Source organism: Halorubrum sp. SD626R (assembly GCF_001261915.1).
GTDB lineage: Archaea > Halobacteriota > Halobacteria > Halobacteriales > Haloferacaceae > Halorubrum.
In genome coordinates this window covers 1-53,893 of sequence record NZ_CVRT01000052.1, presented here as the reverse complement: position 1 = coordinate 53,893, position 53,893 = coordinate 1, and the positions used below count along the sequence as shown (strand labels likewise).

At 69.6% G+C, this 53,893-nt stretch carries 56 protein-coding genes; 27 read left to right on the top strand and 29 right to left on the bottom strand.

Going from position 1 to position 53,893, the window contains the following annotated elements; translation table 11 throughout:
* Nucleotides 1-49: 49 nt before the first annotated feature.
* Nucleotides 50-376: a hypothetical protein gene (locus SD626R_RS04805; protein WP_092564263.1), complete on the bottom strand. Its 327-nt coding sequence runs from the start codon at nucleotides 374-376 to the stop codon at nucleotides 50-52.
* Nucleotides 377-435: 59 nt separating this feature from the next.
* Between SD626R_RS04805 and SD626R_RS04800 the strand changes: the two genes are divergently transcribed.
* The 4 genes from SD626R_RS04800 (at nucleotide 436) to thrC (ending at nucleotide 3,135) form a co-directional block, all read left to right on the top strand.
* Nucleotides 436-651: a DUF8107 family protein gene (locus tag SD626R_RS04800; protein WP_092564260.1), complete on the top strand. Its 216-nt coding sequence runs from the start codon at nucleotides 436-438 to the stop codon at nucleotides 649-651.
* Nucleotides 652-759: 108 nt separating this feature from the next.
* Nucleotides 760-1,434 carry a uracil phosphoribosyltransferase gene (gene upp / locus SD626R_RS04795; protein WP_092564257.1) on the top strand — a complete coding sequence of 225 codons (675 nt, stop codon included), beginning with the start codon at nucleotides 760-762 and terminating at the stop codon, nucleotides 1,432-1,434.
* A 77-nt stretch (nucleotides 1,435-1,511) separates the two neighbouring features.
* The gene (locus SD626R_RS04790; protein ID WP_092564254.1) at nucleotides 1,512-1,727 is read left to right on the top strand and encodes a DUF7569 family protein; all 216 of its coding nucleotides are present in this window, start codon (nucleotides 1,512-1,514) and stop codon (nucleotides 1,725-1,727) included.
* 124 nt (nucleotides 1,728-1,851) lie between these two features.
* Nucleotides 1,852-3,135 carry a threonine synthase gene (gene thrC / locus SD626R_RS04785; RefSeq protein WP_092564251.1) on the top strand — a complete coding sequence of 428 codons (1,284 nt, stop codon included), beginning with the start codon at nucleotides 1,852-1,854 and terminating at the stop codon, nucleotides 3,133-3,135.
* Nucleotides 3,136-3,188: 53 nt separating this feature from the next.
* Here the strand turns inward: thrC and serA are convergent, their stop codons facing one another.
* A complete protein-coding gene (gene serA / locus SD626R_RS04780) occupies nucleotides 3,189-4,793 on the bottom strand; it encodes a phosphoglycerate dehydrogenase (RefSeq protein WP_092564248.1) in 1,605 nt (534 codons plus the stop codon).
* Nucleotides 4,794-5,015: 222 nt separating this feature from the next.
* Here serA and SD626R_RS04775 point away from each other — a divergent pair, with 222 nt between their 5' ends.
* Both SD626R_RS04775 and SD626R_RS04770 read left to right on the top strand, forming a co-directional pair.
* Nucleotides 5,016-6,284: a hemolysin family protein gene (locus SD626R_RS04775; RefSeq protein ID WP_092564245.1), complete on the top strand. Its 1,269-nt coding sequence runs from the start codon at nucleotides 5,016-5,018 to the stop codon at nucleotides 6,282-6,284.
* A gap of 102 nt (nucleotides 6,285-6,386) precedes the next feature.
* On the top strand, nucleotides 6,387-7,217 hold the full coding sequence (locus SD626R_RS04770; protein WP_092564323.1) for a DUF7504 family protein: 831 nt from the start codon (nucleotides 6,387-6,389) through the stop codon (nucleotides 7,215-7,217).
* Nucleotides 7,218-7,283: 66 nt separating this feature from the next.
* On the opposite strand, the gene SD626R_RS04765 is transcribed toward SD626R_RS04770, so the two are convergent.
* The 4 genes from SD626R_RS04765 to SD626R_RS04750 all read right to left on the bottom strand — a co-directional run bounded on the left by SD626R_RS04765 (nucleotide 7,284) and on the right by SD626R_RS04750 (nucleotide 11,882).
* Nucleotides 7,284-8,693 (bottom strand): HEAT repeat domain-containing protein, encoded by a 1,410-nt coding sequence (locus tag SD626R_RS04765; protein ID WP_092564242.1) that lies wholly within the window; start codon nucleotides 8,691-8,693, stop codon nucleotides 7,284-7,286.
* A 103-nt stretch (nucleotides 8,694-8,796) separates the two neighbouring features.
* Nucleotides 8,797-9,396 carry an RNA 2',3'-cyclic phosphodiesterase gene (gene thpR / locus SD626R_RS04760; RefSeq protein WP_092564239.1) on the bottom strand — a complete coding sequence of 200 codons (600 nt, stop codon included), beginning with the start codon at nucleotides 9,394-9,396 and terminating at the stop codon, nucleotides 8,797-8,799.
* 159 nt (nucleotides 9,397-9,555) lie between these two features.
* Nucleotides 9,556-9,939, bottom strand: a complete 384-nt coding sequence (locus SD626R_RS04755; RefSeq protein ID WP_092564236.1) for a hypothetical protein — start codon at nucleotides 9,937-9,939, stop codon at nucleotides 9,556-9,558.
* Between the two features lie 152 nt (nucleotides 9,940-10,091).
* Nucleotides 10,092-11,882, bottom strand: coding sequence for an excinuclease ABC subunit C (locus tag SD626R_RS04750; protein ID WP_092564233.1), 1,791 nt, complete (start codon nucleotides 11,880-11,882; stop codon nucleotides 10,092-10,094).
* 146 nt (nucleotides 11,883-12,028) lie between these two features.
* Between SD626R_RS04750 and SD626R_RS04745 the strand changes: the two genes are divergently transcribed.
* The 3 genes from SD626R_RS04745 to SD626R_RS04735 all read left to right on the top strand — a co-directional run bounded on the left by SD626R_RS04745 (nucleotide 12,029) and on the right by SD626R_RS04735 (nucleotide 15,364).
* Nucleotides 12,029-13,654 (top strand): methyl-accepting chemotaxis protein, encoded by a 1,626-nt coding sequence (locus SD626R_RS04745; protein ID WP_092564231.1) that lies wholly within the window; start codon nucleotides 12,029-12,031, stop codon nucleotides 13,652-13,654.
* A gap of 100 nt (nucleotides 13,655-13,754) precedes the next feature.
* Nucleotides 13,755-15,149 (top strand): cytochrome P450, encoded by a 1,395-nt coding sequence (locus SD626R_RS04740; protein ID WP_092564228.1) that lies wholly within the window; start codon nucleotides 13,755-13,757, stop codon nucleotides 15,147-15,149.
* Nucleotides 15,150-15,154: 5 nt separating this feature from the next.
* Nucleotides 15,155-15,364 carry a hypothetical protein gene (locus SD626R_RS04735; protein ID WP_092564225.1) on the top strand — a complete coding sequence of 70 codons (210 nt, stop codon included), beginning with the start codon at nucleotides 15,155-15,157 and terminating at the stop codon, nucleotides 15,362-15,364.
* Nucleotides 15,365-15,729: 365 nt separating this feature from the next.
* On the opposite strand, the gene SD626R_RS04730 is transcribed toward SD626R_RS04735, so the two are convergent.
* Nucleotides 15,730-16,305, bottom strand: coding sequence for a 2'-5' RNA ligase family protein (locus SD626R_RS04730; RefSeq protein ID WP_092564222.1), 576 nt, complete (start codon nucleotides 16,303-16,305; stop codon nucleotides 15,730-15,732).
* A gap of 3 nt (nucleotides 16,306-16,308) precedes the next feature.
* Entirely contained in the window at nucleotides 16,309-16,512 is a 204-nt protein-coding gene (locus tag SD626R_RS04725; RefSeq protein ID WP_092564219.1) for a DUF7554 family protein, read from the bottom strand.
* Between the two features lie 96 nt (nucleotides 16,513-16,608).
* Here SD626R_RS04725 and serB point away from each other — a divergent pair, with 96 nt between their 5' ends.
* The 4 genes from serB to SD626R_RS04705 all read left to right on the top strand — a co-directional run bounded on the left by serB (nucleotide 16,609) and on the right by SD626R_RS04705 (nucleotide 19,575).
* Entirely contained in the window at nucleotides 16,609-17,265 is a 657-nt protein-coding gene (gene serB / locus SD626R_RS04720; protein ID WP_092564216.1) for a phosphoserine phosphatase SerB, read from the top strand.
* Between the two features lie 111 nt (nucleotides 17,266-17,376).
* Entirely contained in the window at nucleotides 17,377-18,180 is an 804-nt protein-coding gene (locus tag SD626R_RS04715; RefSeq protein WP_092564213.1) for a lycopene cyclase domain-containing protein, read from the top strand.
* Complete coding sequence (locus tag SD626R_RS04710) at nucleotides 18,173-19,273, top strand: Brp/Blh family beta-carotene 15,15'-dioxygenase (protein ID WP_137782644.1); 1,101 nt, start codon at nucleotides 18,173-18,175, stop codon at nucleotides 19,271-19,273. Before SD626R_RS04715 ends, SD626R_RS04710 begins: the two co-directional genes overlap by 8 nt.
* On the top strand, nucleotides 19,270-19,575 hold the full coding sequence (locus tag SD626R_RS04705) for a DUF7861 family protein (protein ID WP_092564210.1): 306 nt from the start codon (nucleotides 19,270-19,272) through the stop codon (nucleotides 19,573-19,575). The genes SD626R_RS04710 and SD626R_RS04705 overlap by 4 nt, the downstream gene beginning before the upstream one ends.
* A 29-nt stretch (nucleotides 19,576-19,604) precedes the next feature.
* Here the strand turns inward: SD626R_RS04705 and SD626R_RS04700 are convergent, their stop codons facing one another.
* The 3 genes from SD626R_RS04700 to SD626R_RS04690 all read right to left on the bottom strand — a co-directional run bounded on the left by SD626R_RS04700 (nucleotide 19,605) and on the right by SD626R_RS04690 (nucleotide 23,483).
* Nucleotides 19,605-21,395 (bottom strand): L-aspartate oxidase, encoded by a 1,791-nt coding sequence (locus tag SD626R_RS04700; protein ID WP_092564207.1) that lies wholly within the window; start codon nucleotides 21,393-21,395, stop codon nucleotides 19,605-19,607.
* Nucleotides 21,396-21,493: 98 nt separating this feature from the next.
* On the bottom strand, nucleotides 21,494-22,381 hold the full coding sequence (locus SD626R_RS04695) for a YkgJ family cysteine cluster protein (protein ID WP_092564204.1): 888 nt from the start codon (nucleotides 22,379-22,381) through the stop codon (nucleotides 21,494-21,496).
* A 424-nt stretch (nucleotides 22,382-22,805) separates the two neighbouring features.
* The gene (locus SD626R_RS04690) at nucleotides 22,806-23,483 is read right to left on the bottom strand and encodes a class I SAM-dependent methyltransferase (protein WP_092564201.1); all 678 of its coding nucleotides are present in this window, start codon (nucleotides 23,481-23,483) and stop codon (nucleotides 22,806-22,808) included.
* Nucleotides 23,484-23,598: 115 nt separating this feature from the next.
* Between SD626R_RS04690 and SD626R_RS04685 the strand changes: the two genes are divergently transcribed.
* On the top strand, nucleotides 23,599-24,042 hold the full coding sequence (locus tag SD626R_RS04685; RefSeq protein WP_092564197.1) for a DUF2391 domain-containing protein: 444 nt from the start codon (nucleotides 23,599-23,601) through the stop codon (nucleotides 24,040-24,042).
* 38 nt (nucleotides 24,043-24,080) lie between these two features.
* Here the strand turns inward: SD626R_RS04685 and SD626R_RS04680 are convergent, their stop codons facing one another.
* Entirely contained in the window at nucleotides 24,081-24,635 is a 555-nt protein-coding gene (locus SD626R_RS04680; RefSeq protein WP_092564319.1) for a magnesium transporter, read from the bottom strand.
* 95 nt (nucleotides 24,636-24,730) lie between these two features.
* Nucleotides 24,731-25,303 (bottom strand): magnesium transporter, encoded by a 573-nt coding sequence (locus SD626R_RS04675; RefSeq protein WP_092564194.1) that lies wholly within the window; start codon nucleotides 25,301-25,303, stop codon nucleotides 24,731-24,733.
* Between the two features lie 144 nt (nucleotides 25,304-25,447).
* On the opposite strand from SD626R_RS04675, the gene SD626R_RS04670 reads away from it, so the two are divergent.
* Nucleotides 25,448-26,026 carry a DUF7090 family protein gene (locus tag SD626R_RS04670; protein WP_092564191.1) on the top strand — a complete coding sequence of 193 codons (579 nt, stop codon included), beginning with the start codon at nucleotides 25,448-25,450 and terminating at the stop codon, nucleotides 26,024-26,026.
* A 33-nt stretch (nucleotides 26,027-26,059) separates the two neighbouring features.
* On the opposite strand, the gene SD626R_RS04665 is transcribed toward SD626R_RS04670, so the two are convergent.
* Complete coding sequence (locus tag SD626R_RS04665; protein WP_092564188.1) at nucleotides 26,060-26,926, bottom strand: DUF7089 family protein; 867 nt, start codon at nucleotides 26,924-26,926, stop codon at nucleotides 26,060-26,062.
* Nucleotides 26,927-27,177: 251 nt separating this feature from the next.
* Here SD626R_RS04665 and SD626R_RS04660 point away from each other — a divergent pair, with 251 nt between their 5' ends.
* A complete protein-coding gene (locus SD626R_RS04660) occupies nucleotides 27,178-27,717 on the top strand; it encodes a hypothetical protein (RefSeq protein ID WP_092564185.1) in 540 nt (179 codons plus the stop codon).
* Nucleotides 27,718-27,783: 66 nt separating this feature from the next.
* Here the strand turns inward: SD626R_RS04660 and SD626R_RS04655 are convergent, their stop codons facing one another.
* The 4 genes from SD626R_RS04655 to SD626R_RS04640 form a co-directional block, all read right to left on the bottom strand.
* Nucleotides 27,784-28,965 (bottom strand): aspartate kinase, encoded by a 1,182-nt coding sequence (locus SD626R_RS04655; RefSeq protein ID WP_092564182.1) that lies wholly within the window; start codon nucleotides 28,963-28,965, stop codon nucleotides 27,784-27,786.
* A gap of 344 nt (nucleotides 28,966-29,309) precedes the next feature.
* Nucleotides 29,310-30,005 carry a Zn-ribbon domain-containing protein gene (locus SD626R_RS04650; RefSeq protein ID WP_092564179.1) on the bottom strand — a complete coding sequence of 232 codons (696 nt, stop codon included), beginning with the start codon at nucleotides 30,003-30,005 and terminating at the stop codon, nucleotides 29,310-29,312.
* Entirely contained in the window at nucleotides 30,006-30,422 is a 417-nt protein-coding gene (locus SD626R_RS04645) for a DUF2073 domain-containing protein (protein WP_092564176.1), read from the bottom strand.
* Nucleotides 30,422-31,063 carry an Era-like GTP-binding protein gene (locus SD626R_RS04640; protein ID WP_092564173.1) on the bottom strand — a complete coding sequence of 214 codons (642 nt, stop codon included), beginning with the start codon at nucleotides 31,061-31,063 and terminating at the stop codon, nucleotides 30,422-30,424. The genes SD626R_RS04645 and SD626R_RS04640 overlap by 1 nt, the downstream gene beginning before the upstream one ends.
* A 1,481-nt stretch (nucleotides 31,064-32,544) precedes the next feature.
* On the opposite strand from SD626R_RS04640, the gene SD626R_RS04635 reads away from it, so the two are divergent.
* On the top strand, nucleotides 32,545-34,032 hold the full coding sequence (locus tag SD626R_RS04635; protein WP_275552393.1) for a Cdc6/Cdc18 family protein: 1,488 nt from the start codon (nucleotides 32,545-32,547) through the stop codon (nucleotides 34,030-34,032).
* 116 nt (nucleotides 34,033-34,148) lie between these two features.
* On the opposite strand, the gene SD626R_RS16720 is transcribed toward SD626R_RS04635, so the two are convergent.
* Nucleotides 34,149-35,309 carry a S24/S26 family peptidase gene (locus tag SD626R_RS16720; RefSeq protein WP_176697272.1) on the bottom strand — a complete coding sequence of 387 codons (1,161 nt, stop codon included), beginning with the start codon at nucleotides 35,307-35,309 and terminating at the stop codon, nucleotides 34,149-34,151.
* 117 nt (nucleotides 35,310-35,426) lie between these two features.
* Between SD626R_RS16720 and SD626R_RS04625 the strand changes: the two genes are divergently transcribed.
* A complete protein-coding gene (locus SD626R_RS04625) occupies nucleotides 35,427-37,097 on the top strand; it encodes a DNA-directed DNA polymerase II small subunit (RefSeq protein WP_092564167.1) in 1,671 nt (556 codons plus the stop codon).
* 16 nt (nucleotides 37,098-37,113) lie between these two features.
* Here the strand turns inward: SD626R_RS04625 and SD626R_RS04620 are convergent, their stop codons facing one another.
* From SD626R_RS04620 to SD626R_RS04605, 4 genes are all read right to left on the bottom strand, one after another.
* Complete coding sequence (locus SD626R_RS04620; RefSeq protein WP_092564164.1) at nucleotides 37,114-37,749, bottom strand: IMPACT family protein; 636 nt, start codon at nucleotides 37,747-37,749, stop codon at nucleotides 37,114-37,116.
* Nucleotides 37,746-38,300 carry a hypothetical protein gene (locus SD626R_RS04615; RefSeq protein ID WP_241996725.1) on the bottom strand — a complete coding sequence of 185 codons (555 nt, stop codon included), beginning with the start codon at nucleotides 38,298-38,300 and terminating at the stop codon, nucleotides 37,746-37,748. The genes SD626R_RS04620 and SD626R_RS04615 overlap by 4 nt, the downstream gene beginning before the upstream one ends.
* A gap of 4 nt (nucleotides 38,301-38,304) precedes the next feature.
* Nucleotides 38,305-38,910 carry a PspA-associated protein PspAB gene (locus SD626R_RS04610; RefSeq protein ID WP_092564161.1) on the bottom strand — a complete coding sequence of 202 codons (606 nt, stop codon included), beginning with the start codon at nucleotides 38,908-38,910 and terminating at the stop codon, nucleotides 38,305-38,307.
* Nucleotides 38,911-39,000: 90 nt separating this feature from the next.
* Nucleotides 39,001-39,921, bottom strand: coding sequence for an MBL fold metallo-hydrolase (locus SD626R_RS04605; RefSeq protein WP_092564158.1), 921 nt, complete (start codon nucleotides 39,919-39,921; stop codon nucleotides 39,001-39,003).
* A 136-nt stretch (nucleotides 39,922-40,057) separates the two neighbouring features.
* Here SD626R_RS04605 and SD626R_RS04600 point away from each other — a divergent pair, with 136 nt between their 5' ends.
* Nucleotides 40,058-41,008, top strand: a complete 951-nt coding sequence (locus SD626R_RS04600; protein ID WP_092564155.1) for an NAD(P)H-binding protein — start codon at nucleotides 40,058-40,060, stop codon at nucleotides 41,006-41,008.
* The gene (locus SD626R_RS04595) at nucleotides 41,005-41,682 is read left to right on the top strand and encodes a DUF7530 family protein (protein WP_092564152.1); all 678 of its coding nucleotides are present in this window, start codon (nucleotides 41,005-41,007) and stop codon (nucleotides 41,680-41,682) included. The genes SD626R_RS04600 and SD626R_RS04595 overlap by 4 nt, the downstream gene beginning before the upstream one ends.
* A 163-nt stretch (nucleotides 41,683-41,845) precedes the next feature.
* Here SD626R_RS04595 and SD626R_RS16715 read toward each other — a convergent pair whose 3' ends face one another.
* The gene (locus tag SD626R_RS16715) at nucleotides 41,846-42,013 is read right to left on the bottom strand and encodes a DUF5786 family protein (protein WP_176697271.1); all 168 of its coding nucleotides are present in this window, start codon (nucleotides 42,011-42,013) and stop codon (nucleotides 41,846-41,848) included.
* 146 nt (nucleotides 42,014-42,159) lie between these two features.
* On the opposite strand from SD626R_RS16715, the gene SD626R_RS04590 reads away from it, so the two are divergent.
* On the top strand, nucleotides 42,160-43,206 hold the full coding sequence (locus SD626R_RS04590; RefSeq protein WP_092564149.1) for a DUF5784 family protein: 1,047 nt from the start codon (nucleotides 42,160-42,162) through the stop codon (nucleotides 43,204-43,206).
* A gap of 67 nt (nucleotides 43,207-43,273) precedes the next feature.
* On the opposite strand, the gene SD626R_RS04585 is transcribed toward SD626R_RS04590, so the two are convergent.
* Complete coding sequence (locus SD626R_RS04585) at nucleotides 43,274-43,558, bottom strand: DUF5789 family protein (RefSeq protein ID WP_092564146.1); 285 nt, start codon at nucleotides 43,556-43,558, stop codon at nucleotides 43,274-43,276.
* 143 nt (nucleotides 43,559-43,701) lie between these two features.
* Between SD626R_RS04585 and SD626R_RS04580 the strand changes: the two genes are divergently transcribed.
* The 3 genes from SD626R_RS04580 to hemB all read left to right on the top strand — a co-directional run bounded on the left by SD626R_RS04580 (nucleotide 43,702) and on the right by hemB (nucleotide 45,809).
* Entirely contained in the window at nucleotides 43,702-44,499 is a 798-nt protein-coding gene (locus tag SD626R_RS04580) for a PHP domain-containing protein (protein ID WP_092564143.1), read from the top strand.
* A 42-nt stretch (nucleotides 44,500-44,541) separates the two neighbouring features.
* Entirely contained in the window at nucleotides 44,542-44,706 is a 165-nt protein-coding gene (locus SD626R_RS16710) for a DUF6757 family protein (RefSeq protein WP_176697270.1), read from the top strand.
* Nucleotides 44,707-44,828: 122 nt separating this feature from the next.
* The gene (gene hemB, locus SD626R_RS04575; RefSeq protein WP_092564140.1) at nucleotides 44,829-45,809 is read left to right on the top strand and encodes a porphobilinogen synthase; all 981 of its coding nucleotides are present in this window, start codon (nucleotides 44,829-44,831) and stop codon (nucleotides 45,807-45,809) included.
* Nucleotides 45,810-46,127: 318 nt separating this feature from the next.
* On the opposite strand, the gene SD626R_RS04570 is transcribed toward hemB, so the two are convergent.
* Nucleotides 46,128-46,370, bottom strand: coding sequence for a ferredoxin (locus SD626R_RS04570; RefSeq protein ID WP_092564137.1), 243 nt, complete (start codon nucleotides 46,368-46,370; stop codon nucleotides 46,128-46,130).
* A 419-nt stretch (nucleotides 46,371-46,789) separates the two neighbouring features.
* Here SD626R_RS04570 and SD626R_RS04565 point away from each other — a divergent pair, with 419 nt between their 5' ends.
* Nucleotides 46,790-47,044 (top strand): DUF7967 family protein, encoded by a 255-nt coding sequence (locus tag SD626R_RS04565; RefSeq protein WP_092564134.1) that lies wholly within the window; start codon nucleotides 46,790-46,792, stop codon nucleotides 47,042-47,044.
* Between the two features lie 89 nt (nucleotides 47,045-47,133).
* Here the strand turns inward: SD626R_RS04565 and SD626R_RS04560 are convergent, their stop codons facing one another.
* Complete coding sequence (locus SD626R_RS04560) at nucleotides 47,134-48,447, bottom strand: amidohydrolase (protein ID WP_092564131.1); 1,314 nt, start codon at nucleotides 48,445-48,447, stop codon at nucleotides 47,134-47,136.
* Between the two features lie 209 nt (nucleotides 48,448-48,656).
* Between SD626R_RS04560 and SD626R_RS04555 the strand changes: the two genes are divergently transcribed.
* A complete protein-coding gene (locus SD626R_RS04555) occupies nucleotides 48,657-51,338 on the top strand; it encodes a valine--tRNA ligase (RefSeq protein ID WP_092564128.1) in 2,682 nt (893 codons plus the stop codon).
* 25 nt (nucleotides 51,339-51,363) lie between these two features.
* Here SD626R_RS04555 and SD626R_RS04550 read toward each other — a convergent pair whose 3' ends face one another.
* The gene (locus SD626R_RS04550; protein WP_092564313.1) at nucleotides 51,364-52,419 is read right to left on the bottom strand and encodes a quinone-dependent dihydroorotate dehydrogenase; all 1,056 of its coding nucleotides are present in this window, start codon (nucleotides 52,417-52,419) and stop codon (nucleotides 51,364-51,366) included.
* Between the two features lie 137 nt (nucleotides 52,420-52,556).
* A complete protein-coding gene (locus SD626R_RS04545; RefSeq protein WP_092564125.1) occupies nucleotides 52,557-52,760 on the bottom strand; it encodes a hypothetical protein in 204 nt (67 codons plus the stop codon).
* 320 nt (nucleotides 52,761-53,080) lie between these two features.
* On the opposite strand from SD626R_RS04545, the gene SD626R_RS04540 reads away from it, so the two are divergent.
* On the top strand, nucleotides 53,081-53,410 hold the full coding sequence (locus SD626R_RS04540; protein ID WP_092564122.1) for a non-histone chromosomal MC1 family protein: 330 nt from the start codon (nucleotides 53,081-53,083) through the stop codon (nucleotides 53,408-53,410).
* The last annotated feature ends 483 nt before the right edge of the window (nucleotides 53,411-53,893 follow it).

The window sequence follows — 53,893 nt, the reverse complement described above, 5'->3', positions numbered from 1 at the left end:
CGAGACGCACAGCCGTCGCCGACGGCGGAGATGGGGCCGAACCGAGCGGTCACAGCAGCGGAACGGTGAGCGCGACGATCAGGACGCCGAGGCCCATCCCGGCGTACAGCAGCCGCTCGACGCGCGGGGCCGGCGGGAGCGGGCCGGCGTCGAGCGGCGGGGCACAGCGGACGAGCTGCTGGTAGGCGACCGCCGTCGCGGCCGCGAACGCCAGCGTCGACAGCGCCAGCGACGCCGGAAGCGTGAGCCCGTACGAGAGGCCGTAGATCGGGCCGTACGACAGCGCGAAGGTGAACGCGATCCCGACGGTGACGAGGAACGGGACCGGGTCCACCCTGTCGCCGTGGCGGTTGTGAACGTGGACCTCGACGCGCATGAAGGCCCTACGAGCCCCACGGACAAAGAGCTAAGTGCCGGTCTCCCGCGTGGATTCGTATGAGCGAGGAGCCGAAGGGGATCCGCGAGGGCGTCGAGGACTCGAAGGGAGACCCGCGACTGATCCTCCTGTTGAACGCGGTCCTGTCCGCGTGGTTCGGCTGGACCGTCGTCTGGGGGCTCGACCGGCTCGGCGTGACGGCGCTGAACGCGGTGAACGTCGCGACGCTCGCGCTGATCATCTTCGGGGTGACGTACGTCGCGGTGCTGCGGTGAGCCGGTCGGCGGGCGCCGGCCCGGGCGCCGAACCGACGGCCGCGACGAGCGACGCCGAACCGGCGAGGGTCGCCACGTTTTAAGCCGAACGCGGTCCCTCTCCCGGTAATGACGATCGAAGACCGCGACGACGCGCACCTCATCACGCACGCGCTGGCGAAGGACACCCTCTCGCGGCTGCGGGACGTCGAGACCGAGCAGGTCGCCTTCCGGAAGGGGCTCGTGAAGCTCGGCCGCATCTGCGGCTACGAGATCATCGACGGCGCGATGGAGACGGAGTACGTGCCGGTGGAGACCCCCTTAGAGGAGACGACCGGCGAGCGCGTCAGGGGGCTCGACGACGTGGTTATCATCAACGTGTTGCGGGCTGCAACCCCGTTCGTCGAGGGGCTATTGAAGGCGTTCCCGCGCGCGAAGCAGGGCGTTATCTCCGCCGGCCGCGACGAGGAGGCCGGGATGACCGACGGCGAGTTCCCGATCACCATCGACTACGTGAAACTGCCCGAGATCGGCCCCGACGACACCGTCATCGTCGCCGACCCGATGCTCGCGACCGGATCCACGATGTGTGCGGTGCTCGGTCACGTCCTCGACGAGGCCGACGGCTTCGAGGACCTGTTCGTACTCTCCGCGGTCTCCGCGCCCGACGGACTCGTCCGCGTGAGCGAGCAGGTGCCCGAGGCCGACCTGCTGACCGTCGCCATCGACGACCGGCTCGACGACGACGGGTTCATCGTCCCCGGGCTCGGCGACGCCGGCGACCGCGCCTTCCGGACGGTCTGATCCGAGCGTCGGGCCCGAGCGGCGACGGCGACCGGGCGCCGACGTACTTTTAAGAGCCGTCCCCGCGACCGATCGGTATGAGCAACGCGCCGACGACCGAGCCGTGCGACGACTGCGGCGAGCCGACGACGGACGCGCTCTCGCGGACGGTCCGGCTGAGCGTCGACCGGGCGAACATCGACACCCAGCGGCTCTGTCCCGACTGCTTCGCCGACTGGATCCGGCGCTACCAGGACCGGCTCGGGTCGGGCACCGACGAGTCCGACGGGGGCTCCGAGATCATCGTCGACTGAGCCTCGGCACCGCCGGCGTCTCGGCTCTCCGGCCGCGCCCGAACCGGTTCGCCCCGGGTCGCGCGCACGGCAACGTCCGTCCCGACCGCCCGTCTTAAGCCGCGGCGGCACGGACCACGACGTAATGGACCTCGCCATCGACGCCCCGGCCCCGGCGGCGCCCGACTGCGCCGCCGACGGGACGTGGCTCGCCTGTATCGAGTGCGACGAGACGTTCGCCCCCTTCGAGGACGTCCGGTACACCTGCGACGCGTGCGACGGGTTGCTTGAGGTGCGCTACGCCGACCCGCCGACGTTCGACGAGTTCGGGTCCGGGGCGTCCGCCGACGGCCCGGACCGCGGCGTCTGGCGCTACCGCGAGGCGCTCCCGTTCGACCTCGGCGTCACGCTCCCCGAGGGCGACACCCCGCTCCACCGCGTCCCGCGCATCGAGGAGGCGGTGGGCGTCGACGCGCTCCGGATCAAGCACGAGGGGATGAACCCCACCGGCTCGTTCAAGGACCGCGGGATGACCGTCGGCGTCCGGGTCGCGAAGGAGCTCGGCGTCGGCGCGCTCGCGTGCGCCTCCACCGGGAACACATCGGCCGCGCTCGCCGCCTACGGCGGGCGCGGCGACATGCAGACGCTCGTGCTCCTCCCGCAGGGGAAGGTCGCCGCAGGGAAGGTCGCGCAGGCGAGCCTCCACGGCGCCCGGATCTTAGAGGTCGACGGCAACTTCGACGCCTGCCTCGATATCGTCCAGGAGCTGGCCGCACGCGGCGAGGCGTACCTGCTCAACTCCCTGAACCCGTTCCGCTTAGAGGGCCAGAAGACGATCGGCTTCGAGATCTTAGAGGAGTTCTACGCCGACTACGGGGCGTTCCCGGACCGGATCGTCCTCCCCGTCGGCAACGCGGGCAACACCTCGGCGCTGTACAAGGGGTTCCGCGAGCTCGTCCAGGCGGGCGCGCTCGACGTCGACGAGGTCCCCAAGCTCACCGGCGTGCAGGCGGAGGGCGCCGCGCCGATGGTCGAGGCGGTCGAGGAGGGGAACGACGAGATCCGGCGGTGGGAGGAGGTCGAGACGCGCGCGACCGCCATCCGCATCGGCAACCCGGTCAACGCGCCGAAGGCGCTCCCGGGGATCAGGAACACCGGCGGCACCGCCGTCGCCGTCAGCGACTCGATGATCACCGCCGCACAGCGCCACCTCGCCGCCGAGGGCGTCGGCGTCGAGCCCGCCTCCGCGGCGAGCCTCGCCGGCCTGAAGAAGCTCCGGCGCTCGGGCGTCGTCGACGACGACGAGCGCGTCGTCTGCCTGACGACCGGGCACCTCCTGAAGGACCCCGAGGCCGCCTACGAGGCCGGCGGCGACCCCGAGCCCGTCCCGAACGACGTGGACGCGGTGCTCGACCACCTGCACGGGTAACCCGTTTCGGGGGATTGCGCCGTTGGCCGTGATAGAAATGAGCTACCCGACCGTTACTCCGCCTTCCGTTCGTCGGCGTCGTCCAGCGTGATCTCCGTGACCTCGACGATCCGGTCGTCGGCGAGCAGCGAGTCGATCGCGGCGTCGGGGACGTCTTGGTCGAGGTTGTAGACGGTGAGCGCCTCGCCGCCCTGCGTCTCGCGGGCGTTGTACATCCCGGCGATGTTGACGTCGTGGTCGCCGAGGACGGTGCCGATGAGCCCGATGACGCCCGGCTCGTCGGTGTTGCGCGCGACCAGCATGTGGCCGTACGGGACCGCGTCGACGCGGAACCCGTCGATCCGGACGATCCGCGGGTCCTCGCCCGCGAACAGGGTGCCCTCAACCGCGATGGAGTCGTCACCGTTGTGGACGGTGACGCGCACCAGACTCTGGAAGTCGTCGGTCTGGCGGGTCTTCGACTCGGTGACCTCGATGCCGCGCTCCTCTGCGAGCCGCGGCGCGTTCACCGAGTTCACCTGCCACTCCAGCGGCTCGAACACGCCCTTCAGCGCGCTCGCGGTGACGAGGTCGACGTCCTCCTCGGCGATGTCGCCCTCGTACGTCGCCTCCACCTCGGTGATGCGGCCGTCGAGCAGCTGCGCGGCGACCTTCCCGGCGGTCTCCGCCACGGCGATGTACGGCTTGATCCGCGGGAACGCCGTCTCGTCGACGGAGGGCGCGTTGAGCGCGGTGAGGACCGGCTCGTCGTTGAACGCCGCGAGCACGGCCTCCGCGGTGTCGACGGCGACGTTCTCCTGGGCCGCCTCGGTCGACGCCCCGAGGTGCGGCGTCAGGACGATCTCTTCGACGTCGAGCAGCGGCGAGTCCTTCGGGAGCGGCTCCTCGGCGAAGGAGTCGAGCGCGGCGCCCGCGAGGACGCCGTCGTCGACCGCCGCGGCGAGCGCGTCCTCGTCGACGATGCCGCCGCGGGCGCAGTTGATGAGGTAGCCGCCCTCCAGCTGCGCCAGCTCGTCCTCGCCGATCATCCCCTCGGTCTCGGGGAGGAGGGGGGTGTGGACCGTCGCGAAGTCGCCGGCCGCGAGCGCGTCGTGGAGGTCCTCGACGAGCTCGGCACCGAGCCGGTCGGCGCGCTCCTCGGAGATGTACGGGTCGTAGACGACGAGGTCCATCCCGAGCGAGTCGAGCCGCTTGGCGACCTCCTGTCCGACGCGGCCGAGGCCGACGATGGTGAGCGTCTTGTTGTTCACCTCGGTGCCGAGGAACTCGCCTTTGGCCCACTCCCCGCCGAGGAGGCGGCCGTGCGCCTGCGGGATCGAGCGCGCGACGGCGAACGTCATCGCGACCGTGTGCTCGGCGGCGGCCCGGACGTTGCCCTCGGGCGCGTTGGCGACGATGACCCCGTGGTCGGTGGCGGCCTCGATGTCGATGTTGTCGACGCCGATGCCGGCCCGGCCGACGATGACGAGGTCCGGGGCGGCATCGAAGACCGCCTCGGTGACCTCGGTCCCGGAGCGGACGATGAGCGCGTTCGCGTCGCTCACGGCGTCGAGGAGGGCCTCCCCCTCGACCTCGTAGTCCGTTTCGACCTCGTGGCCGGCGTCTCGGAGTCGGTCCAACCCCGCGTCCGCGATGGGGTCGGTGACGAGTACCTTCATGCCCGGATCCACCGGCGGCGCGAGGTTAACGCTTTCCTCATCGCGCCGTTTTGCCGTCCGTGGCGATCCGCGTTCGTGCGCATTCAACCCCTCTGTTTCCGGTGGAAACACCTCGTTCGTGGCTACCCGGATCGCGGTCGACGGCGATCGCGACCCGAGGGGCGCGTCCGTCCGACGCCGCCGCTCCGGTACTCCCTTTGATATCCGGCCGCAGGGGGACGCATGGACATCACGATCGCGTTCGCCGGGGCGGCCGCCATCCTCATGTTGACGGGGATCAGCGCCTTCTTCTCCAGCTCGGAGCTCGCCGTCTTCTCGGTCCCGACGCACCGGATCGACTCGCTGCTCGCCGCCGACGTGCCCGGCGCGCGGGCGCTGTCGGCGCTCCGCGACGACTCGCACCGCTTCCTCGTCACCGCCCTCGTGAGCAACAACGTCGCCAACATCGCGGCCGCCTCGGTCGCGACCGCGGTGTTCGTCCGATTCGGCTTCTCCGGGGGGCAGGCCGCGACCGGGTCGACGCTCGTCACGAGCGTCTTCGTCATCGTCTTCGGCGAGATCGCGCCGAAGTCGTACGCGGTGGCGAACGCCGAGAAGCACGCGCTCCGCGTCTCGCGCCCGGTCGTCACGATCCAGCGAGTCATCCGCCCCGTGCTGTACGTGTTCGAGGCGCTCTCCGGCGTCGTCAACCGGTTCACGGGCGGCGAGTCCGACATCGAGTCGTACCTCACCCGCGAGGAGATCGAGACGCTCGTGCTCTCGGGGCAGGCCGCGGGCGCGCTCGACCCCGAGGAGGGCGCGATGATCCGCGGCGTCCTCGACCTGGAGTCGACGCGCGTCTCCGCGGTGATGATCCCGCGCACCGACATGGTGGCGGTCCCGGACACGGCGACCCCGGCCGACGTGCTCTCGACCGCCGGGCGCGAGGGCGTCACCCGGATGCCCGTCTACGGCGAGAACCGCGACGACGTGGTCGGCGTCGTCGACGTTCGCGACGCGATCCGCGCCGACGCGACCGGCGCCGACCTCGCGAGCGTCCTCAGCGATCCGATCTTCGTCCCAGAGACGAAGCCGCTCGACGAGCTGTTCGCGGAGATGCGCGCGAGCGAGACGCGGATGGTCGTCGTCGTCGACGAACACGGCGCGGTCGTCGGCGTCGCAACGCTGGAGGACCTCTTCGAGGAGGTCGTCGGCGAGCTGGTCGGCCGGTGGGAGACGGACGCCGTCGACGTCGTCGCGCCGGACGCCGCCGTCGTCCGCGGCTGGACGGCGGTGCCGCACCTCAACGAGACGCTCGGCCTCTCGCTCCCCGCCGACGCGGGCGCGAACACCGTCGCGGGACTCGTCGCCCGCCAACTCGGTCGACTCCCCGGCGAGGGCGACCGCGTCGCGGTCGGCGATGTCACGCTCACGGTCACCGGGGCGACCGGGACACGCGTCACCCGCGTCCGGGTCGAACACGCCGACGAGAACGGGTTCGCGTCGGCGTGAGACGCACGGATCGGGTCGTCCGAGGGGCCGAGCCGGCCGCCGATTACACGTAACACAACATACATGTGTCTCCGCCGGAACCGTCGAGACACGTTCCCGATCATGGTTGGCCGTTGGGCGTGTGACCGGTGTGGGTTCGTCGCGTGGACGCGGGACCGGTCCGGCATGCGCGAGGTGACGGGATCCCACCTGCTCGCTCACCACTCGGACGCGCTCTCTCGGTCCGACTTCCGCGTCAGTTGGGACTGCCCGTACTGCGCCACCGCCAAGACGGCCTACGACACGGACGGCGCGGTCGCCGAGTTCAAAACTCACCTCCACGGTCACGTGACGGACCGCGTCGCCGACGGGGTCCACGTGGCCGACCGGGTGAGCTGGGACGGCGTCGTCCGCGTCGACGCGTCGCCGACCGGCGACGAGGCTGACGCGCTCCGGGCGCACTTCCACGGCGCGGTCGGACTCGTCGTCGCCGTGACGCCGTCGCCGGAGCGGTTGGTCCGCGCGCTCGACGAGCGCCTCGACGCGTGGCCCCGGCGGACGGTGATCGTCAGCACCGGCGAGTACGACTTCGAGGCGACGCCGGACGTCGACTTCGAGGGCGTCGGCATCGAGATGGTCGAACTCGACCCGCGTCTCTCGCCCGACGAGGTCGGCGAGACGGTCTCGCGTATCCTCGACGCCAACCGCCAGCCCGGCGAGCCCGTGTCGCTGGAGGTGAGCGTCTTCCACCAGATCGTCGCCGCCTTCGACGTCGAGCGCGCGGTCTCGTTCGTCCGCATGCTCGCCGCGCGCCTCGCCGACACGGGCGGCGTGTTACAGCTGTACGTCGACGCCGACGAGGACCGGAACGTCGCCACGGTCCTCAATTTCCTCGACGAGACGATCGACCTGACGGTCGCGGTCGACGACGACCGGTTCGTCCGCCGTCCGTGAGCGGCTCCTCGCTCGCGACCGGCTTCGGTCCCCGAGCGGCGTCCTGCTCGTGGACGGCTCCCCGCCTCACTCCTCCCGGCTCTCCGTGTAGTCCGCGGGCCAGCGGACGTAGACGTACTCCACGTGACGGTCCGCGGCCGTCTCGACGACCGCACGCTTGAACCGCCGCAACACCGCTCTGGCGCGCTCCCGGGCGGGATCGGCGGTCGCCTCGTCGCCCGCGAGCTCCCGGAGCGACCGCTCGACGTCGACGCCGAGCGGCGATTCCGGCCGCTCCGCGTCGGTGCTCTCTCCCTCGGCTCCGGCGGCCGCGACGACTCGTGGCAGGTACGCGGCCGCGAGGTCGGCCACCAGCCGGTCGCGGTGATCGAGCGCGTCGATCAGCCACTCGACCGCCGCCGAACGGTCGGCCGCGGCCGGGTCCGCCGCTTCGAGGAGCTCGCAGTACAACCACGCCGCGTACCGCCGCGTCTCGGCGTCCACGCGGGCCTCGGACCGCTCCGCGTCGTCGCCTTCGGCTCCGTCTCGTGCGGCCGCGGTCCGCTCGGCCGCGACGGCGCGGAACGCCCCGAGCACGCCGCCGGTCTCGAACGGCCGCTCGGCGAGGAGTCGGTCGCGCACGCCGCCGGCTGAGACCGCGCCCGCCTCGGCGATCACCGCGGCGACCGACGCGGCGGCGGCCCGCCGGACCGGCTCCGAAGGGTCCGCCAACGACCCGAGGAGCACTCCGGCGGCGTCCCGGCGGTTCAGTCGTCCGAGCCCGCGGACGGCCGTGAGCCGGAGTCGCTCGTTACCCTGCCGCGCCGCGAGCGCGAGCAGTTCGGTCGCGTCGTCGCTGTCCATCGCGACGAGCGCGTCCACCGCGGCGCCGCGCACGAGGCCGTTCGGCGCGTTCACCAGCGGTCGCACCGCCTCGACCGCCTCGCCGCCGGACCGAGCGTATCCCTCGACGGCCCGGGCTTGGACGCGGGGGTCGTCGTCGTCGAACGCCTCGCGGAGCCGGGACGCCGCCGCCTCGGCGCCGACGGCGGTCAGCCCGGTCGCGCCGACCATCCGGTAGGCGGCGCGGTCGCTCTCCAGCCACCGACCGAACGCGTCGGCGGCGCCGGCGTCTGCGTCCGGAACGTGACTCGCCGTCTCGCCCGATTCGCGTCGCTCGGCGACGCGCGCCGCCAGCCGGTCGACGTGGGCGTCGCTGTGGAAGTACAGCGACTCGATCGCCGCCGCGCGCACCGACTCGTCCGGGTCGTCGAGGGCGGTCGCGAACAGCGCCTCGACGATCCGGCCTTCCTCGGCGTTCATCGACCTAGAGGGGCTCCCCAGCGCCTCGGCCGCCTCGCGTCGCGTCTCGGCCTCGAACCGCCGACCGAGGCGAGTCAACGCCGGGGTTCGGCCGCCGTCGCCGGGGCCGCCTCGGTCCGCGTCGCCGCCCGGTTCGGACCCCGCGTCTCCCTCCGGTCGCGCCCTGTCGTCCATCTCGCGTACCTCTCACTGATCCGGTAGGTTAAACGTACGCCTGCGGCTATCACCGCTGAGAACCCGCCCGCGGTGCGGGCCGAGCCGAACGCCGCGAACCGCGCTATTCCAGTCGGAACTCTCGGACCGCGTCGTACTCGGCCCCCGACGCGGTCAGCGTCGACGCCACCAGCCGGATCTCGTCGACCGAGAACGCACCCACCTCGGGGTCGCCCGCGTCGAGCGCGTCTCGGACCGCCTCCGCCTCGGTCGCGCTCTCTACGCGCGCCAGCGTGACGTGGGGCGTGAACGCGTGGTCGGCGGGGTCGACGCCGAGCGCGGTCGTCACCGCCTCGAGGGCACCGTGAAGCGCGGTGAGGTCGTCGCCGCCGCGCTCGACTCCCGCCCACACGACGGACACGTCGTCGCGGTTCGGGAAGGCGCCGAACCCCTCGACGGCGCACTCGAACCGACCCACGTCGGCCGCCGCGACCGCGCGCTCGCCGGCCGCGATCGCGTCGTCGAGGGCGGGAGCGGCGGTCTCGCCGGCGTCGTCCGCGTCGTCGGCGTCCGATTCGTCGACCTCGCCGAGGAACTTCAGCGTCACGTGCGCCTGTTCGGGATCGACGAACCGCAGGCCCTGGGCGCCCTCGAACACGGCCTGTGCCTCCGCGACCGGCTCCGTGAGGTCGTCCGGGAGGTCGACGGCGAAGAACGCTCGCATGACGGGCAGGGAGTTGGGCGCGGCGAGGGATAAATCGTCGACGGCGTCGAGAGCGGCCCCCTCGAGGCGGAGTATGCGTTTTGCGTCCGTGGCCGTGCTACGCCGGCCGAACCCGAATACTCGTAGTAGAGGGTGATGGCACCGACGAGAACCGCGGGATCACTCCTCGACCGCCTCGACCTCGACGACCCGAACGTCGGCCTCGGCGACGGGCTCGGGTGAGGAAGTCGAGATGGTGACGTTCCCCGTCGCGCCCGCCGAGACGTCCATGATGCCGCCGCCGTCTGAGGTCCCGTCGTTCGTGTACCGCGTCACGACGTCGCCGTCGGCGTCGTATCCGATCACGCGGACGGCAAGGTTGTACCCCGTCTCGTCGTCCGTGTTCACGAGCGTCGCCTCACAGCTGACGCCCGCTCCCGTCTCACAGGAGGTCCGTTCGACGTGGACCGGTTTCTCCCCGGTCTGATGAACGAACGCGGCGCCCGCGACGCCCGCGAGAACGACCAACACGAGGAGGGCCGCGATTCGGGTCGATCCGTTCACGATCCGGCGTTGAACGGCGCGACACAAATGGTTGGGGTCCTCGTGAGAGGCCGTTCCACCCCTGTCCGCGGGCGTTCGACCGGGTCGCGGCAGCGCGGTTCGTCCCGACCGTGCGGCAATCGGTCTCGCGTCGCCTCGGTGTGGTCGGTCGGTTACAGGCGCTGTTTGAGCGTGTCGGCCGTCGCGTCACCGACACCGTCGACATCGGTGAGGTCTTCGCGGGAGGCGTCCCGGACGTTCTCTACCGATCCGAACCGGCGCAGGAGCCGGCGCCGCGTCTCGGGGCCGACGCCGGGCACGTCGTCGAGGACGGTCGCCACCTCGTCGCGGACGGTCTGGTGGTAGGAGACGGCGAAGCGATGCGCCTCGTCACGCACGCGCTGGAGCAGGTGCAGCTCGGGGGCGTCGTCGTCCCACCGGCGGGTCCCCGTGGGGGTGACGACCAGCTCCTCCGCCTTCGCGAGGGCGACGACGGGGACGTCCCAGCCGGTCTCGGCGAGGGCGTCGCGGGCGGCCCCGAGCTGGCCCTCGCCCCCGTCGATCAGGAGGAGGTCGGGGTCGGGGCGGTCGTCCCGGTCCTCGACCGCGCGCTCGGCGCGCCAGCGGATCAGCTCTCGCATGTTCGCGTAGTCGTCGTTGCGGTCGGTGAGCTTCTTTCGACGGTAGTCGGCCGTCTCGGCGCTCCCGTCGACGAAGCAGACGTCGGAGCCGACCACGGCGGTGCCCTGCGCGTGGCTCACGTCGAACCCCTCGATCCGGGCGGGGCGGTCGATCCCGAGCCGCTCGCCGAGCGCGCCGACGGGGTCGTCGCGGCCGCCGCGCTTGCGGGCGTTCTTGAGCGCGAGTTCGACGAGCTTCGCCTCGCGACCCGCGCCGGGGACCCGCACCGCGACGCCCTCCGACTCCAGCCAGTCGACGACGTCGGGGTCCGAGGGGCGCTCGGCGAGGAGGACCGCGTCCGGGAACTCCCGCTCGGCGTAGTACTGCGTGAGGAAGGCGGACAGCACCGCGGCGGGGGTGTTGGCGTCGGGGTCGGCGGGGTCGGCGGGGTCGGCGGTCGCTTCCGGTCCCTCGTCGTCCCCCACGGCGGCCGCGTCCAGTCGGTGCCGACTGCGGTCGACCAGTTGACCGCGCTCGCTGTGGAGCCGGGCCACGCGGGCGACGTCGCCCTCGACGGCGGCCGCGAGCACGTCGACGGTGCGGTCGTCGGACCGGTCGCTGACCGCCTCGCCGCCCTCCCCGTGGAACGCCTCGACCGCTTCGAGGCGGTCCCGGAGGTTGGCGGCGCGCTCGAACTCCGCGCCCTCGGCGGCGGCCTCCATCCGCCGGCGCAGCGGGTCAGCGAGGACGCCCGTCTCGCCCTCCAGGAAGCGGTGGACCGCGGCCACGTCCTCGGCGTAGCCCTCGGGAGATATCTCGCCGGTGCAGGGGGCCGAGCAGATCCCCATCTCGTAGTCGAGGCAGGGGCGGTCGCGGTTCGCGTACTTGTGGTCCGAGCAGCCCCGGAGGCGGTACTCGTCGCGGATCGCCTTCAGCACGGTCTCGACGCGGCCCTTGTCGGTGAACGGGCCGTACGCGACCGCGCCCTCCTCCGGATCGCGGGTGACCTCGATCCGCGGGACCGGGTGGTCGGTCAAGGCGATCAGCGGGTACGACTTGTCGTCCTTCAGCCGCACGTTGAACCGGGGCTGGAGCCGCTTGATGAGGTTCGCCTCCAGGAGCAGGGCCTGCGTCTCGGTGTCGGTGACCGCGAACTCGATCCGGTCGGCGCGGGCGACCATCCCCCGGATGCGCCCCGAGCGCGGGTCGGCGTACGACCGCACCCGGTCCCGGAGGTCGACCGCCTTGCCGACGTACAGCGTCGTCTCCCCCGCGCGGAACTGGTAGACGCCGGGCTCGGTCGGGAGGTCCGCGGCCCGCTCGCGCACGGCGTCGGCGTCCATCGGATCGGCGTAGCCGCCGGACGCGTTTGAACGCTGCGGGCGGGGGCGCGGCCGATGCCCCGCCGAGCGCCGGACCGGGTTCATTATCAGGCGTGAATAACGGAGGGAACGCTTTATTCGGGTGCTTGGAAGAGAGCAACGTAAATATGACTGGAGTTCGAGGGCTGCTCCGACGCGTGCTCGGGCGGGATCGGGACTCGCGGTCGGTCCCGGACGGGGGCGTCGTCGTCGACGACCCGATCGGCGACGAGGGGGCGAACGGGGCCGGTCAGAGGCCCGGGACGGGCGAGTCCGGCGGCGAGGAGTACGCGATCACCGAGGAGGAGGGCGTCGACCGCGCCGGGACGCTCGCGGCCGCCGGCTTCGAACAGGTGTTCGACGCGACGAGCGTGCCGACGTTCATTCTCGACGCCGACGGCAACGTCGCCGAGTGGAACGAATCGATCGCCTCGCTCACGGGCGCCGAGCGCGAGGACGCCGTCGGGCACGACCACGTCTCGGAGCTGTTCTACCCCGACGGCCGCCGGGCCGACACGCTCGCCGACAAGGTGCTCGACGCGCCCGAGACCGCCGACGAGGTGTACGGGGTCGAACGCTGCGGTTCGGCGGAGGACCGCTACCGCGACACCAGCACCATGGTCGACCGCCACGGCGACGAGAAGCACATCGAGTTCACGGCGACCCCACTGTACGACGGCGACGAGCTCGTCGGCGTCACGGAGGTCGTCATCGACCGGACCGAGAACGTCAACGAGCGCGACGCGACGAAGCGGCTGGTCTCGGAGATCCGCGAGACGGCCGAGGAGATCGGGGAGGGGGACCTCGACTCCCGCGCCGTCTGCCACGAGGAGTGCGAGATCCTCGACGATGACCTCCTGCAGGTCATCGGCGTCGTTAACGGGATGGCCGAGAACCTCCAGGACCTCTCCGAGAGCGTCCACGAGCAGGCGCGCCAGATCGACGAGACCGTCCAGGAGGCGAGCGGGGCGGCCGCCGACATCGCCGAGAACGTCGACGAGCAGAACGAGCTGTTAGAGGAGAGCGTCTCCGAGATGCAGTCGTTCTCGGCCGGCATGGAGGAGGTCGCCGCCACGGCCGACCAGGTCGACTCGGCCGCGGTCGCCGCCAGCGAGGCCGCCGACGAGGGGCTCGACGCCAGCGAGGACGCCCGGGAGGCGACCGAGGACGTCGTCGAGATCGGCGACGAGCTCGTCGAGAGCGTGGGCGCGCTCTCGGAGCGTATGGACGACATCGAGGAGGTCATCGAGGTCATCTCCGACGTCGCCGAACAGACGAACCTGCTCGCGCTGAACGCCAACATCGAGGCCGCCCGCGCCGGGGAGGGCGGCGACGGCTTCGCGGTCGTCGCCGAGGAGGTGAAGAAGCTCGCCGACGAGACCAGAGGCTACACCGAGGAGATCACGGAGAGCCTCGCGGAGCTCCAGGCGCAGTCCGACGAGACGAGCACCGCCGTCGAGCGCTCGCACGACCGCATCGAGGACGCCGGGACCGAGATCGAGACGGTGCTCGATTCCCTCGAAGAGATCGCCGACGCGGTCGACGAGGCGGCCGCGGGGGTCGCCGAGGTCGCCCGGACCACGGACGACCAGGCCGCCACCGTCGAGGAGCTCACGTCGTCGCTGGAGGCGGTCCGGGAGCGCTCCGACCGCACCGAGGACGCGACCGACCGCATCGTCGAGGCGACCGACGACCAGGAGGCCGCCGTCGACGAGCTGATCACCCGCGTCGAGCGGCTGGACGCCCGGCAGTAGACGGCCGGTCGCCCGGCGAGAGGCCGCCGGACGCGGGTCGGTAGCCGGGGCGCGTGCTCCCCCGCCGAACGTTTAACCTCGCCGAGACCCTGTCTCTCGTATGTCCGTCACGCCGCCCGGACCCATCGGCGACCCCGTCTTCGGTAACGGTCGCCAGTACGCCGACGACCCGTTCTCGTTCATGCGAGCCTGCGCCGACAGCTACGGCGATGTCGTCCGCTTCGACCTCGGCCCGCGCGAGACCTACCTCCTGACGAACCCCGCCGATGTCGAACGCGTGCTCGTCGCCGACGCCGACCGCTACCGCAAGCCGCAGTTCGGCGACGACGCCATGGACACACTGCTCGGGAACGGCCTCCTCATGAGCGAGGGGGAGACGTGGCAGCGCCAGCGGAAGCTCGCGAACCCCTCCTTCCACAACCGCCGGATCGGGGCCCTCGCGGGGACGATGGTCGATCACACCCGGTCGCAGCTCGCGGACTGGGAGGGCGGCGACGTCGTCGACGTCCAGCTGGAGGTCGCTCGCCTCACCGTCAAGATCATCGTCTCGGCGATGTTCGGCGCCGACATCACGGACGAGGAGGTGAAGACGGTCCAGGAGAAGCTGGAGCCGCTCGGCGCGCGGTTCGAGCCGGACCCGCGTCGCTTCCTGATCCCGAACTGGGTGCCGACCCGCGAGAACCGCGAGTTCGACGCCGCGGTCGACACCCTCGAATCGGTGATCGACGGGATCGTCGACCGACGCCGAGGGACCGAGCGCGACCCCGCCGCCGACCCGGCCGGCCCCGAGGGCGTCGCGGTGCGCGGCCCCGCCGGCGACGCCGACGGCGACCTCCCGATGGACCTGCTCTCGGTCCTGCTGCGCGCCCGCGACCGCGGCGAGCAGACCGATGAGAACCTCCGCGACGAGCTGGTGACGATGCTCCTCGCGGGCCACGACACCACCGCGCTCACGCTCACCTACACCTTCTACCTGCTCTCGAACCACCCCGAGGCCCGCGAGCGCGTGGCCGAGGAGGCCGCGACGGCGACGGAGGGCGGCGCCCCGACAGCCGCCGACGCCCGCGACATGGAGTTCACCGAGCGCGTCCTGAACGAGGCGATGCGGCTGTATCCCCCCGTCTACACCCTCTTTCGCGAGCCGAAGCTCGACGTGAAGATCGGGGGATACCGGATCCCGGAGGGCTCCGCGCTGATGCTGTCGCAGTGGGTTGTCCACCGGTCGCCGCGCTGGTACGACGACCCCGAGGCGTTCGACCCGAGTCGATGGACGCCCGAGCGCCGGAGCGGACGCCCGCGGTTCGCCTTCTTCCCGTTCGGCGGCGGTCCCCGGCACTGCATCGGGAAGGCGTTCTCGCTGCTGGAGGCCAAGCTGATCCTCGCGGAGGTGTGCTCGCGGTACGACCTCGGCTACGAGGGCCCCGACCTCTCGCTGCGCGGCTCGCTGACGATGCACCCGGACCACCCGGTGCCGATGCGAATTCGCGAGCGCTGACCGGGATGCCGGGCGACGGGACGGGGTCGTACTGTCGGCGCTGCGGCGAGCCCCTCTCGCGCGGCGTCATCGCGAGCGAACAGCGCGCCTGCTGTCTCAACGCGACCCCCATCGCCGGCGTCTGCCCGACGCACGGCCCGGTGGGGCCGCACCACGCGGTCGACGAGCCGGGGGAGCGCAACGATTCGGATACTGAAGACGGCGATCAAGAGTGAGCGCTGGCGGCGACGTACTGTTTATAACCCGATAGCGGTGGCGCGCGCCTCCGAGCGCCCACCGGGCGCGAGGAGCGCGTGCGAGGGAGTCGATCACTCGGAGCAAAGCGGAGAGTGGCCGACGAGACTGGAGAGGCGTGAGGCTGTGCGGTTGCGGTGCGGGGTGGGACTCAAAGGGGCAGTCGCGATTCCCGCGAGCGAGGCGAGCGGGAAGACGAGAGACGGAGTCTCTCGAAAGGACGAAACACACCGAGGCAAGGACCGCAGGGAGCGAGCAACGCGAGCGACTGAGGACCGCAGCGAGGTGCGCGAGTCGTCGCGACTGGGGCTTTGGAGGTGTTCACCGCCGATCCGCTAGCAGCTACTTATAAGTTGATAGTCGCGGCCACTTCACGAAATTCGGGGTCGTACATCTCGATTGCATGAACCCGCCACCGGATCGGCTCGAACTCCCGATTGACGAGGTCGGCCACGACGCCCGGGTCGGGGTTCCCGCCGCGCGCTAGAGTGACGTGCGGGACGAACTCGTCGCCCTCGATCCGATCGATCGCGCCGTAGGCCGCGCACAGCCGGTGGTGGAGCCTGACGAGCCCCTCGCTCTCGACCGCGAGGTACACCACCGGACGGGAGCCGGACGCGGGCGCGTCGAAGACGTCGATCCCGGTCACGGCGACCTCGAACGGGTCGGTTCCGGACAAGAGGGGGCGGAGGCCCTCGCGCAGCGCCGCGACCGCGTCGGGCTTGGGCGGGCGCGAGGGCGACGACCCGAGCCCGCGATTCGACTCGCCGCCGTCGACCCGATCGGGAACGTCCTCGACCCCGAGCCGCTTGCAGACGAGGGTGTGTCGGTCGCGCACGCGGTCGAACCCCGATAGTTTCGGGTGGAGATCGGCCGCGAGGTCGCCTACCGCGGGCGGGAGCGGGACGTTCAGGCTGAACACGCCTCAGATCCGGTCGGTGAGCCGTAAGGCGATCAGGACGACGATGGCGACGACGATCAGCGTCGGGAGTGCGTCCAAGAGCGCGAACGTGAGATCCAGTACCGCCCCGAGGACCTCCAGGAGAAGCCACACGATAGCGAGCCCTAGGATTACCTTCAGGAGGTCGTCGACGTCGACGTCGGCGCGGTCCGCGTCGGTTCGGTCCATACGGGACCGACGGCGTCGGCCGTCAAAGTCCCACCGGCCCGCGGCGCCCGCTGCGTGATCAGGTGCTTCAATACCCCGCCGCGCCGAACGAGGCCTATGAGCCTGATCGCGTTCGACTTCGACGGCACGCTGTCCGACTCCGAGATGACGGTCCTCCTCGCCGAGCGCGCTGGCGTCGCCGACGAGGTCGCGGCGATCACGGAGCGGGCGATGAACGACGAACTCAGCTATGCCGAGAGCCTCTATCAGCGGGCGGAGCTGCTCGGAGGGCTCGACGAGGAGGCGGTCGACGGCGCGTTCGACGAGGTGACGCTCCGCCCGGGGGCCGGCGAGCTGATCGAGCGGCTGCGGGCCGACGGCCACCACGTCGCCGTGCTCACGGGCGGCTTCGAGCGCGGCGTCGAACGCGCGCTCGCGAAGGAGGACGTCGAGGCCGACACAATCGTCGCCAACCGCCTCCCGATGTCCGGTGGGAAGCTCACCGGCGAGGCCGAGGGGCCGCTCATCGAGGGGACGAAGGACGACGCGCTGGCGGAGCTCGCCGCCGACCTCGGCGTCCCGATGAGCGAGACGGTCGCGATCGGGGACGGCGCGAACGACCTCCCGATGCTGGAGGTCGCCGGGCTCGCGGTCGGGTTCGTGCCGAAAGACGCGGTGCGTCCCGTCTGCGACGCCGTCGTCGCCTCCATGTTCCGGCTCGGGAAGGTGCTGGAGGGACACGGCGTGCTCTCGGTCGAGTCGTCGCCTCGATGACCGCCGAGCGGGACCTCGACGATCGTCGGACTCGGTCACACTGTTTGGACGGGCCCTTAATAAGAGGGAAAGCGAACATGGAGCCATGATCGCCGTCGCCGGGGTGAGTAGATGCTTCCGACGCTGACGTACCTCCAGTTCCACCTCGTCTTCAGCCTCCCCGTGGTCGCGGCGCTGTGGTACCTCGCGCCGCGGTACGATCTCGTTCGCCGGCGGCGCGCGACGGCCGGGATCGCGATCCTCGTCGCCATCGCGTACCTCTACACGACGCCGTGGATCAGCTACATGATCCGACAGGGGGCGTGGTCGTACGCCGACGGGGCGGTGCTCGTTCGAGCGCTGTCGATCCCGCTCGGCGAGTACCTCTTCTTCACGATCCAGACCGTCGTCACCGCGTTCGCGCTCCACCTGATCGGGTTCGACCCGACGTTCCGCGAGGGCGACTTCGACCGGGGGCCGCGGATCGCCGGCGTCGTCGCCGGCGTCGCGATGGTCGTCGTCGGGCTCTGGCTCGTGACGCTCGACCCCTCGTACCTCTACCTCGGCGGGCTGATCGCGTGGGTCGGCCCGGTGTTCGCGCTCCAGTGGGCGGTCGGCGGCGGCTACCTGGTCCGGACGCCGCGAATGTGGCTCGCGGCGACGTTCCTCCCCGCGGCGTACTTCTGGGTCGCCGACCGGATCGCGATCGCGATGGGGACGTGGCGGCTCTCGGCCGAGTTCACGACCGGGATCGCCGTCCTCGGGCTCCCGATCGAGGAGATGCTCTTCTTCGCCTCGGCCGGCGTGATGACAGTGAACGGGCTCGTGCTGTTCGAGTGGGTCCTCGACTGGAACGACCGGCGCGGTCGGCCGACCGAGACCGCGGCCGACGCGCTCGAACCGGACCCGGAGCCGGCCGAACCGGTCGATGACTGAGACCGCGACGCGCTCGGCGGCGCAGCGTCGAGCGGCGGTCGACGAGGGCGACGACCCCGCTCGGTCGGCGGTCGACCGGTGGTTCGCGTTCTACCCCGCGCTGGCGCTCGCGGCGCTGCTGCCGGTCGGGGCCGTGACCCCCCTGTTTCCGGTGGAGGTCGGCGTCGCGACGTTCGCGCTGGGGACGCTCGTCGTCGGGATGGCTCACGGCGCGGTCGACCACCTCGTTCCCCTGCGGGCGGCGACGAACGTCTCCTTCCGGCGGTCGGTCGCGGTCGTCTCCGTCGCCTACGCGGTCCTCGGCGGCGCGGTCGTCGCGGCGTTCTTCCTCGCGCCGGTCGCGGCGTTCGTCGGGTTCATCGCGCTCACGTGGCTGCACTGGGGACAGGGCGACGTCGCGGCGCTCGTCGTCGCCGGCGTCGACCACCTGCCGACCTCGGCCGAGCGCTGGCTGAGCCTCGTCGTGCGCGGCGGGCTCCCGATGGGCGTCCCGCTCGTCGCGCACCCGGAGGAGTACCGGCTGGTCGCCGAGTGGATCGTCGGGCTGTTCGTCGTCGACGCGACCGCGGCGGCCGCCGCGGTCGCCCCCGTCTTCGTCCCGGAAACGCGGCTGGCCGTCGGCGCGTTCATGGCGGCCGCGACGGCGCTGTCGGTCGGCCTGGGCTACCGGCGGGTCCGCGGGGGCGCCTCGCGGCGAGGGTGGCTCCGCGATGCGGGCGAGGTCTCGGCGCTGTGGGCGTGGTTCCTGCTCGCCGCGCCCGTCTTCGCGATTGGGGTGTACTTCGCGCTCTGGCACGGCCTCCGCCACGTCGGACGGCTGATCCTCGTCGACGACCGGGCGTCCGCGGCGCTCGGCGACGGCGACCTCCCCGGCGCCCTCGCGCGGTTCGGGCGCGACGCCGCCCCGCTCACGCTCGGGGGGTTCCTCGTCGTCGCCGCGGTCGGGCTCTCGGTCCCCGCGGGGGTCGCCGCCCCGGGCGACCTGCTCGCCGTGTCGCTCGTCGCCATCGCGGCCATGACGCTCCCGCACGTGGTCGTCGTCGCGTGGCTCGACCGACGGCAAGGGGTCTGGCGGCCGGGAGAGACCACGTGAATCACGACCGCGTCCACGCCCGAGAGCCGTCGCACCGCGTCGACCGGTGGTCGGTCGGGGTGGTCGAGTCGATGGACGAGCGCGACGGGCACGCGGTCGTGACGGTCCGGCCGGTCACGCGGGACGCGGGCGACGATGGAAGGAGGGGAAAGGGCGATGACAGGGAGAGCGGGAACGACGAGAGTCCCGTCGAACTCGTGATCACGCTCGCCGTCAGGGACCTGTTCGTGGGGCGGCTCTCGGTCGACGACGGCGAGTCGCCGGTCGGCGAGCGCGTGTGGTATCGGAAGCGAGGCGGGTAGCGCGCGACGGATCCGGGACCGCGCCGGCGTCACTCCAGCTGGTGGTAGTCCAGTTCGTGGCCCTCGTCGAGCGCGGCCTGCACGGCGTCGCTCGGCTCGTCGACCGGTTCGGTCCGGAGGGTCATCCCACCGACATCGGCCGCGTCGAAGTAGACGTTCCGCCGCCAGTCGGGGTCGCGGTCGGGGTAGTCCGTGCGGTAGTGAGCGCCGCGGGACTCCTCCCGTTCGAGCGCGCCGCGGAGCACCGCCTCGGCGGCGACGAGGGAGAATCCGATGTCGACGGCGAGTTCGAACGACTCGCTCGTGACGGGCCCGACGCGCATGTCGGCGGCGCGGCCGCGGACGGCTTCGAGGTGGTCGAGGCCCTCTCGAAGCGACGGCTCGTCGCGGAGGATCCCGGCGTGGTCCCACATCACCTCCCGGAGGTCGGCGAGCACCGCCTCGGCCTCGTGCTCGCCGTCGTGGCCCGCCAACGTGTTCAGGTCGCTGAGGTGCGGCTCGACGAGCCCCTCGCGGAGGTCCTCGGGCACCTCACCCGGGCCGTCGGCGCGGTCGGCGATCCGCTCGCCGGCCACGACGCCGTACGCGACGGTCTCGGCCAGCGAGTTCCCGCCGAGGCGGTTCGCGCCGTGGACGCCCGCCATCGTCTCGCCGATCGCGAACAGCCCGTCTACACCGGTCTCGCCGCCGTCGTCGACGGCGACGCCGCCCATCCCGTAGTGGGAGGTCGGGGCCACCTCGACGGGCGCTTCGGCCATGTCCACCCCGAGGTCCTGGAAGCGCTCGTACATCCGCGGGAGTCGCTCGCGGATGAAGTCAGCGTCGCGGTGGGAGATGTCGAGGTAGACGCCGCCGTTCTCGGTGCCGCGGCCCTCGGCGACCTCCTGCGCGATCGCCCTGGCGACGACATCGCGGGCGTCGAGCTCCATCTGATCGGGAGAGTAGCGCTCCATGAAGCGCTCGCCGTCGGCGTTGAACAGGCGGCCGCCCTCGCCCCGGACCGCCTCGGTGACGAGGCGGCCGCTCCACGGCTCCCACTCGGGGTCGCTCTCGTCGACGGCCATCCCGGTCGGGTGGAACTGCATGAACTCCATGTCCATCAGCGAGGCGCCGGCGTCGTACGCCAGCGCCGCCCCGTCGCCGTTGTTCTCGTCGTCCCTAGAGGTGTGTCGGTCGTAGATCGCCGCGTGACCGCCGGCGGCGAGGACGACGGTGCCGGCGTTGAACAGGACGAACTCGCCGGCGTCCATGTCGAACCCGACGGCGCCGTAGACCGCATCGCCGTCCGAGACGAGCTTCGTGATCATCACGTTCTCGCGGTACGGGACCGACAGTTCCTGCGCCCGGTCGACGAGGGTGTTCAAGAGGGACTCGCCGGTGTGGTCGCCGGCGAACGCCGTCCGGCGGAACGATTGGGCACCGAAGAAGCGCTGATCGATCTCTCCCTCGTCGGTGCGCGAGTACTCCATCCCCCACTCGTCGAGCTCGCGGAGCCGTTCCGGCATCTGCTCGGTGACGGTCTCGACCTTCGCCGGATCGTTGACGAAGTGCCCCTCGTTGAGGGTGTCGGCGGCGTGGATCGCCGGCGAATCCTCGGGGTCGTGCGTACCGAGCGCGCCGTTGATTCCGCCGCGCGCCCACGTCGTGTGGGCGTCGCCGTGGCCCCGCTTACCGAGCACGAGCACGTCGTCGATCCCGCGTTCGGCGAGCTCGATCGCGGTGCGGGCTCCCGCGGCGCCGGCACCGACGACGAGGACCGAGACGTCCACGCGGTCGTATTCGACCGGTTCGTCGGGTTCCGTGGGTCGTCGTTCGTTCACGTCACCGGTAGGGTTTCGAACGGGATAAGACTCTCGCGCGTGTGCGCGCACGCGAGCCTTCGTTCCCCTCCACCGTGATCGGGGTTCGGGGGTCCCCGTCAGTCCCACCCGGGCGTCCCGGGGGCACCGGCGTCGTCCTCCAGCTCGCGGATCAGCCGGTTGCGGGAGTCGACGCCGAGGGAAGCGGGGTCGCCGTCGCCGGCGGCGCGCTCGGTCCACGCGCGGATCGCGCGTCCCGCCCACGAGTCGGCCTCCCGGGCGCGCTCACGGGCCCCCGCCATCCGGTCGCGGTCGACAGACAGCGACCCCGGCCGCGAGCCGACGGCGGCCCCGACGAACCGGGCGCGGTCGTCGGCGGTGAGGGAGTCGGTTCGGATCCGGTCGACCACGCCGTCGAGGTCGTCGGGGTCGGGGTAGGCGAAGACGGTCGTTCCGAGGGCCTGGGGGCCGAACGCGGGCGCGGGGAGGTCGGTCGGCGGCTCGTCGTCGAGAAGGCGGTCGCCGCCGCCGGCGTCCTCGACGCGCTCGCACTCCGTCTCCGCGTCGAGTTCGAGGTTGTGCCCCGGGTAGGTCGAGCAGGTCCGGGGGTACAGGTCGCCGCCGTGGATCCGGCACTGGAGCGTCGTCGGATCGAGGAAGACGCAGGCGTCGAGCCAGCGGGGCTCGTCGGTGCCGATCGGCGCGACCGGCTTTGGGGGTTTCCGGAGGCCGATCACGAAGACCGGGCGGTCGTCGGCGGCCGCCACCTCGACGCCGTCGATCGAGGCGGTCGCGTCGCGCTCGGCGGGCTCGAACAGCCGCGGGACGAGGGCGTCGCCGAGCCCGTCTTCGAGGAAGGCGGCGACCTCGTCGCGGGTGAGCGGGGCCAACCCGTAGACGTCGTCGAGCGGGGGGCGGTCGCCGGCGCGGTCGGAGCCGGCTGCGTCCGGCGCGAGCGCCCGCCAGTCGACGCAGCAGCCGGCGCAGTCCTCACAGCGGAGTTCCATCTGGTATCAACTGTGCGAACGGTTCGCATAGTTAAAAGGGATCGGCGGGTGAGCGTGGGCGGACATGTATAGAAGACCGTCGGCGCGCGCCTCCGAGCGCCCACCGGGCGCGAGGAGCGCGTGCGAGGGAGTCGCTGGCGCCATCGGCGCCAGCGACGAGGCTGGGGAGGCGTGAGGCTGCGGTGCGGTCGCGAGCGGGTGGGACTCAAAGGGGCAGCCGGGAGGCGGTCGCAGGCGACACAAGCACCGCAGCGAAGGGGCGGTAGCGACTGAGCGGGGAGCGAAGCGAGCGTGCGCCCGCCTCCCGGCTGGGGCTTTGGAGGTGGTCACCGTCGAATCGCCGTCAATCAGTTATAAACAAACGGCGATAAGCACGAGCGCTACGGTGTCTACAACACCACGGAATACCGCGTAAGCGACTGATTCAGGGCGCGACGCCGACCGTCAACAGCGTCCCCCACGTCCGGTAGCGGTCGACCATCGCCTCGCGGGAGTCCCAGTCGTCGGTCGGGAACGCCGAGGCGTCCGGGATCTCGATCTCGCGGTCGGGCACGTTGTCCTGTTCGGCGACGTGTAACCCGGCGTCGCGGAACGCCTCGCGGTACTCCGCGCGGCTCCACAGCGTCATCTCGATCGCGATGTTCTCCTGCCACGCGTGGGTCGATTCGCTCTCGGCGAAGTAGTTGACGGCGCAGTGGAAGGTGCCGCCGGGCCGCAGGACGCGCCGGATCTCGCGGAGGGTGTTGTGCGGGTCGGCCGCGTAGTAGAACGCCTCCATCGAGAAGACGTGGTCGAGCGAGTCGTCGGCGAAGGGGAGGGCGTCGAAGTCGCCGACGAGGAAGCCGACCGCGTCGTCGTCGGTGTAGCTCCGGGCGTTGCGGGCCATCTCCGGTGCACCGTCGAGCCCGTAGCCGCGGCCGATGCCGCGCTCGCGGAGCGCGCGGAGCGCGTAGCCGGAACCGGTGCCCAGATCGAGGACGGCGTCGCCCGGCTCGACCGGTATCCGCGCGAGCACGTGTTTCGCGGTGTGCCAGTGCCTGTCCTCCATCCCGCGGTCCTTCCCCGACGTCGCCCACTCGTCGAACTCCTCGCGAACGCTCATGACGGCATGACGGGGGGACGGGTGAAAACCGGTTCGGAGGGGGACGGCTCTCGGTCACCGAGACACGGGACCGAAAAGCGCCGTCGTTTTATCGGCTGCCGTCCGTTCGGGGAGTATGAAACGCCCGCGGAGCCTCCGTCGACCGAAGTTCCGGATCGCGGACTCCGCGCAGCAGGCAGTCGGGGGGTTCCTCCTCGCGGGACCGTTCGTCGTCACCGAGGAGGTGTGGGTGCTCGCCGCCGGCATGCACTGGATCCAGGGGGCCCTGACCGCGGGGATCGTCGCGCTGATCGGGTACGCCGCGCTCTATCGGGCCGACACCGACCGCGACCCCGACGTCGAGCAGGAGATCGCGGGGATCCCCGCCCGGTTCCTGTCGCTGATGACCGTCGCATTCGGCTCCGTGGCGGTCCTCGCGGTGCTGTTCGACGCGCCGGACACCTTCCTCATCCAGCAGGGGGTGACGGGAGCGGATCTCTGGGCGACGACGGCCAAGGCGATCACGGTCGGCGCGGTGTTCAGCGTCGTCGGCGCCGCGACTGCCGACAGCGTGTTCTGATCCGGGCGCTCCGAGGGTCGCGAGCGACGGTTCGGAGGTCACACGACGACCGAGACGACGGCGAAGAGGATCAACACGCCGGCGATGTCGCAGACGTTGGTGACGACGGGGATTGTGGTGTCGTCGGGGTTGAGCCCGATCCGGTAGGAGGCCTCCACGGCGGCGACGCTGGCGACGACCACGAGGACGGCGAGGAGCATGCCGGAGACGATCGAGACGAGGAGCACCCGCCCGAGCCCGAGCGTGCCGCCGAGCGCGACGCCGATGGCCCACGCGGCGACGCCGACGGCGCCGAAGACGGTGCCCGCCAGGGCGAACACGGCGCCGGCGTTCGCCCTGAGCGCGGGGTTCGACGGGTCGAGTTCGTACGTCCCGAGGTAGAGCTGCGTGGTGAGCCGCGAGCAGGTGATCGACGCGAGGTTGCCGGCCGTGCCGATCTGGACCGGGACCAACACGAGCAGCGCCGGGTTGTCGACGAGCACCGCCTCGTACGTCTCCAGAACGGTCCCCGAGACGAGTTGGAGCACCGACAGCGCGGCGAGCAGCGGGATCATCGTCCGGACGATCCGACGGATCGACCACTCGTCGGCCATCGTCGTCTCCGCGCCGGACGCCGAGCGGTCGGCCGAACCGGACGCCGAGCGACCGTCCGAATCAGACGTGGGATCGCCTCCCGCGTCGGCGTCCGTCACAGCACGGCCCCCACGACGTAGATCCCGACGAGGAGGAAGAAGACCCCGAACACGTCGCCGAGCGTCGTCACGACCGGGCCGATCACGTTGTCCGGGTCGAGTCCGCGCCGGTACCCGACGAAGATGACGGCGATCAGCACCGAGATCATGAGCGCCGCGGAGAGGAATCCCGCCACGACCATGATCCCGATCAGCTGGAGGAGGTTCCCGTCGGTCCCGAGGAGCGTCAGCCAGAGGTAGGTGACCACGGCGATGAAGACGGAGACGCTCATCCCGTTGATGAAGGAGGCGAGGACGGCGTTCCTGAGCCGGCGGTCGAGCCGGAATCGGGGTTCGATGAGCCCCTGGTGGAGGCCGGTCGAGAGGCGAGCCCCGAGCGAGCCGTAGACGCCGCCGCGGGTCGCGAGGAACGCCGGGAGCAGGAGGAGCAGGCCGGGGACCTCCGAGATGCCGGCGCGCATCGTCTCGGAGCCGAGGATGGTCCCGGCGAACAGCCCGGCGACGAGGCTGACGAGGATCACCGGCAGCGCCTGTCTGTAGACGTCGCGCGCGGTGTCGTGGCCGGCCATCGTGCGCCCCGACGCGGGGGAGAGTCAAAAACCGGTCGGCCGACGCGGCTCGCGTCCAAGGGCGACCGGTCGCGGGGACTGCGCAGAGGGGCAGTCGGGCGACGTGGCCCGCATCGTTAAGTCGGTCGGGGGGTTTCCGATCCCATGGACTACTCGCTCGCCATCGAGAACGGGCCGGAAACGATCCCGGGCGGCACGGGACTGCTGCTCGTTCACCCGAGCATCGGCGAGACGGACCGGATCGACACGGACTTCCTGAAGACCGACACCGACGCGTTCCTCGTCGTCTCCACGCGGACGACCGCGCGCGAGGTGGAACAGAAGCTGGAGTACTACGACGTCGACGAGACGAAGGCGACGATCCTCGACACGCTCTCCGTCGAACGCGGGTACTCGCGGCGCTCCAGCGACGACGTGTACTACGTCTCCGCCCCCGACGACCTCGACGGGGTCGTCGACCGGGTCGAGCGGTTCCTCACGGAGAACGAGGGGAAGCGGCGGGTCTCGGTCGACTCGCTCACCGAGATGGCGTACTACGCCGACGACGACGCCGTGTTCGAGGCGGCCGCGGACATCCTCGCGCTCCTCGACGAGCACGACGCGGTCGGGATCTTCCACCTCTCCGAGGAGGTCCACGAGGTCGCCACGCTCGACCGGTTCCGGGGGCTGTTCGAGGGGGTCATCGAACTCGACGGCGAGGGGAACGTCAGATTCGAAATGTAGGGGCGGTCGGTCAGTCGGAGCCGAGGCGGCCGATCAGTCGACGTCGGCCATCGATTCGAACGTTTTCTCCGCCCACTTCACCGCGTACGGAGCGCCGCGGTCACGGTAGGCGGCGGTGTCGAGCGCGGCGAACGGCGCGGGCAGGTCGAGCCCGTGGCGGACGGCCGAGCAGGCGTACTCCGTCGCGCTCGCGAAGTCGGTCTCGCCGCGGGCGACCTCCCCGACGAGGTCGCCGAGGCGGCCCTCCAGGCGGTCGCCGGCGTCGGTCCACGCGTCGAACAGCCGCGGGTGGCGTCCTTCCCAGGACGCGAAGACGTCCCTAGTGTACAACCCCACCCACGCGTCGAACAGCGCGGCGGCGACCTGGAAGACGTCGCTCGGACCGTGCCCCGTGGTCGAGGCACCGGTGTCGGGGTCCGGCCGACGGATCGCGGCGTCGAGGTCGCGGTAGCGCTCGCCGAAGAACGGGAGGAAGCTCTCGGGGAGACGGTCCGAGGGAGTCTCCGCCGGAAGCGATCCGGGAGACGGCGAGACGCCGACCTGGACCAGTCGGTCGGCGATCAGGAACGCGAGGAAGTCGTCCGGCGTCCCCTCTGCCCGCTGTTTGACGAGCACGGTCTGCGGCTCGGTCTGCGTCGTCCGGACGACGGTGCCGTCTCCGGGGAGCCCGACGGTGAACGTCGGGCCGGCGTACCGCCGGAGCAGTTCGGGCACCTCGTCGGGGAGCCACTCCGGCGGGAAGGACGCGGGGGAGAGCCCGTCGACGAACAGTCCGAGGTCCTCGGCGGACGCCGGCGGGAGCGTCTCGAAGTCCGCGTCGACGTCGAGGACGGCCGATCCCGGCGCGTGGTCCTCGCGGACCGCGCCGAGGTCGTCGTCGAGCGACCGGGACGAGAACATCAGCCGAGCACGTACGAGAGGATGATGAGTACGGACAGGGCCGCCGAGACGCCGATCGTTCCGAGCACGATCGTTGTGGATTTGCTCATGTCGAACCCTGGGTCCGCCGGTCGGTTAAAAGTATATTACTTCGGACGGACCGGATCCGGTTCGGATGGGGCGGGGTACGCTTCGGGTGCGGGGCGGGATTCCGACGGACCGCGGGAGCCGAACGTCAGCGGGTTTATACGGGTTCGTCCGGTAGCCGTGGTATGCGGATCCGTGACGCACTCGAGTCCGACGCCGAGGCGCTGTCGACGGTGATCGGTCGGCCCGAGGACGTCGTGAGGAACATGATTCACGACCGGTCGGTCCGGGTCGCAGTGGAGGGCGAAGACGGCGACGGCAAAGCCGTTGGAGGTCGAGGCGACACCGATGGGGATCGAGGCGACACCGATAGCGGAAGTAACAGCGGTGGAGGCGACGCCGGTGGCGGAGGCGGAAGCGGGAGAGACGAGAACGGGGAAACGGTGCTCGGGTTCGTCGCGTTCGACGTTCGCGACGGGACCGTTCACGTGACCGACTTCGACGGGAGCGGCTCGACGATCGAACGGCTCTTCGAGGAGCCGCGGCGGTTCGCGCGCCGAGAGGGGATGGGCGTCGAAGTCGTCGTTCCGAACGACGAGGATACCAGCGAGGTCATCGAGGCATCGGGGTTCGCCGTCGCCGGGAGAGGGCCGCGATTCGAGGGACGGCGGACCACGCGGTATCGGATCGAGTACGAGGAGTTAGACGGGCGGTCGGATGAGTGAAATCGGCCGGGGTGATGGGCGAAATCGGCCGAGGTATGAGACGAGTGAACCCGATCGGACGAGTCGTCAGTCGAACCGCTGTTGGACGATTTCGAGGCCCTCCTCTCGATCGTCCCAGTCGACGAACACTGCGACCGACGTCGCGCTCGTGATGAGGTCGATGATGTTTATCCCCGCGTCGGACAGCGGGGCGATGATGTCTTGGATGACGCCCGGCTGGTTCGGGAGTTCGCCGCCGGTCACCCGGATGACGGCGATGGGGTCGGCGACGGTCACCGACGAGAGCGCCTCGTCGTCGACGACGGCCTCGTGGAGGAGCGCCTCGGCGGTCTCCGCGACGTCGACATCGACGTAGAACGTGACCGAGTCCATCCCGGAGGCGACCGCGTCGATGTTGATCTCCTCCTCGCGGAGGGCGTTCGCGAGCTGGGAGAGGATCCCGGATCGGTTCCGGATCGCGCGCCCGGCGATGGTGAGGCACGCGAGCGGCTCCTCGCGCATGTCGATCAGACTCTCGAACTGACCCTCGATTCGGGTCCCGCCCCTGAGGAGGTCGCCGTGCTGATAGTGGACGACGCGGACCGAGAGGTCCTCGTCCTTGTACGAGAGCGCCGACGGCGCGACGACCTCGGCGCCGCGGAACGAGAGGTTCCGGAGCTCGTCGACGGTGATCCGTCCGACGTTCCGGGCCCCCTCGACGACGCGGGGATCCCCGGTCATGACGCCCTCGACGTCGGTGACGATCACGACCTCGTCGGCGTCCATGTAGTTGCCGAGCATCACCGCGGTCGTGTCGGAGCCGCCGCGGCCGAGCGTCGTGACGTTGCCGTCGTGGTCCTCCGCGAGGAAGCCGGTGATGATCGGGACGACGCCGTCGAGCCGCTCCGCGAGCGCGTGTGCGCGCTTCTTCGTCTCCTCGACGTCGACTTCACCGAGCTCGTTCGTGATCACCGGCCAGTCGGGGTGGCCCGGTTCGAGGAAGACGGCGTCGATACCGCGGACCGAGAGGGCCGCCTTGAGCATCCTGACGCTGGTTCGCTCGCCCATCGAGACGATCTCGGCGCGGTCGGCGTCGTCCGTCTCGAAGGTGATGTCGTCGAGGAGTTCGTCGGTGGTCGATCCCATCGCGCTCGCGACGACCGCGATCTCGTGGCCCGCTCCGACCGCGTTCGCGACGGAGTCCGCCGCGCGTTCGATGCGGTCGCCGCTCCCGAGGCTCGTCCCGCCGAACTTGGCGACTACGCGCATACGGGCACCTCGTCGCGGGAACTCCGGTCGCGGTCGTCGGGTCGGGTCGGTGGAGAAACGGATCGAGATCGCGAAGTGAAAGCGTGATCAGCAGACATGAGCGCCCGTAACGGAGGAAGCCGCATAACTGTGTCCACTTCGACAATGGTCGCCCGAACGCGCGGTTCGGCCGAACGTGCTGTTCGACCGGACGGACGCGTCGACCAGGGGATGGTTCGGCTGGGTAGGTGGTCCGGCTGGGCGGGTGGCTCGGCCGAATCGAGGGCTCAGCGGAGGACAACGCGACTAGATCGGCGGTTCGGGGATTCGATGAGTGCGCGGTCTGCAGGGAAACCCCGCCGACGCTATTCGTCCTGAATGTCCCACGCGTCGGGCATTTCGATGACGTATCGACCGTCCTCCTGCAGCGAGATGATGTACTCCTGACGCTCGTACAGCTCCATCAGGTTGAGTTCGTACTTCCCCGGGCTCACGATCCGGATGCTCTCGAACTGCTCGTTGAGTTCGTCTCGGAGCTCGTCGATGTCGGGGCGAGGGCCTTCCGGGTCGGCGGATCCGCGAGGGTCCGCGCCGGAACCGGAGTCGACGGGCTGGCTCGCCTGATCGAGTTCGTCAGGCGAGACGACATCGGATCGGGCGCTCGCCTGCGCGACGTTCTCCTCGCTGCGTTCACGGACGTGTTCGGTCCCCGTTGACTCCTCGTCGACGGCGGGCGTCGAGTCGGCGTTGTCGGGGGTGTCGACGGCGGCGTCGGGGGCGGAAGCCGAGTCGGCGGGATCGGGCGAAGGAGAGGGTGACCGTCGCGTCTCGTCGGGCGTCGGTTGCTCGTCGGGTACGGACTGCTCGTTCGGGCTCGGTTGGTCGTTCGGGCCTGGTTGGTCGTTCGGGCCCGGTTGGTCGTTCGAGGGTGACTGCTCGTCGGCGGTCGCGCCCGCGGGCTTGAACTGGAACTTGTTCCCACCGCAGTCCGGACAGCCCGAGAGCATCTCCTTCGACCCGTCGGGGAACGTCCGGCCGCAGGTGGTACACTGGTGGGGCATTTACTTGCGGGAGACGAGCGTGCTGATGAGGTTCTCGTCTTTGTGCAGCGTCTCGATCCGGTTGGCCGGGCCGATGACGGTGAGCTTCTGGGCTGACTTCCGGCCCATCAGCTTGTCGAGGAAGCTCTGGTCGCTCGTCTCGGCCTTCGGGTACGTCTCGATCTCGATCCCGGTGAAGTCGTCCGGGCTGATCTCGGTCATCGTCACCTCGATCAGCTTGGACTCCTCGTCCGGAGAGAGCCCCTCTTCTAAGATCACGATGTTACCCTCCCGGACGCCGTCGAGGATGAGGCGGATCTTCTCCATTCCGGTCAGCCCCTCCATCCGGGCGCCGCTTATCATGTCGATCCGGACGCCGTCGTCCTCGGGGCCGTCGGAAGAGGCGTCGCCGTCGACGTTGGGGGTCGGTCCGGGCATCAGCCGAAGTACTCCGCGATCTTCGTGTACACTTCGTCCATGTTGTCGCCTTCGAGCGCCGAGAGGGGGATCGTCTCGTGTTGCGGGAAGGCGTTGGCGATCTGCTGGACGTCCGCTCCGGGGAGGTCCGTCTTGTTCGCGAGGATCAGCGCCGGGAGGTCCTGCGACTCGATGATCCCGATGAGCATCGTGTTCACCTGCGTGAACGGGTCCGTCGTGGAGTCGAGGACGTAGATGACGCCGTCGACGTCCTCGCGGAGCCAGTGCATCGCCTCCGCGACGCCCTCGGTCGCCTCGCGGGAGCGACGTACGGCGTCGTCCTTCTCCATGTCGTGGTCGAGGAACTCTTTGTAGTCAACCTTCGTCGTCACTCCCGGCGTGTCGACGATGTCGATGGTGACCTTCCGGCCGTTCCGCTCGATCTCGACGTTCTCCTTGCGGCGAGCGCGTCGAGTCTCGTGCGGGATGTGACTCTCGGGCCCGACGGCGTCGCCCGTCCAGTCCCGTGCGATCCGATTTGCGAGGGTCGTCTTTCCGGCGTTCGGCGGTCCGTAGATCCCGATCCGCTTGGGTTCGTCGGCCGCGAACAACCCGTCCGTGACCCGTGATATGCTGTCTTTGAGATTCGTGAGCAGTCCCATCCTGACCTCCAGTCCTGGTTTCTCCCGAACGAGCCGCGTCGCGCGTCACCGCCCGATCCGGCCGCGCCCGGCGTTCGTTCGGGGAATTACGATTGAATCCACGCCCCTCTCACTTAAGAACTGCGTCAGACGTTCCGATCGGTCGATATCGGACGCGTATGGATTCGAACCGCGGAATATGTGTCTCGTTTCGGATATCGGAAAGGAACGAGCCGAATTCGGGATTCCGGCCGGGTGGGAATACTGACGGTGGCACAGGGAGGAGAGTTGACGGCGGCAGAGGAGAAGGTCCGCAGTAGCCGAGGAGTATCGTACGGCGATGCAGTCGGAAGAGAATTCCGAGGTGGCGCTTCGCCCTCGCTGAGAGACATGGAAAGAACTGTCCCCGTCAACCGCCCTCAGGAGAGCCGGGTTCGCTGTCCGCTTTCCTCCCCCACCCCTTCGTTTCGACTGGAGACGGCCGATGGTGCGGGTCGGGTGTGGGTGTGGCGGCTTCGGTCCACAGTGACTCGTGTTTAATTGGCTCTCTCAAACCCACAAATAAAAATATTCTATCAACGATAAACGAGAGGGGTTTGTCGAGGGTACTGTTATACTATCTATTGTATAAAACCTTCTATCACAAATAGTACCCCTCGACCACCCCCACCCACCCGATCCGCGTTCCACACGAAACGAAGGGGTGTGGGGGTACCGGTGAGCGTATCGTAGTCGAACCGGTCCGAGACCGGCTCGTCTCCGCTTTGTCAACCGTCACTCGCCCCCACTTCCCCCTACTCAGCTTCGCTCACTCTCACTTCCCGCGCACAGCGGTATCTGTCCTGGCGATGTCCTCGATTATCTTGTACCTCGATATCCGGCTCCGTGGATCGAGAGCGACTCACGGGGAGTAATTCCCCTCAAGCCTCTCCCCGCCTCGGATCTCTCCCGGTCTTCGTCTCCTCAGTACCCGATCTAATCGGATTCCCCGGGACGTCCTCCTCTCGTCGACCGAGCTCGCCTCGTCGACCTCACGTCGAGTCGTTACCGCTCCACGGGGCGGAGTTCGTCCGACGCTCTCGCCGCCCGACGATCGTTTCGAGTCCGGAGAGCAACACTTTAGTACCACCTCTTCATCTGGTTCGACTGCATCAACTGGACATCCGAAAACACGAACTGTGTCGGATGTCAACGTTTCAGGGCGGAACGCGGCGCGCCTCGCCTCCGCGTGGGGTATTTCCACCTGAAACAGGGGGGTTCACATGGACGAAGGAGATCACACACCGCAGGCGGGAAAATCGGAGGACAGTGACGGGGAAACCGATGAACCGGCCACGGCAGATGACGAGTTCGACGATCCGCCTTCGAGTTCGACGGACGGGGTAACCGAGCGGTCGGTCGAGGGACTCGACGGTCCAGCGGACGTCGACGCCGACGTCGACCGCGACACGGACGCGGACGCCGGTTCCGATGTCATCACCGACGTGGATGTCGACACCGATATGAGCGTTACCGCCGACGGCGAGGTCGACGTCGGAAGCGCCGGTCGCGACCGGTCTTCTCCCGATGTGGACTTCGACGGGGTCGTTCTCGACGACGGCGACGACAATCAGGGCCTGTTCGATGACCTCCTCTCCGGCGAGCCGATCTTCGAGAATAAGGAGGTGCTCCGCCCCTCGTACACCCCGCACGAGCTCCCGCACCGGAACGATCAGATCAACCGGATGGCGACGATCCTCGTCTCCGCGCTCCGCGGCGAGACCCCGTCGAACATCCTTATCTACGGGAAGACGGGCACCGGAAAGACGGCGTCGGCGAAGTTCGTCTCCCAGGAGCTCGAATCGACCTCACAGAAGTACGACGTCCCCTGCGAGGTCGAGTACATCAACTGCGAGGTGACGGACACGCAGTACCGCGTCCTCGCCCAGCTCGCCAACACCTTCATCGAGAAGAACCAGCAGGTCATCGCGGATCGCCTCGAAGAGCACCGAGAGCTCAGGTCTCAGACGGCCGACGACCCCAGAGCGCTCGCCGGGACCGAGTTCGCGACGCTCGACGAGCTCGACGCCCGGATCGACGAGCTCGAGGCCGACGCAGAGGAGATGGAAGAAGTGCCGATGACCGGATGGCCGACCGACCGGGTGTACTCGACGTTCTTCGAGGCGGTCGACTACCACGAGCGCGTGGTCGTGATCATGCTCGACGAGATCGACAAGCTCGTCGAGAAGAGCGGCGACGACACGCTCTACAACCTCTCGCGGATGAACTCCGAGCTCGACCGGTCGCGGATCTCCATCATGGGGATCTCCAACGATCTGAAGTTCACCGACTTCCTCGACCCCCGCGTCAAATCCAGCCTCGGGGAGGAGGAGATCGTCTTCCCCCCGTACGACGCGAACCAGCTCCGGGACATCCTCCAGCACCGCGCCGACATCGCGTTCAAAGAGGAGGCGCTCACCGACGACGTGATCCCCCTTTGCGCCGCGTTCGCCGCCCAAGAGCACGGCGACGCCCGTCGCGCGCTGGACCTCCTCCGGACCGCGGGCGAGCTCGCCGAGCGCTCGCAGGCCGAGATCGTCGCCGAGAAACACGTCCGGCAGGCGCAGGACAAGATCGAACTCGACCGCGTCGTCGAGGTCGTCCGAACTCTCCCGACCCAGAGTAAGATCGTGCTGTTCGCCGTGATCCTCTTAGAGAAGAACGGCGTCCACAACATCAACACCGGCGAGGTGTTCAATATCTATAAGCGCCTCTGCGAGGAGATCGACGCGGACGTGCTCACGCAGCGCCGCGTCACCGACCTCATCAGCGAGCTCGACATGCTCGGGATCGTCAACGCGGTCGTCGTCTCGAAGGGACGCTACGGCCGCACGAAGGAGATGGGCCTCTCGGTCCCGGTCGAGGAGACCGAAGCGGTGCTCCTGTCCGACTCCCGACTCGGCGACATCGAGAACGCCCAACCCTTCGTTCAGGCCCGGTTCGACAACTGACTCTCCCCCTTCGCTTGACTCTTTCCCCTTCCGTCGGCTCTCTCCCCCCATCCGTCTCCGAGCATTGCGACTGGTTCCGTCGAGTCTCGGCGGTCGTCGAATCCCGTCGGTTCTCCTCACGCCGACGCGCTCGCGGCCGAACCTCCACCCGAAACTCCGGGCGCCTCGATGGCCTCTCGCTCGGCGTCCGAATCGAACTCGTCTCCGCTCTGCTCGCCGTCAACATCGAACTCCCCGGTCCCCGACTCCGCGACGACCGCGGTCGTCGCGACCACGTCGCTCAGTTCGGCCTGTCCGCTCGCGATCAGTCGCACGTACCCGAGATAGGGGACTCTGACCCGTGCGACGCCCGTCACCCACTCGGCCCTGACCGGAGGCGAGAGCCCGTTCGCCTGGTCGTACGCGCCGTTGTTGTCGCCGAGCGTGATGAACCCGTCATTGGGGGCCGGACAGTGGCGAAGCTCGGCGCATCCCGCCGCGCTGTGGTACTCCCCGTCGGCGCGGTCGTACCAGTTTTCCCCCTCCTCGACGTGAAACATCGCCCGGTGGATGATCGGCGAGGCCGTCCGGCCCGGCGGGCGATAGATGACCACGGACCCGTACGTTCCGAACGTCCGGTAGTCGGCGACTCGCCCGTCGTCGTACGTCACCACGCCGACATCGTTGTCCGCGGCGTCGGGCGCGAGCCGTCCGGGCTCCGTCACGAAGACCAGGTCGCCGACCTGCATATTGGGCTCCATGCTCCCGGACTCGACGGCGACCATCGGCGGCCACACGCCGCTGACCCCGAACAGGATCAGACCGATCGCCAGCACGACGGCCACGCTGGAAAGCATCTCTCGGACCCACATGAGGGGCCCTTCCTTGTCGTGACGGAACCGATGGACGAACCCATTCGTCTCCTTCGAGGACGAACCTCCTCGTCCCCGTCGGTTCGAATCCGTGTCAGCGCGCCCGCGTTCGCGTCGGTCGCTCGGACCGTCACCGCCAACCGAGGATTCGGACCCCTCCCTGCGGTCGACTGACGCGGCATCATCGTCCCTATCGGTCGAGTCGTTCGCATCCTCCGGGCCGTCCCTGCCGGATTCGTCGCCGGTATCGACCGCATCGCCCGGTCCGATCTCGTCTCCTGTATTCCGAGGGTCGGTCTCGTCGCGCTCGTCGTCGGCCTCGTCGCGCTCGTCGTCGGCCTCGTCGCGCTCGGTCCCGGTCCCGGCCGACGCTTCGCTTCGCTCGGTCGGATCCCCGTCCGCCTCCGACCGATCCCCTTCGTCCATTACCTGCGGGTTGTCGGGTTTCGGTGATAAGCTTCCGGGTCACCGCTTCCGTCGACCGACGCGACGATCGGTCGTCCCTCCGGAACCGTTTTGGGTCGCACCCCCCTCTCGACTGTCGTGCCGCTGGAGTCGAACGCCCGGATCGTCAAGGAGCTCGCCAGACGGGGCTACAACGCCGAGCGGGAGGCGGTAACCCTGCTGGCGAGCGCCCCCGACTCCGCGACCGCGCTCGAAGCGGCCGTCGACCGCGCTCCCGACGACGCCCTCCGTATCACCGCCGCCCACGTCCGCGCGGCGGTCGGTTCGGACGACGCCGTCGACCCCGAGACCACGACCGATTCTGATTCCGGGACCGCGACCGACTCCGATCCACACCCCGACGACGACTCCGGAACCAGAACGAGCGAGTCCCCCGACACGGCCCCTAACACCGCCCGATCTCCAGTCGAAACGGAGGGGTCGGGGGGTGCCGCTCGGGTCAGCTCGACGGCCGAGGTCCCGGACCCCGCCGCTCCGGACGTCGGTGGCGATAACCGGTCCGCCGTCGGCGACGGCGAAACGGGCGGAGACCGCGACCCCGACCGCCGCGAGCTGGAGGTCGGCAACGACATGACCGGCCGGAGCACCGGGACCGGCGAGTACGCCGACTTCGTCCGGACGTTCCGCGACCGCTACGAGCGCCTCTCGAAGGTGCTCCGCGGTCGCGTCAACCACCGGCCCGCGGAGGCGATCGCGGACATGCCCGGCGGCAGCGACGCCGCGATGATCGGCCTCGTCAACGACGTCCGGTCCACGAAGTCCGGCCACTGGCTCGTCGAGCTGGAGGACACCACCGGCACGTTCCCGGCGCTGGTGATGAAGGACAAGGGGCTCGCCGACGTCGTCGACGAGATCCTGATGGACGAGTGCGTCGCCGTCGAGGGGACGCTCGCCGACGACTCCGGAATCCTCTTCGCCGACTCGTTACACTTCCCGGACGTTCCCCGGACTCACCGGACCGGCGGGGCCGACCGCCACGTCCAGGCCGCGTTGATATCGGACGTCCACGTCGGTAGCGACGAGTTCATGGCCGACGCGTGGCACCGCTTCACCGACTGGCTCCACACGCCCGAGGCCGAGCCGGTCGAGTACCTGCTGCTCGCCGGCGACATGGTCGAGGGCGTCGGCGTCTACCCCGACCAGGACGAGGAGCTGGAGATCGTCGACATCTACGACCAGTACGAGGCGTTCGCGGAGCACCTCAAGGAGGTGCCCGCGGACACCGAGATCGTGATGATCCCCGGCAATCACGACGCGGTGCGGCTCGCGGAGCCCCAGCCCGGGTTCAACGACGAGATCCGGGAGATTTTGGACGTCCACGACGCGCAGATCGTCTCGAACCCCGCGACCGTCAGCGTGGAGGGGGTCGAGGTGCTGATGTACCACGGCGTCTCGCTCGACGAGGTGATCGCGGAGCTCCCCGAGGAGAAGGCGAGCTACGACGAGCCCCACAAGGCGATGTACCAGCTCCTCAAGAAGCGCCACGTCGCCCCGCAGTTCGGCGGGCACACCCGAGTCGCGCCGGAGGAGCGCGACTACCTCGTCATCGAGGACGTGCCCGACGTGTTCCACACCGGCCACGTCCACAAGCTCGGCTGGGGGAAGTACCACAACGTGCTCGCGGTCAACTCCGGCTGCTGGCAGGCCCAGACCGATTTCCAGAAGTCCGTCAACATCGACCCCGACGCCGGATACGCGCCCATCCTCGACCTCGACACGCTGGAGATGACGGTACGGAAGTTCTCGTAACCCGTAGTCCGGGGCGTCAGCGGTCGATCTCGACCCGTCCGCTCGTCGCGTCGTTGAGCCGCTCGCGGAGCGCCTCGACCTCGGCGACCGGAACCCGGAGGTCGAACCGGACGCGCTCGCCGTAGTCGGCGTCGAACTCGACGCCCGTCGACTCGATCACGCCCCGGACCGTCCCCGAGTCGTCGTACCCGGTCTCGACGACGAGGCTCCGGTGCGGCCGCTCCTCGGCCACGCCGGCGGCGTCGACTCCGTCCTTCACCGCCCGCGAGTAGGCGCGCGCGAGCCCGCCGACGCCGAGGTTCGTCCCGCCGTAGTACCGCGTCACCACCGCGACGACGTTGCGGATCTCGCGCTGCTGGAGGACGTTGAGCGCCGGCTTCCCGGCCGACCCGGAGGGCTCGCCGTCGTCGGAGGAGTACTCCCGGAGCATCGGCTCCGACCCCGGTGTGCGCTCGGGCGGTTCGCCCGCTGGCACCCGGTACGCCGGCACGTTGTGGGTCGCGTCGCCGTACTCCCCGCGGACGCGCTCGACGAACGCCTCGGCCTCCTCGACCGTGTCGACCGGGGCGACATGCCCGAGGAACTCCGAGCCTCGGACCTCGAACGTCGCCGTCGCGGGCGCCGCGACCGTCAGGTACGTCTCGTCGCTCACGGGTCGGCATCCTCCTCGGTGGTTCCGACGTTCTCGGCGTCGTCGCCCTCGGCGAGGCCGTTCCCCTCGGCGGTCGACCTGCCCCGCCGCTCGAGCACCACCTCGGTCGGCGGCGCGAGCCGGTACAGCCCGAGGAACGCGGCGACGCCGACGAGCTCCGACCCCTTCGCGACGATCGCCAGCGGGTCGCTCGCGAGCGCCGACGCGGCCGCGGCGCCGTGCCAGCCGACGTAGCCGAGGAGGAACGCCGCGAGGGTGCCGGCGCCGAGCGCGTACAGCCGCCGGTACTCGGCCGCGCGCAGGGTCGCGGCCGCGACGGCGACGGTGACCGCGCCGCCGAGCAGGAACGCGTAGGGCCGCGGGTCGGGAGGGTCGCCGAGCCGCGGCCACGCCCACAGCAGGTGAACGGCGGCGCTCAACACCGCGGCCTGGACCGCGATAACTCGAAGCACACGCTTCTTCGGGGCGTCGCGGCCGGCGGACGCCTCCCCGTCCGGATCGGCTCCGGAAGTGACACCGCCGGACTCCCCTTCCGACGCCGACGCGGTCATCGGCTCACTCCCACGGGTGATTCCCGGGCGAGTCCGGCCACAGCGGGTACCAGTACGACTCGTCGTCCTCTAAGCCGAGCTCCCCGTCGAGGACCGACTGGAGCTTGAACTCCACCTGCTGGTTCCGGTCGCTCGCCCCTTTCGGGGAGAAGGGGTAGTAGGCGCCGCGCCGGAACGAGTAGATCCAGTAGGCGGCGGTGTCACCGCGCTCGAAGCCGAAGACGGCCGCGAGCAGCCGGGAGCCGAACCCCTCCTCGATGAACTGGTCGGCCGCGAAGTGGACGCTCGTCACGAGGTCCTCCGGGTCGTCGTCTTCGAGGACGAACCAGCGGTAGCCGTGGTCGTCCTCGTGACGGTGGAACCCCGTGCCGGTCTCGATCTCGCCGGCCTCCAGGATGGCCTCGACGGTCTCGACGGCGTCGTCGAAGCGGGTGCTGTCCACCCCGGAGAAGCAGAGCGCGGCCTCCCCGCAGTGGTCGTAGCCGAGGTCGGCCTCCATCGTCATGTACGCGGTCGACATCCCGAAGAGGTCCTCGGGGTCGGCCTCGCGGGTCGCGTCCGTCTCGGCGCTCGTCCCGAGCACGGCGCGGATCGTGTCGAAGATACCCATTTATGAGTGGATCCTAGGCGACGCGGGGTTTAGGAGGCTTGCGTCGCGACGGGGCGTCGCGGACCCGTCCGAGCGAGCCGACGGCGAGCGTCACTCCCCGTCGCTCTCCGCGACGTAGTCGAGGTACGCGAGGACGCCCCGGACGTTCAGGCTCGCGTTGGCGCGGGCGCGCTCGGGGTTCCAGAACTCGACGTCCCGGCTCGCCGCCTCGAAGTGCTCGACGACCGCGTCGTCGTCATCGAGCGCCTCGCGCTTCTCCCGGATCGCCTCCACCCACTCGACGTAGGCGCGCTTGACCTCGCCGGCCAGCTCCGGCTCGTACCCGCGAGGGCCGAAGTGGCCGAAACAGAGGGTGTCGGGGTCGATCTCCTCGATGGTCCGCACGTCGGCGAGACACTGATCGAGGTCGAACTGCGGCGGCGGCGTCGTCGGCTCGATCCCGTCGACCGCGGGGACGTAGATCCCGGCCGCGTCGGCCGCGAAGACGACGTCGGCGTCGGGCTCGTGGTAGATCGCGTGGTGGGGCGCGTGGCCCGGGGCCTCGTACACGACCAGCTCGCGGTCGCCGAGGTCGATCCGGTCGCCCTCCGCGAGCCCCGAGATCCGGTCCTCCGGAACCGGCTCGGGCTCGTCGTAGTACTCCCACTGGTCTTCGACCGCGGACTTCGTCCCCGCGACGAGCGCCTCCGGGTCGACGAGGTGGCGGACGCCCTTCTCGGGGACGACGACCTCCGCGTTCGGGTAGCGCCCCGCGAGGTGGCCCGCCCCGCCGGCGTGGTCGAGGTGAGCGTGGGTCGGCAGGATCCACGCCAGCTCCTCGCGGTCGATCCCGACCTCCTCGATCGTCTCGAACAGCGCCTCGCGGTTCGCGCCGGTCCCGGTGTCGATCACGACCGGACGCTCGGCGTCGTACACGTACACGGCCCCGTACTCGTCCGTGTCGAACATCCCGGTGTCGTGGACGTAGAGGTCCGTCACCCCGCGGACCGGCTCGTGCTCGCCTGCGTGCATGCCCCAACGAGCGCCGCGCGGCCCCTTTTAGTGATCGGTCCCGGCGAGAGCCGACCGCGATTCTCGACCGGGAACGGACTCCGAGACGGGTCTCTCCGTGGCGGACGCTTATGGTCGTTCCACCCGAGGGATCGGTATGCGCGTGCTCGTCACCGGCGCCACGGGATTCGTCGGGAGCCGGCTCGTTCCGACGCTCCTCGACCGCGGCCACGAGGTCGTCGCCCTCGTCCGCGACGCCGACGGCTACGCCCCGCCAGAGGGCGTCCGCGTCGTCGAGGGCGACCTCCTGGAGCCGGACACCCTCGCCCCGGCGTTCGAGATCGACGGCGACCCGATCGACGCCGCCTACTACCTCGTCCACTCCATGGACGGCGGTCCCGGGTACGAGGAGCGCGATCGCAACTGCGCGACCAACTTCGTCGAGGCCGCGTCGGCCGCCGGCGTCGACCGGGTGATCTACCTCGGCGGCCTCGGCGAGGACCGCGAGGAGCTCTCCGAACACCTCCGGTCCCGCCGCGAGGTCGAGCGGATCCTCGCGACGGGCGACCCGGCGCTGACCACGCTGCGGGCGGCCATCATCATCGGTGCCGGGAGCGCCAGCTTCGAGGTCGTCCACGGGCTCGCCAGCCGGTTGCCGGTGATGACGACGCCGAAGTGGGTCGACACGCTCTGTCAGCCGATCGCGATCGACGACGTCGTCGGCTACCTCACCGGCGTCCTCGAAGTGCCCGAGACGCGCGACGACACCTTCGAGATCGGCGGGCCGAACGTCATGACCTACGCCGAGATCCTCCGCCAGACCCGGCGGCAGCTGGGGCACAGGCTGTGGATCGTCCGCGTGCCGGTGTTGAGTCCGGAGCTGTCGGCGAAGTGGCTCCGGCTCGTGACCGACGTGAACCCGTACCTCGCCCGGTCGCTCGTCGAGGGGCTCCGCAACACCGTGATCGTCGAGGACGACCGGATCCGCGACCTCGTCCCGATCGAACAGACACCCTTCGAGGTCGCCGTCGCGCGGGCGATCGACCGCCCCCATCGCGACGACCCCACCGACGAGATCCCGGCGACCGAGCTGGAGGTCGAGCTGTGAGCCGGAACTACGGCGAGACGTGGGTGTACGAGAGCCTCGTCGGGGGGATCCCCGGCCTGGGGATCTCCCGCACGCTCGCGGTCGCGATCCAGTTCCTGCTGTTCCAGGTCGGCGTGCTCGCGCTCGGCTGGTACTACGGGCTGTGGGACGCCGTCGTCGCGGGGACGGTCGCCGTCTTGGTCGCGGCCATCGGCAGCGTGGAGATGCACCGTCTCGGTGCCGCGAACCGCCGCCTGTCGACGCCGCCCGAGCACAAGCGACTGCTGTTCGGGTCGAGCGTCGAGATCGTCCTCGGCGTGCTCGCGTTCATCGCGCTGCTCACGTACATGATCGCGTGGGACGGGACCCTGATAGAGCGCCTGTTCGGTCCCACCCCGCCGATCCCGGTGGTGTACCTCACCCTGTTGATCCTCTGGGACCTCACCTACCGGATCGGCACGTCGTGGTGGAGCGCCGTCGTCGCGCTGTGGCGGGCGATCAACGTCGACCTCGCCCCGGACGAGGCGGCCAGGGTCAGGCGTCTCGACGCGGAGAACATCGGCTTCTCGGCGCTCCAGCTCGTGCTCGTTCCCTTCCTGTTCGAGGAGCCCATCCTCTTGGGGGCCGTCGTCGGCCACGTCCTCGCGGTCGCGATCGTCTGTTCGGCCGCGATCGCGCTGACCCGATCGCGCTGACCTGATCGCCTCGAACCCCGATCTCCGAGCCCATACCCCGATCTCCGAGCCCGTACCCCGGTCTCCGAGCCGCGGCTCGTCGGGGTCGCCGCGTCGCCACTCGGCGGTCGGGGGTTCGGGAGGAAGCCGACGGGTCCGCAGAACAGCGATCCGACTCGCCGTCTCACTCGCCCTGCAGCTCTTGGAACTTGTCGAGGAGTGCCTCCGCGGAGTCGCCGGAGTCGTACGTGAGCGACCCGGAGTACTCCGGCCGCTCGGCGTCGAAGTCGGTGTCGACTTCGCTGGTCTTCTTCTCGCGACGCTCGTGTTCGGCCTCGTCGTAGGCACCCATTGACATGGTACACCATACCTTAGATATAATCGGTGATATATGTATCGATGAGCCGTCCGTTCGCTGAAACGATTCCGGCGACGCGCCCGTCTCCGCCGTCTCTGTGCCACCGGAACCGATTAGACCCGCCGCCCGGTAGCACCGCCGTGGCACAACCGCTCCGATTCAGGCGCGCTCCCGGCCGGTGGAGCGCCGACCGCGTCCGCTCGCAGCTCGAACGGCCGCTCGACGACAACCTCGGGGCGACCGCGAGCGACCCGTGGTTCAGTCCACCCCCGGGGTACGACGCGCGGCGGTTCGACATGGACGACGGCTCGTTCGCCCTGTTCTGCTGGACGGACGACGACGCCGACCCGCCCCCGGGAGCGAGCGGCGGTCCCGCGGGGTACTGGGTCGGCAACACGGAGACCCCGAGCGAGCTGTGGCGTACGGAGAAGTACGGTTTCGACGAGGTGGCGTACTCGGTCTCGCGGTGGGTCCAGCGGGAGCTGCTCGCCGCGCTCCACGACGACGAGCCGTGGCTCGCGGCGTACCCGCACGTCTCGTGGTACTTCCTACCCGTGTTCTGCTCGAAGGACGGCGCGGAGACGACGCGGGCGTTCTTCCGCGACCACGCGGCCGGGTTCCCGGACGCAACGCGCGAGGAGGGGACGGGATTCGTCGAGGAGACGCTCCGGTCGGGGACCCTCGACGACCACCGCGAGACGATGGCCGGGAAGCTCGGCACGTCGGCGTCGCTCGACCTCGTGCGGATGAGCGCGGCGATCGCGGAGTTCACCGCGGCGCGGATCCTCACCGACGCCGGCTACGACGTAACCCCCGAGATCGAGGTGACGACCGGCCACTCGCTCGACTTCCGGGCGACCGATCCCAACACCGGGCGCGCCTCCCTCGTCGAGGTGACGCGCCCGCAGCCCGCCTCGAACCGGTCCGCGAGCGGCCCCGTCGCGGCCGTCCGCGACACCGCCGAGACGAAGACGAGCGGCCAGCTGGAGGCGCACGGCGGCGGCGTCACCCTGCTCGTCGACTGTACCTCGTTCCCGGCGGACGACTGGGCCGCGGTCCGGGACGCCCGGCCGGACGTCCGGCACCGCCCGGCGGTCGTCCTCCGCGCGCGCCCCGACGGGCACGTGGAGGGGTATCGAAAGGGGTCGGTCCCGGTCGACCTGTCGCCGGCTATCGACTGGGTCTGAGTCGGCTGTCGCCGTCGCTAGCGACGTGAGATTACGACGAAAAAACGCGGTCGGATCGCGGCTCCCGTCAGAACGAGACCGGCGCGGGCCCGTCCTCGGCGTCGGTCGTCGGGTCGCGGTCCGAGTAGAACCGGCGGCCGACTCCGCGGTGGCAGACGCCGGCGCGGAGGGTCGTGAACACGTCCTCCGCGTCGTCGAACGTCTGATCTCCGAACCGTTCCAGCACGTCGCCGAGACGCTCGGAGCCCTCCGCGAGCTCTACGGTCGCGTTCCCGTGGGCCGCGATCAGTTCCTCCGAGGTCGTCGGATATTGGTGCCGTTCGAGTCGGTCGTCGACGCCGTTCAAGCGCATCAACAGATGGGAGCCGCTGATGGTTCTTAATGATTGTCCATGCACAACCTTAGTTCGAGGTATCGACTTATACCACCTTATATTGGCGCGTGTTCACACGGGGGTACCGCGGTCGATTAGTACCCGGTCGCCGAACGGGACGCATGGACACGGACCGGATCGTCGCCGACCTCCACGCTCACACCACGGTCTCCGACGGGGCCATGACGGTCGACGAACTCGCCGCGACCGCCGCCGACGCGGGGCTCGACTGGGTCGCCGCCACCGACCACGACCGGATCCATCCCGACCTCGGCGCCCCCGTCGTCGAGCGCGAGGGGGTCCGGGTCGTCCGGGGGATCGAGCTGCGCGTCGACGCCGGCTTCGAGCGGCTCGACCTCCTCGGCTACGCGGTCGAACGCACCGACGCGCTCGACGAGGAGACCGACCGGCTCCAGGCCGACCGTCAGCGGCGCGGCGCCGCGATCCTCGACGCCGTGGAGGATCGGCTCGGCGTCGACCTCGGCGTCGAGCCTAGACCCGGCCTCGGGCGTCCGCACATCGCCCGCGCGATCGACGAGTCGGCGGCCCCGTGCGACTACGCCGGCGCCTTCGACGAGCTGATCGGGGACGACGGCCCCTGCTACGTCGCCCGCGACGTGACCGCGCTGGACAGAGGGGTCGAGCTCCTCCGGGACGCGTGCGCGTTCGTCGGCCTCGCGCACCCGTTCCGGTACGGCGATGTCGACGCCGCGCTCGACGTCGCCCGCGAGCTGGACGCGGTCGAGCGGTTCTACCCGTACGGTCGCCCGGTCGACGACGCCCGCGTCGAGCGGGTCGCCGCCGAGCACGACCTCCTCCTGACGGGCGGGAGCGACGCCCACGAGCGCACGCTCGCCGAGGCGGGGCTGACCGCCGAGGCGTTCGAGCCCGTCCGCGACCGGTTACCGAGTCCCTCCTGATCGACGAACAGGATTAAGCCCGCCGCCGAGAGAGTGGCCACTATGCGGTGTCACTACTGCGACCGGGAGGCCACGTACGAGGCCGAGCAGAGCGGGGTGGTCGTCGGCCTCTGCGAAGAGCACTTCAAGCAACGCGTCGAGGAGCTCGCGGAGTCGGACGAGCTCGCGTCGCTCCGCGACCGGATCGACGTCGAGTCGTCGGAGTAGGGGTTCGCCCTCGGTGCCCGCGTCCCCTCCCGGTCCCCGTCCCTCATCCGGGTCCCTTCCCCCTTCGGAATCGCTTCGCCGCGGACGGATCATAAAAGACCGCCCGGAGCCAACGCTCCGGTATGCACCCCACCGACCGGCCGCGGCGGCTCCGGACCGACGGCGTCCGCCACCTCGTCAGCGAGACCTCGCTGTCGGCGTCGGACCTCGTCGCACCCGTGTTCGTCGACGCGACGACCGATGCGCGCCTCCCGATCGAGACGATGCCGGGCCACGAGCGCGTCCCCGTGACCGAGGCCGTCGACCGCGTCGAGGAGGTCCGCGAGGCCGGCGTCGAGGCCGTGCTCCTCTTCGGGATCCCCGAGTCGAAGGACCCCGAGGGGAGCCGGGCGTACGCCGACGACGGGGTCGTCCAGCGCGCGACGCGTCGGATCGCCGCCGAGACCGACGCCTACGTGATCGGCGATGTCTGCCTCTGCGAGTACACCGACCACGGCCACTGCGGCGTGATCGAGGAGTCCGCCGAGACGGATCCGACGCTCACCGTCAAGAACGACGAGACGCTGGAACTGCTCGCGGAGACGGCCGTCTCGCAGGCCGACGCGGGCGCGGACATGGTCGCGCCCTCGGCAATGACGGACGGCCAGGTCCGGGCGATCCGCGAGGCGCTCGACGCGGCCGGTCACGAGGACGTGGCGCTGATGAGCTACGCGGTGAAGTACGAGTCCGCGTTCTACGGTCCCTTCCGCGACGCGGCCGACGGCGCGCCCGCGTTCGGCGACCGCCGGCACTACCAGATGGACCCCGCCAACCGCCGCGAGGCGCTCCGCGAAGCTCGGATCGACGCCGACGAGGGCGCGGACGTGCTGATGGTAAAGCCCGGCCTTCCGTACCTCGACGTCGTCGCCGACGTCCGGCGGGAGTTCGACCACCCGGTCGCCGCGTACAACGTCTCCGGCGAGTACGCGATGCTCCACGCGGCCGCGGAGAAGGGCTGGCTCGACCTGGAAGAAACGGCTCACGAATCGCTGCTGTCGCTCAAGCGCGCGGGCGCGGACCTGATCGTCACGTACTTCGCCGAGGACCTGGCCGAGCGGTTATAAACTGAAACGGACGGAAACTGACGCTTTTACTCCACATCTACCTCTTGGCGCGCGCCTCCGAGCGGCCGCCACCGGCGGCCGCGAAGGAGCGCGTGCGAGCGACGAGGCTGGGGAGGTATGAGGCTGCGGTGGCTGTGCGGGGCGGGACTCAAAGGGGCAGTCGCGAGGACGAAGGCGGCCGTAGCAAGCACCGCAGCGAGCAACGCGAGCGAGGAGCGCAGCAAGGCCTCCGAGTCGTCGCGACTGGGGCTTTGGCGGTGTTCACAGTCGATCCGCTAGTGACGACCTATAGGCGAACGATCGAAAATCCTGAGTCGTTCACACCACCTGCTCGCCGTCGTCGTCGTACACTGCGATCGCGTCGACCGGACAGACCCGCGCCGCGAACTTCGCGTCGAACTCCTCGTCGTCGGGCACTTCGACCACGAACACGTCCTCGTCCTCCTCCTCGCTCCCCCGCAGGTCCGCCTTCCCGTCGTTCAGGTTCTTCTCGAAGGCGTCCCACTCGGCGACGCACTGGTACATCCCGACGCAGGTGTCGCGGTCGAACTCGACGTACATGGCTCTCACTTGGATGAGACGGTACAAAGCCGTGGCGACGAGAGAAGTGAGGCTTCGAGCGATTCGGACCTGACGGCTAGCCACCGGAGAACCTCCTCCAAAGCCCCGGCCGGGAGGCAGGCACACGCTCGCTGTGCTCCTCGGTTGCTCGCACTGCTCGCTCCCTGCGGTGCTTGCGTCGCCTGTGCCCGCCTCCCGGCCGCCCCTTTGAGTCCCGCCCAGCACCGCAGCCTCACACCTCCCCAGCCTCGCGGTTCGCGCTCTGCGAGCGCTCACCGCGTCCCTCGCGCGTGCGACTCACAGCCTGACGGCTGTTCGTCGGCACGCGCCACCGCAACCGCGCTCTGGAATCGACCTCTCCTCCCCGTTTCCCGCGTCCGACCGTCTTTCTTAAGCCTCGCAGGCACCCATCGCCGCGTATGACGACCGTCTGGCTCGTCGATCGGCAGTTCGACTCGAAGGGGCTCGTGCGGCTCACCTACGCCACCGAGGACGGCGAGCGGATGCACACGAAGGAGCTGGCCGAGCAGCGGCTCGTCACCGGCGACGGAATCACCGCCGGCCGCGAGGTCGAGGAGAACGCGCTCGGAGAGAGCCCGGCCGACGAGATCGAGCGGTTCGCGTCCGAGGCGTCGCGGATGGCGGCCGAGCACGATCCGGACGACGTGGTGTGACCCCTCACAACGGTCCGCGTAGTCGGCTCCCACCCGTGTGGCCGTCTCCGTCGGCGCGGTCGACCGCCCGGCTCCTGTTCGGGCTGCTGTCAGGCGACCCCGGCGCGCTCGAACAGCCTCTCGGCGCGGCGTGCGGCCTCTGACTTCGCCCGATCGACGTCGAGCGTGAGCAGTTCTCGGTCGCGCATCAGCACCTCCCCGTCACAGATCGTATGTCGGACGTCGTTCCCGTTGGCGGTGTACACCAGATCGGTGACGGGATCGTGACCGGGACCGAACTTCGGTTCGCTCGTGTCCACGACGATCACGTCTGCGACCCTTCCCGGCTCGATCCGGCCGCCGTCGATCCCGAGCGCCGCCGCTCCGTTCTTCGTCGCCATATCGATGACTACTTCCGCCGGCAGCGCCGCGGCGTTCCCGGTGTCAACCTTGGCGCTCATCGCGGCGTCGCACATCTCGTCGAACAGGTCGAGATCGTTGTTCGACGCCGGGCCGTCCGTGCCCAGTGCGACGCGAACACCCGCTTCGCGCAGCCGGGTGACCGGGGCGATCCCGCTCGCGACCTTCATGTTCGCCGCGGGGTTGTGGACGACGGTTACGTCGCGCTCCGCGAGCAGTTCGACCTCGGTCTCGTCGACGTGGATGCAGTGTGCGAGCAGGTCTCCCGACCGGAGCATGTCGAGGTCGTCGGCGTAGACGATCGGTCGTTTCCCGGTCGACTCGACCAGCTCCTCGACCTCCCGCTTCGACTCGTTCGTGTGGTAGTGTAGCGGATACCCCTCCGACCGCGCCGTCGGCACGTGAGACTCGAGGTACTCGCGACCGACCGTTGACGTGCTGTGCGGTTGGACCGTCGCACCGATTCGCCCGTCCGCACGGCCGTCGACCGCGACGGCGGTCTCGATGCTCCGCTTCACGTCCGAATGAGCCGCCTCGGGATCCTTGCCGACGCTGATGGCCGTATGGCCGAGCGTCGCCCTGACTCCGGCCGCCTCGACGACGTCGGCGGTCTCGGACGCCTCGAAGTACATGTCGGAGAAGGCGGTGATCCCGGACCGAATCATCTCCGCGATTCCGAGCCGCGCTCCGGCCCGTACGTCCGCCGGCTTGAGAGCGGCTTCGACCGGCCACACCACCTCGTTGAGCCAGCTCTCGAGCGGCTCGTCCTCCGCGAACCCGCGGAGCAGCGTCATCGCGATGTGCGTGTGCGCGTTGATTAATCCGGGCATCACGATCCCGTCGGTCGCGTCAACAACGGTCTCGTCGGGATCCGCGTCTCCGTCGGTACCTCCGTCCACTACTTCCGATATCGTCCCGTCTGCCTGGTCGATCAGCAGATCGGCCCGCTCTGTCGTGTGATCCGGACGAAGCACCCGTCCGTTCTGAATACGCAGTGTGCTCACACCTCGCGTGTACATCCGCTGTGTATATTGGTTCTGGGTCGCCGGTCGGGGCGCCCCTCCGAGTTCCCGTCTGTCGGGGTGCCCGTCGGAGTCACTTCCGTCGACGTCTCCGAGCCACCTCCCGTCACCGGTGCCCGCGTCATCGCCGTGTCAACGCGTTCCGCACAATCGAGTCCGTTAAGGGGGAACCGGCGGAAGATGCGGGTGAAATGCCCAGTGGTGAGTACGACCCCGACACCGTCGAGCCGCGGTGGCAGCGGCGATGGGTCGACGAGGAGACGTACGCCTATCCCGACGACGACCCGGTCGACCCGAACACCGTCTTCTCCATCGACACGCCCCCGCCGACGGTATCGGGGAGCCTCCACATGGGCCACCTGTACGGGTTCACCCTCCAGGACTTCGTCGCGCGCTTCGAGCGCATGAACGGCGGCGCGGCGTTCTTCCCGTTCGGCTACGACGACAACGGGATCGCCTCGGAGCGCCTGACGGAGGACGAGCTCGACATCCGCCACCAGGAGTTCGAACGCCGCGAGTTCCAGGCGAAGTGCCGGGAGGTCTGTGCCGACTACGAGGAGCAGTTCACCGAGAACGTCCAGTCGCTCGGCGTCTCCGTCGACTGGGACCACACGTACCAGACGATCGAGCCGCGCGTCCAGCGCGTCTCCCAGCTCTCGTTCGTCGACCTCTACGACCAGGGTCGGGAGTACCGCGAGAAGGCGCCCGCGATCTGGTGTCCCGAGTGCGAGACCGCCATCTCGCAGGTCGAGACCGAGGACGACGAGCAGGGCAGCCACTTCAACGACATCGCCTTCACCGTCGCCGGGAGCGAAGGCGGAGACGACGGGAGTGAGGGCGAGACCTTCACCATCTCGACGACGCGCCCGGAGCTCCTCCCGGCCTGCGTCGCCGTCTTCGTCCACCCCGACGACGACGAGAACCAGGACCTCGTCGGCGAGTCCGCCGAGGTCCCGCTGTTCGGCCACGAGGTGCCGATCATCGCGGACGAGCGCGTCGACAGGGAGACGGGCTCGGGCATCGTGATGTGCTGTACGTTCGGCGACCAGAACGACATCGAGTGGTACCAGGTCCACGACCTGGACCTCCGCGTCGCCATCGACGAGTCCGGCCACATGACCGACGTCGCCGAGGGGTACGAGGGGCTCCACGCCGACGAGGCCGGCGAGGCCATCGTCGAGGACCTCGACGAGGCCGGCGCGCTGCTCGACCGCCGCGACATCACTCACACCGTCAACGTCCACGAGCGCTGCGGGACGAGCGTCGAGTTCCTCGTCACCGAGCAGTGGTACATCGAGATGCTCGACAAGACGGACGAGTACCTCGAAGTCGGCCGGGAGATGGAGTGGTCGCCCGAGAAGATGTTCACCCGGTACGAGCACTGGGTCGAGGGGCTCCAGTGGGACTGGCTCATCTCCCGCCAGCGCTCCTCCGGCATCCCCTTCCCCGTGTGGTACTGCGAGGACTGCGGCGAGGAGATCATCGCCGAGAAGGCCGACCTCCCGGTCGACCCCCTCTCGGACGACCCGCCGGTCGACGCCTGTCCCGCGTGCGGTCACGGCGCATTCGAGCCCGAGGACGACGTGCTCGACACGTGGGCCACCTCCAGTCTCACGCCCCTGATCAACGCCGGCTGGGACTGGGACGAAGAAGCCGGGGAGTTCGCGATGGAGCATCCGGAGCTGTACCGGTTCGACCTCCGGCCCCAGGGCCACGACATCATCAGCTTCTGGCTGTTCCACACCCTGGTGAAGTGCTACGAGCACACGGACGAGGTCCCGTTCGCCGAGACGATGATCAACGGCCACGTCCTCGACGAGAACCGCGAGAAGATGTCGAAGTCGGTCGGCAACGTCGTCGAGCCGGAAGAGGTGCTGGCGGAGTTCCCGGTCGACGCCACGCGCTACTGGGCGGCCGGCACCGCCGTCGGCGACGACTTCCCGTTCAAGGAGAAGGACCTCCGCGCGGGCGAGAAGCTGATCCGCAAGCTCTGGAACGCCTCGAAGCTCGTCGAGTCACTGTCGCCGGAGCCGTACCCGGACGAGCCCGAGGGCGAGCTCCGCGAGCTCGACCGCTGGCTGCTCGCCGAGCTCGACGGGCGGGTCGAGCGCCTCACCGGGCTGTTCGAGGACCGCGCGTTCTCGAAGGCCCGCGACGAGCTCCGGAGCTTCTTCTGGAACACGTTCTGCGACGACTACCTGGAGATCGCCAAGCAACGCGACGACGACGCCGCGGCGTACACGCTCCGGACGGCGCACCGCCGGTTCCTGAAGCTGTTCGCGCCCCTGCTCGCGCACGTGACCGAAGAGCTCTGGAACGACATGTACGCCGACGGCGCGGCCGATCCCGACGCGGTCGACGCCGCGGTCTCCGACGCCGCGCGCGACTCGGTCCACCTCGCCGACTGGCCCGAGCCGCTCGGCCTGGAGGCGGACCGGGAGGCCGGCGCCGCCGCCACCGCGGTCGTCGGCGCCCTCCGGAAGTACAAGAGCGAGAACCAGCTCCCGCTGAACGCCGAGCTCGACGCCGTCGAGGTGTACGCGGACGTCCGCGGCTTCGAAGCGGACATCACCGGCGTGATGCACGTCGCCGACCTCGCCGTCCACCCCGACGAAGACGCCCCGGTGGAGACGGTGGTCACCGGGATCGACCTCGACTACGCGACCATCGGCCCGAAGTACGGGGACCGGGTCGGCGACATCGAGGCCGCGATCGCGCGGGAGGCGTACGAGATCGACGGCGACGAGCTTCACGCGGCCGACGTCACGCTCGTCGGCGACGAGTTCTCGATCGAGGAAGAGCGACGGTATCAGGGCGACGGCGAGCTGATCGAGGCGGACGACGTCGTCGTCATCGTTCGGGACGAGGCATAGGTCGGACCGACCGCCGGTGACTCCTCTACAGGTCGGCTCCGACCGCGTCGGCGACGGAGTCGAACCCGTCCCGGTCGAGCAGTTCGAGGATTCCCTCGTTGATATCGCGCGCGAGGCCCGGCCCCTCGTAGACGAGCGCCGTGTACAGCTGGACGAGCGAGGCGCCGGCGCGTATCTTCTCGTAGGCCCCCGCCGCGTCCGAGACCCCTCCGACGCCGATCACCGGCACGTCCGTGCGCTCCGCGACGAACCGGATCCGGTCGGTGGCGAGGTCCTCGATCGGCTTCCCCGAGAGGCCGCCGCGCTCGGCGCGGTTCGGGCTCTCCAGCGACTCCGGCCGGGAGGTCGTGGTGTTGGTCGCGATGACCCCGTCGAGACCGAGGTCGTCGACGACGCCGAGCGCGTCCTCGACCGCGGGTTCCGGGAGGTCCGGGGAGAGCTTCACGAGGAGCGGACTCGCGCCCGCGTCGTCGAGGCTCCCGAGTATCTCCTCTAACGCCTCGCGGTTCTGTAGCTCGCGGAGGCCCGGGGTGTTGGGGCTGGAGACGTTGACGACGAAGTAGTCGCCCGCGTCCGCGACGCGCTCGTACGTGTAGAGGTAGTCGTTCGGGGCTTCGTCGAGGGGCGTCGACTTCGACTTCCCGACGTTGATCCCGACCGGCACCTCGGGCAGCGGCTCGCGGTCGAGCCGGTCTCCGACGGCGTCCGCGCCCTCGTTGTTGAACCCCATCCGGTTGATCAGCGCCTCGTCCTCGCGGAGCCGGAACAGTCGCGGTCGCGGGTTCCCCGGCTGCCGTTCGGCCGTCACGCCCCCGACCTCGACGTGGCCGAATCCGAGCGACGCGAGCGCGCGCGGCACCTCCGCGTTCTTGTCGAACCCCGCGGCCACGCCGACCGGATTCGGGAACGCGTTTCCGAACGCCTCGACCCGAAGCCGCGGGTCATCGACGAGGTACCGTCCGCGCAGCGCGCTCGTGACCGCCGTCCCCTGTACGGCTCGCAACACCCGATGCGTCATCCCGTGCGCCGTCTCCGGCGGGAGGCCGAACAGCGCCGGCTTCAGCAGATCGTACGCGCCCATCGTTTGGGACTCGTCGCGAGCCGGCATCAATCCGCCGACCGAGGCCGGCATCAACGCCCCCTCGGTCACCCCGCGGCGTCGCCGTCGCTCGCGCCGACGCTCGGCGGTCCGGCAGATGACCGAAAACGAGGTCCGATTCAGAAGTCGTGTTCGAGCTGTTCGGGGTTGGAATCCGCCTTCTGGATGATTATCTTCCCATCTCGGACCCGAACGAACACCTCGTCGCCGATCTCCATGCCGGCGACGGCGAGTTCGTCCTCGTGGAGGTTCACGTGGACGTTGTGGTACTCCCCCTCGTCGTCCTTGGCGCCACTGGGACTGAGCTTCTTTTTACGGACCATCGCGGTTGTACTGGTCGCACTTCGCTATAGCAGACACATAAGTGTTGTTTACCCGTATCCGCGCACTCCTCGGGCCCACCGGGTCGCCCGGACTCCGTGCCGACGCCTTCGGTCTCCGTTCGACCGTTATTCGCCCGCGCGCGAGACGCGCCGGTCGGTCACTCTCCGCCTGTGTCGCCCCGTTGTCCTGAACTCTCGTGTTGACCGGGCAAAACCGCTAGCCGGGACGGAGTCAATATATAAATGTTTTGCCGACCAGCTTTCATTTCCCCGATATATTTATTACACACTGTGTGCTGGGTTCGCATGGAGCATAAACCATGGTACGTGAAGACGGTAAGCGAAACTTCGCCCTTCGAGAAGCGGACGGATCGGAACCGAGCGAGTTCTCCGGCAACATGCCCCGCCAGGCCGCGCTCAAAGCGGCCCGCACGCTCGATCCCGCTCCCTCCGAAGATGAGGCGGACCGAACCACGCTTCGGCTCCGCGAGAAGGGAACGAAGAAGATCCACGAGTACGAGGGCTGGGCTTGGAAGGACAGCGCCCCCGAAGTCGACGAGGCGGACGACGACTTCTGGCTCAACGACCTCGACGACATCACGAAGGCCAACGTGTCGAAGCAGGGAATTGAGTACATCGACGAGGAGTAGCGTCGGGGCCGCTCGGTCCTTTTTTCATTATCCTCGACGGATAGCTGTGGGTTCGTTCACAGTTCCTCGGCATGAAACCGCATGACGTGGCGTCGATGGTTCGACGGGGTTAAATACGACCCGGGCATCGTGACTAATGCGAAGAACGCATCCGCGAACTCGGGCCGTTCAACTCGGCCCGGTTTCGCTGGACTTGGAACGCTTCGATGGGTTTATACCCCGTCGAAGGGTACAACCAAGTCCGCGAAGATGAGGATTCCGCCCCCTGCGCTCCGGCGTAAGCGGGAATCTGATGTGAGCCGTGGTCGTTCGGTGTCATCCAGGTCGCTGGCTGACTCGAACACCACATAGACCATGCAATGGTGTTTTGACTCATCGCGAGTCAAAACCCGCCAACACCCCCTCCGAGCCGGGAACCAGGTTCGGAGGTTATACATTCCGGTTGATCCTGCCGGAGGCCATTGCTATTGGGATTCGATTTAG

What these genes read in the sequence shown, in the direction of transcription:
- SD626R_RS04805 (WP_092564263.1), bottom strand. Translation starts at nt 376, where the DNA reads ATGCGCGTCGAGGTCCACGTTCACAACCGCCACGGCGACAGGGTGGAC.
- SD626R_RS04800 (WP_092564260.1), top strand. Translation starts at nt 436, where the DNA reads ATGAGCGAGGAGCCGAAGGGGATCCGCGAGGGCGTCGAGGACTCGAAG.
- upp (WP_092564257.1), top strand. Translation starts at nt 760, where the DNA reads ATGACGATCGAAGACCGCGACGACGCGCACCTCATCACGCACGCGCTG.
- SD626R_RS04790 (WP_092564254.1), top strand. Translation starts at nt 1,512, where the DNA reads ATGAGCAACGCGCCGACGACCGAGCCGTGCGACGACTGCGGCGAGCCG.
- thrC (WP_092564251.1), top strand. Translation starts at nt 1,852, where the DNA reads ATGGACCTCGCCATCGACGCCCCGGCCCCGGCGGCGCCCGACTGCGCC.
- serA (WP_092564248.1), bottom strand. Translation starts at nt 4,793, where the DNA reads ATGAAGGTACTCGTCACCGACCCCATCGCGGACGCGGGGTTGGACCGA.
- SD626R_RS04775 (WP_092564245.1), top strand. Translation starts at nt 5,016, where the DNA reads ATGGACATCACGATCGCGTTCGCCGGGGCGGCCGCCATCCTCATGTTG.
- SD626R_RS04770 (WP_092564323.1), top strand. Translation starts at nt 6,387, where the DNA reads ATGGTTGGCCGTTGGGCGTGTGACCGGTGTGGGTTCGTCGCGTGGACG.
- SD626R_RS04765 (WP_092564242.1), bottom strand. Translation starts at nt 8,693, where the DNA reads ATGGACGACAGGGCGCGACCGGAGGGAGACGCGGGGTCCGAACCGGGC.
- thpR (WP_092564239.1), bottom strand. Translation starts at nt 9,396, where the DNA reads ATGCGAGCGTTCTTCGCCGTCGACCTCCCGGACGACCTCACGGAGCCG.
- SD626R_RS04750 (WP_092564233.1), bottom strand. Translation starts at nt 11,882, where the DNA reads ATGGACGCCGACGCCGTGCGCGAGCGGGCCGCGGACCTCCCGACCGAG.
- SD626R_RS04745 (WP_092564231.1), top strand. Translation starts at nt 12,029, where the DNA reads ATGACTGGAGTTCGAGGGCTGCTCCGACGCGTGCTCGGGCGGGATCGG.
- SD626R_RS04740 (WP_092564228.1), top strand. Translation starts at nt 13,755, where the DNA reads ATGTCCGTCACGCCGCCCGGACCCATCGGCGACCCCGTCTTCGGTAAC.
- SD626R_RS04735 (WP_092564225.1), top strand. Translation starts at nt 15,155, where the DNA reads ATGCCGGGCGACGGGACGGGGTCGTACTGTCGGCGCTGCGGCGAGCCC.
- SD626R_RS04725 (WP_092564219.1), bottom strand. Translation starts at nt 16,512, where the DNA reads ATGGACCGAACCGACGCGGACCGCGCCGACGTCGACGTCGACGACCTC.
- serB (WP_092564216.1), top strand. Translation starts at nt 16,609, where the DNA reads ATGAGCCTGATCGCGTTCGACTTCGACGGCACGCTGTCCGACTCCGAG.
- SD626R_RS04715 (WP_092564213.1), top strand. Translation starts at nt 17,377, where the DNA reads ATGCTTCCGACGCTGACGTACCTCCAGTTCCACCTCGTCTTCAGCCTC.
- SD626R_RS04710 (WP_137782644.1), top strand. Translation starts at nt 18,173, where the DNA reads ATGACTGAGACCGCGACGCGCTCGGCGGCGCAGCGTCGAGCGGCGGTC.
- SD626R_RS04695 (WP_092564204.1), bottom strand. Translation starts at nt 22,381, where the DNA reads ATGGAACTCCGCTGTGAGGACTGCGCCGGCTGCTGCGTCGACTGGCGG.
- SD626R_RS04690 (WP_092564201.1), bottom strand. Translation starts at nt 23,483, where the DNA reads ATGAGCGTTCGCGAGGAGTTCGACGAGTGGGCGACGTCGGGGAAGGAC.
- SD626R_RS04685 (WP_092564197.1), top strand. Translation starts at nt 23,599, where the DNA reads ATGAAACGCCCGCGGAGCCTCCGTCGACCGAAGTTCCGGATCGCGGAC.
- SD626R_RS04680 (WP_092564319.1), bottom strand. Translation starts at nt 24,635, where the DNA reads ATGGCCGACGAGTGGTCGATCCGTCGGATCGTCCGGACGATGATCCCG.
- SD626R_RS04675 (WP_092564194.1), bottom strand. Translation starts at nt 25,303, where the DNA reads ATGGCCGGCCACGACACCGCGCGCGACGTCTACAGACAGGCGCTGCCG.
- SD626R_RS04670 (WP_092564191.1), top strand. Translation starts at nt 25,448, where the DNA reads ATGGACTACTCGCTCGCCATCGAGAACGGGCCGGAAACGATCCCGGGC.
- SD626R_RS04665 (WP_092564188.1), bottom strand. Translation starts at nt 26,926, where the DNA reads ATGTTCTCGTCCCGGTCGCTCGACGACGACCTCGGCGCGGTCCGCGAG.
- SD626R_RS04660 (WP_092564185.1), top strand. Translation starts at nt 27,178, where the DNA reads ATGCGGATCCGTGACGCACTCGAGTCCGACGCCGAGGCGCTGTCGACG.
- SD626R_RS04655 (WP_092564182.1), bottom strand. Translation starts at nt 28,965, where the DNA reads ATGCGCGTAGTCGCCAAGTTCGGCGGGACGAGCCTCGGGAGCGGCGAC.
- SD626R_RS04650 (WP_092564179.1), bottom strand. Translation starts at nt 30,005, where the DNA reads ATGCCCCACCAGTGTACCACCTGCGGCCGGACGTTCCCCGACGGGTCG.
- SD626R_RS04645 (WP_092564176.1), bottom strand. Translation starts at nt 30,422, where the DNA reads ATGCCCGGACCGACCCCCAACGTCGACGGCGACGCCTCTTCCGACGGC.
- SD626R_RS04640 (WP_092564173.1), bottom strand. Translation starts at nt 31,063, where the DNA reads ATGGGACTGCTCACGAATCTCAAAGACAGCATATCACGGGTCACGGAC.
- SD626R_RS04635 (WP_275552393.1), top strand. Translation starts at nt 32,545, where the DNA reads ATGAGCGTTACCGCCGACGGCGAGGTCGACGTCGGAAGCGCCGGTCGC.
- SD626R_RS16720 (WP_176697272.1), bottom strand. Translation starts at nt 35,309, where the DNA reads ATGGACGAAGGGGATCGGTCGGAGGCGGACGGGGATCCGACCGAGCGA.
- SD626R_RS04615 (WP_241996725.1), bottom strand. Translation starts at nt 38,300, where the DNA reads ATGACCGCGTCGGCGTCGGAAGGGGAGTCCGGCGGTGTCACTTCCGGA.
- SD626R_RS04610 (WP_092564161.1), bottom strand. Translation starts at nt 38,910, where the DNA reads ATGGGTATCTTCGACACGATCCGCGCCGTGCTCGGGACGAGCGCCGAG.
- SD626R_RS04605 (WP_092564158.1), bottom strand. Translation starts at nt 39,921, where the DNA reads ATGCACGCAGGCGAGCACGAGCCGGTCCGCGGGGTGACGGACCTCTAC.
- SD626R_RS04600 (WP_092564155.1), top strand. Translation starts at nt 40,058, where the DNA reads ATGCGCGTGCTCGTCACCGGCGCCACGGGATTCGTCGGGAGCCGGCTC.
- SD626R_RS16715 (WP_176697271.1), bottom strand. Translation starts at nt 42,013, where the DNA reads ATGGGTGCCTACGACGAGGCCGAACACGAGCGTCGCGAGAAGAAGACC.
- SD626R_RS04585 (WP_092564146.1), bottom strand. Translation starts at nt 43,558, where the DNA reads ATGCGCTTGAACGGCGTCGACGACCGACTCGAACGGCACCAATATCCG.
- SD626R_RS04580 (WP_092564143.1), top strand. Translation starts at nt 43,702, where the DNA reads ATGGACACGGACCGGATCGTCGCCGACCTCCACGCTCACACCACGGTC.
- SD626R_RS16710 (WP_176697270.1), top strand. Translation starts at nt 44,542, where the DNA reads ATGCGGTGTCACTACTGCGACCGGGAGGCCACGTACGAGGCCGAGCAG.
- hemB (WP_092564140.1), top strand. Translation starts at nt 44,829, where the DNA reads ATGCACCCCACCGACCGGCCGCGGCGGCTCCGGACCGACGGCGTCCGC.
- SD626R_RS04570 (WP_092564137.1), bottom strand. Translation starts at nt 46,370, where the DNA reads ATGTACGTCGAGTTCGACCGCGACACCTGCGTCGGGATGTACCAGTGC.
- SD626R_RS04565 (WP_092564134.1), top strand. Translation starts at nt 46,790, where the DNA reads ATGACGACCGTCTGGCTCGTCGATCGGCAGTTCGACTCGAAGGGGCTC.
- SD626R_RS04555 (WP_092564128.1), top strand. Translation starts at nt 48,657, where the DNA reads ATGCCCAGTGGTGAGTACGACCCCGACACCGTCGAGCCGCGGTGGCAG.
- SD626R_RS04550 (WP_092564313.1), bottom strand. Translation starts at nt 52,419, where the DNA reads ATGGGCGCGTACGATCTGCTGAAGCCGGCGCTGTTCGGCCTCCCGCCG.
- SD626R_RS04545 (WP_092564125.1), bottom strand. Translation starts at nt 52,760, where the DNA reads ATGGTCCGTAAAAAGAAGCTCAGTCCCAGTGGCGCCAAGGACGACGAG.
- SD626R_RS04540 (WP_092564122.1), top strand. Translation starts at nt 53,081, where the DNA reads ATGGTACGTGAAGACGGTAAGCGAAACTTCGCCCTTCGAGAAGCGGAC.